This is a genomic window from Halobacillus yeomjeoni, assembly GCF_020171525.1.
Classification (GTDB): Bacteria; Bacillota; Bacilli; order Bacillales; family Halobacillaceae; genus Halobacillus; species Halobacillus yeomjeoni.
The window spans coordinates 1-57671 of the sequence record NZ_JAIVAI010000004.1; the positions used below are offsets into that span (position 1 = coordinate 1).

Here is a 57671-nt window from a genome sequence, read left to right on the forward strand (position 1 = left end):
CTGATAGGGTATTGTGGTGTCTTACTACTGTTTACCCGATTAACCTACGTATTTACGATCAAGGAGCTAGTTTCGTTCATTATAACTCGGACTTTTCGTCCTGTGGGGTCTCACCAAGCACTCTCTTCCCGCAGGAGTCTCCCGATTCCCCTCCGCCCTTTGCATTATAAAATCCGTGACATCTACGTAAAAAAGACCTATTATCAAGATCGTTCGGTCCTTATGCCACTCCTAAGAGAATGAAACACAGTAGCTAGGTTTTAAGATTTTATACTTCCTCCCATCAAGATGAAGTATTTCTTCCAAAAGATCTTGTTTGGAGGCACTCTGATGAAGCAGAGGGCGGAGGGAAAAGGTGAGACTCCTATGGGACGTGTGGGACAGGTGAGGCCCCGGAAGGCGTAGCCTGAGGAGACTTAGCGCCCGCCCCATGGAAAGCGAACCTTTTCCCGGAGCCCTACACGCATACAAACATTTCGTAATGAATACTTTTTTTGATGGATATATCAACACTAAACTTTAACAGAGCCAATTTTTTTAAGCTCTGTTCATCCCTATAAAAAAAAGAGACCCGGTATTGATTCCGAGTCTCTTCCAGTTATACGGTAAAGGATTGAAAAATCGTTTTTTCTTTCATAGGGTAGATTTCTCTTCCCAGAAGATGATTGATTATCACTTTATTACGATGGACCGATAGACCTAGATTCGTGGATCCCACCCCATGTGTATGGGAAATGCCACTATGAACATAGATCTCATTGGATGTTTCTTTTGTTTGTTTCAAACGATAATCCGGAGTAACTTTATACCTTCCATGTTCATCCCATTCTAAAAAGTCTTCGAGGTGGTGTACGAAGTCAGGTACATTCGGCTTGTAACCTGTAGCAGCAATGACGAGATCACTCGAATGAGTGAATTCTTCTTTTTTCTGCCAATGGTAGCAAGTCAGTTCATACCCTCCACCCTGTTTCGGTTGTATTTCTTTCACTTCACTCAGGACCTGGAGACCGACATTCGGTTCTTCTTCACCTACGGAATATTCATACAACAAGTTATAAATATCATTGACTGTGTGGTTACTGATACCTTTATAATACAGCCCTTGAGAAGCGAAAATTTCATCTTTTTGGTTCTGCGGCAGTTGATAGAAATAATTGACGTAATCAGGTGAGAAGTGCTCTAAACTCAATTTAGACTCTTCCATAGAAGCAAAACCAGGCGAGCGGGTAATCCAGTCTAATCGGAATCCATATTCACGCTGCTCTTTCAGCAATTCCCTGAATGTTTCTGCAGCACTTTGTCCTGACCCGATCACTGTAATAGATCCTGCGTTCCGACACCGGTCCTGATGAGATAAAAAGTCGGCAGTATGGAACACATCTTCCGAAGGCAGTCCTCGGAAAGACTTTGGGATAACAGGAATACTGCCTGTACCCATGACAAGGTTCCTTGATTTGAATGTCGTTTTTTCTCCGGACTCCAAATCATCCACGACAATTTCAAAGTATTCTTCTCCATCCTGCACGTGCCTGATATCCACAACTCTCTTCCCAAAACGGCAGCTATCAAGCTGAGCTGCCACCCATTGACAATAGTCGTTGTATTCACGTCTAGGGATATCTAGTCGTTGTAAAAAGTAAAATTGATACATACGATCATTTTTACTGATGTAATTCAAGAAACTGTATGGATTTGTCGGATCCGCCATTGTAACTAGATCCGCGATGAATGGTACCTGCATTTTTGTTCCTTCAATAAGCATACCAGGGTGCCAGTCAAAGGCAGCGTTCTGTTCAAAGAATAGAGCATCGACCGACTCATGCTCATCAAGTAAAGCCGCTAAGCTTAAATTAAATGGTCCGATTCCTACGCCGATTAAATCATGCATTTTCTCATGTTGTTCCATTTCTCACTACTCCTTTTTCAGAAAAAACAACGATTTCAGAAATTTACTCATCACTTATATGTTACCATATTCCCACTAAGATATAAGAAAAGTTTATCGATAGCGTCAGGGGGAAGGGATATGAGTGAGGTTCAACTTCAGCAAGTGAAAGACCGTGAATCATTAAAAAAATACTTACTACTCGCTGATGAAGATGAAAAAATCGTTGAAGGTTATTTAAACGAGGGAATGATGTATGCCATAACGGTCAACCAGGAAGTCGCAGGTGTCTGTTTGTTCATAGAGATAGAGGATGAAACCATAGAGTTGAAGAACTTAGCCTTGGACAAGAGGTACAGAAGAAAAGGAATCGGGAAGAAAACCTTGGAGATAGCGACAGAGATCCATCACCGCTCCTATACGTATATGGAAGTCGGTACAGCCAACTGCAGTTTAGATAATATAGCATTTTACCAGAAAGCCGGTTTCCGATTTCATAAAATCAAAAAAGATTTCTTCTTACGCTACCCTTCTCCTATTGTCGAGTTTGGCATCCAGGCCCTGGATATGGTCGTTTTCAGAAAGAAGATAAAAGAATAAGACTCTAAGTACTGGTTCATGATAGAAAACACTAATTAAAGCATAGAAAACGAGGAGGCACCCGCTATGAAGCTGCCGTCTAGATCCATGCTCCTCCCCTTCCTTATCTTTATAATAGCTGGATGTAATTCAGAGCAGCCGTTTACAAGTAAGATTGAAGAAGATATAGGAGAAATCACGATCCACATCAATAATGACTCAGCAAATCCTGTAACTTACAGGACAGATGACAAGGAAATCCTTGCAAACTTCATTGATGCCATGAATGCTATGCCCTGGAATGAAACGAGCGACAGTAGCTCTGTTTTTCACAAGGAATTCAGTTTATATGACAGCAACGGGAACCCCATGACAAAAGTGGTCTTTACTGGTGAAAATATTGCTGAAATGAACGGGGAACGATATGAAGTGGATGAAGAAAAGCTTCGAGCATTCATGGAAGACATCAATGATCATATTAAGTGGGAATAACCGGTATAATGCCGGTTATTTTTTTATGGCCAAATTTATGAAATTCATTTTACTCTCGGAAACCTTTCTTAAGAGGATAAAAACTCATAAATTTTCAGTTCACGCACATGCTAAGAAAAACGCACGCTGAAAGGAGTACGCGACAATGAAGCCATCAGGCAATGATTCCTCTCCGTCAACATCAGCTTCCCGACCGTTACTCCTCGATTTGAATGAGAGTTTACAATTGATTGAAACTACGATGGGTGAAAGTTCCGACCTGGTTGTCAGACATATGCAGATCGGAAAAACTCCTTGTGCCGCCTTATACATCGACGGACTCGTAGACAAAGAGACTATACAAAATTTCTTGTTGGAAGCCCTTATGCTTGAAATGCCTTCAAAGAGGGTGTCCACGAAACATTTATATCAAATCATTAAGGAAACCTCCCTCCCTATAGGAGAATTGAAGGAAGTGGATACGTACGAAAAGTTCTTCAAACACCTTCTATCAGGGGAAACCTTATTAATGTTAGATAAAGTTGATAAGGCTTTGGCAGCAAGTACAAGAGGATGGCAGGACCGTGGAGTTCAGGAGGCAACTTCTGAAAGTGTCATTCGGGGTCCTAAAGAAGCATTTACAGAGACTCTTAGAACGAACACATCATTGCTGCGGAGAAAAATCAAATCCCCTGAGCTCAGAATGGACAGTATGTCTATCGGTAAACGGACTCAGACCGATGTAGTCGTCAGCTATTTGGATGGGATTGCAGATGAACAAGTCGTGCAAGAGGTTCATCGACGACTGGAGCAAATTGATGTAGACAGCATTTTGGATAGCGGTTATTTAGAGGAGTACATTCAAGATGGACAATACTCTCCTTTTCCGACCATCTACTATTCTGAAAAACCAGATGCCATTGCAGCAGGTATTTTGGAAGGCCGGGTAGCTATTTTGACCGATGGGACCCCGAACGTACTGCTGGTGCCTGCATTGTTCGTCAACTTCTTTCAATCCAGCGAAGACTATTATCAACGTGCTGATATCGGAACGCTGATTCGTATATTGAGATTGGCTTGTTTCAATATCGCCTTATTCATGCCGTCACTCTATATAGCGTTCACCACGTTTCACCAGGAGATGATCCCCTCTTCTCTATTGATCAGTTTAGCGGCACAGCGTGAAGGTGTTCCGTTTCCAGCTTTCGTCGAAGCCATGATCATGGAGTTGACTTTTGAGATTTTGAGGGAAGCCGGAGTTCGACTGCCAAAACCTGTAGGTTCTGCAGTGTCTATCGTAGGAGCCCTCGTACTCGGTCAATCAGCGGTGCAGGCAGGGCTCGTATCACCCGCCATGGTCATTGTCGTTGCGCTGACAGCAATCAGCAGCTTTGTTTTACCATCTTATAACATAGCCATCCCTGTGAGAATGTTAAGGTTCACGTTTATGATCCTCGCGGCAACGTTCGGCTTGTATGGGATCATTCTTGGTTTGATCGGCATGGTTCTTCACCTTTGCAGCCTCCGTTCATTCGGGGTGCCTTACATGTCACCTTTAGCACCTTTTGTTCCAAAAGACCAAAAGGACGTACTCGTTCGTTTCCCTCGTTGGGGGTTGTTCTCAAGACCAACGTCCACTTCAAAGCAAAATGAAACGCGCACCAATCCAACATCAAAGGAGAGCTGATTATGGTTAAGAGGAAATGTTTTAAGAGAATCATTCCAATCATACTGGTCATGGTCAGCTTATTGATGCTGACAGGATGTTGGAACAGCAGGGAGTTGGATGAGCTTGGGATTGCGGTAGCAACAGGAATCGATAAAAACGAAGAAGGGGAATTCATCATCATCGTTCAAGTCATCAACCCTTCTGAGATTGCAACCGATGCTCCAACTACACGTCCACCGGTATCCAGTTATACGATTACAGGAAAATCAATGTTTGAAGCTTTTCGAAAGCTGACTACAAAGAGTCCGAGGAAAATTTATTTTTCTCAAATGCGGTTAGTCGTCATCGGTGAAAGGTTGGCTGAAGAAGGATTGATGCCTGCGTTGGACTTTCTTTACCGGGATCACGAATTCAGAACGTCTTTCTATATAGCTTTAGCAAAAGGGGAATCAGTAGAGAAAATGCTGAGTGTCATCACCCCCTACGAAAAAATCCCGGCCAACAAAATCATGAACTCCATCAAAGCTTCTGAGGAAGCATGGGCGTCTTCAAAAGGGACAACAATCGACAAAGTCCTTTCAGCTCTCAGATCTCCTGGCGAGAATCCTGTGATTGGCGGCATTGAATTGATTGGTGCAGACTACCCGCTCGGGGATAATAAGATGAACGTTGAACACGTGGATGCCCCGACCAAAGTTGAGCTTGACCACCTAGCTGCTTTCAAAGAGGACCGTTTAGCAGGGTGGCTGACGGAAGACCAAAGCCGCGGACTTAATTTCGCAACTGGTGATGTTAAGAGTACGATTCTACAAATTCCTTGTAAAGAAAAGGGAACGATCGGAATAGAAATCATCCGCACAAAAGCAGGGATGACCGGCAAGACTAACGGCACCTCCCCTCCCAAACTTGAAATTTCTGTGGAAACAGAAGCTAACATAGGGGAAGTGGCTTGTGATATGGATTTAAGTAATCCTGATACCATTGACTACTTGAATAAAGAGACAGAAAAAGAAATTAAAAAACTTATTGAATCAGCTGTAACAGTTGCGAAGGAAGATTTTGAAAGTGATATTTTCGGTGCTGGAAATGTTTTTCATAGAGATGAGCCGCGATATTGGAAGAAAGTCGAAAAAGATTGGAACAAACATTTTAAAGAGATGGATTGTGAGATCAAGGTTCAAGCGGATATAAGAAGAAAAGGAAATACGACTCAACCGATCGATAAGAAAGGATAAGTGAACTCATGTGGTCATCCATAGCGATTTTTTTGATAGGAGCAGGGATTTTCCTGTTTCAGTTTAAAAAACTTTACAAAAACAAAAAAATGAAAGAACTTTGGTGGTCTTCTTCAATATTGGTTGCGACAACTTTTATCAGTATATTAGAAAGCCGGGGTGTCGATCTCCCCAACCCTCTTGATTATATTTGGTCGTTTTATTCCACCATTCACTCATGGTTCGGGCTTTAATTAAGGAGGTCTCATTCCAATGGACAATCAAACGATCAGTCCCCGTCAATTTATGTTTCTTGTCATTTTTTTCACAATCGGCAGCTCTATTCTTATTGTTCCAGGCCCTGTCACTGAGCAAGCTAAGCAAGATTCCTGGATGTCCATTCTCCTTTCAATTCTGATAGGGGTGGCTATAATTATTTTATACAATAAAATTGGAGAACTTTCTGCTGGTAAGACATTCATAGAAGCTTTCAATGATGTATTCGGAAACTGGGTGGGACGGTTATTCAGCAGTTTTTATTTAGTTTTCGTATACATCCTGGCCGCCCTTGTCTTGAGAAACATCGGAGATTTCATGACATCTCAAATCATGCCGGCGACACCTTTGCAGTTCACTCACATTCTTTTCTTTGTCGTTGTGTTAGGTGGGACTTTTCTCGGCATTGAAGTAATCGGCCGTTCTTCGGAGATATTCATGCCTTGGATGATTCTTTTGCTCTTGTTCCTGTTTCTTTTCTCCTCACCTCAAATCAGCATGGATAATTTCAAACCTATATTGGGGGACGGGGTCTCTCCGATGCTTTCAGCCTCAAAAGTCATGATCAGCTCACCCATATTAGAGATGGTGGCACTATTAATGATTTTTCCTTATGTAAAAGAATTAAAGCAGACGAAAAAAGGGTGGATCATAGGGAGCGTAATTGGAGGATCCGTTTTATTAGGCATCACCAGCTTATGCATCCTCGTTCTGGGTAGTGATTTAACGATTATGAATACTTACCCCACTTACCGAATCGGGGAGAAGATATCAGTAGCAGGGTTTCTGGAAGGTTTGGAAATCTTTATAGCGATCATTTGGATGATGACGATCTTCTTCAAACTGATTGTCCTATACTACGCCTCTACGGTCGGGTTTGCTCAATTTTTAAGCTTAGACGACTACCGCCCCCTTGTTCTTCCGTTGGGTATGGGAACGATCATTCTCTCAATCATATCTTATCCGGATGTCGCCTATTTTGAAAGTTTCGTCGGTGAAATCTGGTTTTCTTACGCTCTTTCCATCGGCTTCATTTTGCCACTGATCCTTTTAGCAGGATTGTTAATAAAAAAGAAAATTAAACAAAAAGGTGCATAATGAATGAAGGGAGCTTTGTCCAAACAGACAAAGCTCCCTTTAATAATTTGGTTCAACGATCGTTAGCTGTCATTTTGTGATGGAGGTACTGGTGAAACGTCATTGAATGGATCTCTTCTTCTTGGGAAAGGTAGAGGTCCCCGTAATGATTAAGAAGTTCATCGCTTATCATCCATGATTCAGGCTTTCTATCATCTTTTTTCTGCATGATCAATCGCCCCCATCCTCTTTTCATCCCTATACCCTTTCTTCAGATAAAAAACACCCCTCCATGAAAAAATAGAGAAGGATGTCGGTGCAGCGCGTTGCCAGAACTTCTCTAAGTGCGAGCCGATTTCAGAGGCCATAAGAGCTTTTGTAAGGAGATATTAATAATCCCCATCATATTGTTATCTATTTTTTATATTGCATTTACAATTACCCTCTAAAATAAAACTGACATCACTAAAGGAGGCAGCTTATATGACAATTCAAAGAAAGTTGAGTATTATAACAGCTTCACTTTTCTTATTCATTACCCCTCTGGCCACATACGCTTCCGAGGGGCCGCTCTTATCGATAGGAAGTAAAGATGGAGGCATCGGAAACTCCACTCACTATACGGATTTAGCCCCTAATGTTTCTCTGGACCCAAAAGTGAATGATATCATTTACCCGCTTTTTGCTACTCCTGCTATAAAAGAAAAAGGGCAGACTCTTACAGTGAAAGTCGACACTCAAGGGAAAGAAGCGGCTGGCTGGAATGTAGAACTGAACCCGATAGACCAGTCTCCATTGAAAGAAACCCATACTTTGCCCGTTCAGGATATTTCTTCAGGAACGTCTCACTGGAAAGACAGTTCCAAAATATATGAAGTAACCGTACAAATTCCCGAAGAAGTACCAGAAGAACTCTATGACCTCGAGGTAGAATACACAGCGAATGGACAAAGGAAAACTGATGAACAGCCTCATTCTGTTCAAGTTGTCGAACAGTTCAATAAAGATTTCGAGTTTCTACATTTGACCGATACCCATGTAGGGTCTCCAAGAAATCTCGGTAATCATGACGACACTTCTACAGTAGATCCCGGAAGAACGAAAGAAGCAGGGATGTGGACCCCGGATGAAGATAGCCGCTGGCTGTACCTGCAGAAAGCGATAAAGGAAGTGAATATGAAAAAGCCGGACTTTGTCGTTGTGACCGGAGATCTTATGTATGGTCAAATGAATCCTCAGGAATATATCTACGAGTACGAGGAAACGTATCGAATGTTAAAAAAATTAGAAGTTCCTGTCTATCTCGTACCTGGAAACCATGACTATTATGCTCAAGATGCCACACTTGCAGATGGAGCAAAATATTGGGAAAAATATTTTGGACCGCAGTACTTCTCTTTTGATTACGGCCCTTATGCCCATTTCATCGGGTATAACTCGTTCGATTGGCACAAATTCGACCGGAGTGGTCACGGAACAGTCTCCGTACCAACCTGGGGCGGTCAGATCCGACAAGAACAGTTGGACTGGGTAAAACAAGATTTGAAAGATAATGCAAAGAATGCACACCCGAACCAAATCAGAGGTTTGTTCTCTCACCATAATCCATTATGGAGAGACCGTGAAATTTGGCCAGAGGATGACCCTGATGTACAAAAATATTGGAAACAATACGATGAACAGCACAACCCACAAACTGCAGAAACTCTCGCTCTGGGTGAAAAGCTTGGAATCGAGTATGACCAACAATGGCATGGGGAGAATGCAAAAGAATTGATGGATATAATGGAACGTAATGATGTCGACCTCAGTCTGCACGGTCATACGCACATCGATGACATTTCGAAGAAGAATGGAATTCTATATGCGACCACAACATCCATTGAGTTAAGCGGTAAACCATGGGCAGGCTTCCGTCCTTTCCAAGTCAACGATGGCAACATTCAAGATTATAATTATGAAGACCCTGACCGCTCTGTTCCTGTGTACCAGCATGGTGATACAGAAAGCGGAGTGATGTCACTTGAGTCTGATTATGAGAATGCCAATGACGGAACCGCTACGAGACAAACAATCCAAGTAACGAATCGATTGAAGAGAGAAATGACCCTGACCCTCCCTGCATATCTGGTCAAAGGGGATTACAGCGTATCCACTGGAAATGTTATTCAGGACCGATCATCTGGAGATAAGCAAGTGATAAAAGTGCAGGTGACCGTTCCTGCTGAAAGCTCAAAAGAAATCGTCATCAAATAAACCACAAGCCCCCGACACCAACCGGCTCGGGGCTTTTCTTATTTAAATCTATATGATCATAGCCACTAAACCTGACCATTTCCTTAACTGTTTTCATGAGCTTGATCAACACTAACCTTTGATAAAGGAAACAAGAAAGGGACGACATCCTTATAGGTGTCGTCCCTTCCTGTTGAAAGAACAGCAATCATTAAAAAAATAACTTGGCTTATCCTTCATATTTCAGGCTGGTTATTGAATACTCCCGCCAGCTGCATCGTAGCGTGCATTGAACTCTTGTAAGAATTGATTGGTGATATCAGCATCATGGATGAACAGCATGTTTTCATCGTTGATATCATTTCCGTTCGTACTCCAATTTGTAGAGCCGACGATGACAGTCGGATCACTAGTAGGATTTTCAGCATCAATCAACATCGTCTTACTATGCATCTTACGATCTTCATTGTCTTTGTATACAGGTGCTGGATTGTTCCACCTGACATTCGGGTTATTTTCGGAAGTTTGAGATGCTGTCCGACCAGTCATTTCGATCGCCGCAGACCACCATTGATTCCAGAAGCCTTCATCAAAGACACCTTTGACATCAAAACCTGTCAATGTCCCTTCCATGTCATTGTAGGAACCTTCCCATTTGTTCTTAAGCTCATTGACTAACGTCTGGTCGCTCCAAGCGAAAATAGTAAAGTAACTGCTGTAATCCGCTTCATTTTTTACGTATGTCGCCATTTTTCCTACTGCATCATCTCCAGCAGAGAAATAAACGTCAACTGTTTTTCCACCTACATTGACCGTATGTTGTGTATTATCGATTTTACGGCTGCCATAATTCGAAGCCACAGGGTCTGGTGTCATTCCAGCACTTCCCCACATTTCATCAAATTCCGTCTTAAAAATAGAAGCTAAATCTGAACTGTTGATTTCTACGACGTGCTGGGTATTACCACCAAGAACGTCATTATTCATATTATCTTCAGTACCGTAAAGCCCTGTAACCGTAAAGTTCCAGCTTCCTGTGAACACCCACTTGCCATCAACGACAGCAAATTTGTTATGCATTTGATCATCAGGAGAGTAGTAACTATCCACATCTTTTTCCTCTGCATCTGCAAGCATATAGCCGGATTCTGTTCCACTTCCTACTGAAACCGTCACTTGGTTCATTCCGGTCGGTGTAGATGGCAGATTATATTGTTGACGGAGAGTTTGGTCTTCTACGGCAAACATGATCGAGTCTGAGAATACCTCGACATCGTCAGCCGTACCGATCGTTCCATCCTGTCCGCGAACCAGCTGTTCCATATACAACCTCATTGTTTGATAACGCTCCGTATAGTGTGGATCACTCGAGTCTTTCGCATCTGCGATGACTCTTACATCCACCCCTTGAGCTGCTTTAGCTGCAAGAGCATCAATCACACCTGGTAAGTTGATTTCATACGTGGCAAAATCAATAGACGTCGTCGCACTGTTGATTCGTTCAATCAAACGATCTTCTAAATTTACATTGTAGTTAGCTTTGTTTCCTGTTGTAGCATATTGATCGTAGGCACATTTATTAAAGTAAACATTAATTGCATCAGGAGCATCTGAAACATTGTTCAACTGCTCGGTACTTGTTGAACACCCATTGGACGTGGTCGTGCCCGCAGCTTTTGGAGTGCCTGCCCCTCCTGAATAAGAATCAGTTGCCGTAGCCCAATTAGATGCTGTTGTCCCATCGACGCCCGGGTCCACACGTTCCATCGTCGCTTTCGTATCATTGTCTCCAGCATACCAGCTGTCTACGGAATCTATTAACGTACTTCCTGCATCCTTAAGCTCAAGGATTTCTCCTGAATTTGAAAGAGATCCAGAATAAATCAAATCCGCAGCTGTTCCTGATACGGTTGAGTCATCTGTACGCTCTAACAGGTAATAACCATTAGCAGGAATTGTGCCTGTCAGATTGATGGCAGGAGATCCATCTGCCGCATTTAATGTCCATCCATCCAAAGTAATCGTTGATCCTGTAGGGTTATGTAATTCAATCCATTCATCATTATAGCTTGTCGTTGTTCCCATCCAAGCTACTTCGTTGATGACAACATCATGTTTCGTCGCTGCATGAGATGTTTCATTTGGTGAATAAAAAGAAACATTCAGCATGATAATCGTGAGCAATACTACAAAAACATTTTTCAGTTTCATGAGGTCAATCACTCCTTATGTATGATGGGTGTTACACACTTAAACCTATCACATAGAAAGAGTGATTTTTCAAAAATTAATAAATCTTTACGAAAAAGGAGACAAAACGATCAGTATATGGAAAATTTTAATGAAATTTCGGGACTTTTACTTTTGTAAAACCTACTAAAGTCATATCCAATATGTGCGGATCAGATTCAGTCCATCGTATCCGAATTTACATCCAAAACCTATCAAAACGATACTTGCGACACTGTTGATACTTTTCAGTACGAAGGGGTTGGCGAGAAAGCGGCCAAAGTGCATAGTGAATGCTAAATTGATGTTCCACAAGCCTATCCCTACAAACACCAATGAACTGACTAAGAAAGAATGAAATAAGTTTTCTTCTTGAAAAGCTCCGCTAAGGACAGACCCATAAATGCCAACCCAAAATAGAATGTTCATAGGATTGGTCCCCGCTATAAGAAACCCTTTCATGAATGACCCCAACCTCATTCTAGTCTCAGAAGGCAGCCGCTCTGTCTTTCTCTCCTCTACCTTTAATTGATCGGTACGAAGGCTTGTCCACCCTGTCTGAATTAAAATTATGCACCCTAAGAGCATTAATGTAATTTTCACCCATGTCCAAGTCAAAACCGTTGAGATACCTGTAAACATCGCACCCATCAATACTAAATCAGAAGACATCCCGCCCAGACCGACGAAAAGTGCAGGCCAAAATCCAAAAGCCAGTCCTCTTTTGATGATTTCGACATTGATTGGCCCTACTGGAGCAGCAATGGATAACCCGAGAACAATATATCCCGCAATGGTAGCGAACATCGAGCTCCCCCTTTTCTGAACACTTCTTTAAATATTACATGTGAAAAAGAGGTGGGTTAGAACTACAATCTCTTAATCTTTGAGTACTTTCTTTTACTTCATTTCTCTTGGCTCTGTTAAAATCTATTGTTGATATTTAAACGATTTCTTACTAGTTCACATGTCTGAGTTGTGATTTCCGTCCGTTCTTTACTAGGAGTATGGGAAGGCGTCAGCCTGAGGAGACTCACGGTACCCCACGGAAAGCGAGTCATTCTAGAAGGCCGCTTCACACTAATTCTTCTACGGAAATAGTTGTGAGCTCACAAGTAAAATAACAACCTTAAAGATAAACGGAGCCTTCCTCGTAATAATACCTATTTCCGAGTAAGGTTCAGTTATTGCTGATGGGATACAAATAGCTGCTATCACCTGAAGCAGCACGCTTCTCTAAGTACACAAAAAAGACCACCTGAACAGGTGGTCTCAGTCCACGACAAAATAAGCAATCATCGGGCCTTCATCTTGGATACTTCCATGCGTGTGACATACCAATTGATATATGCCTTCTTTTTCAAACTTCACATCAATGACGGTTTCTTTTCCTTGCTTAACGACCCCTTGGATGTCTGTACCTTCGATTTCAAAAGGGTGTTCTTTCCCATTGACGCCATAAATGCTCAATTGGATCGGTTCCCCTTCTTCGACAAAGATAGTACTTGGATCCCATCGATAGGATTCGATGGAGTCACCTTCTACCGTTTCAGCCTTGAACTCTCCAGTTACAAGGTGAATTTTACGAGGATCCTTGGATATAAGCGATTCGGTTGATGTTGCGACAGCTGCTGTCCAAAAATAGCTCCCGATAAAATAAGCCATCAATGCCAGACAAACAGCTCCAAAAATCCACCCGACTTTCTTAGCTGATATGATCCATGCGTCCACCCGCATCCCTCCTGTAAGCTTGTACAATCATGTATATGCATACAAGCTGAAAAAAGTCGTCTGCGGTTGAACTTAGAGAATTTTCACTTCGAGTTAGAGTAAAATGAACGAGGAACTGGTGATTCAAACCGCAGGACCTTTCCACTCTTAGGGTGTACGAATGTCAGTATTTGAGCATGTAGACCTAAACGCTTTAGTGGATTCGTATTTGCTCCATACTTTTTATCTCCCACTATGGGGTGGCCTATATCTTCCATATGGACACGAATTTGATTTTTTCGGCCGGTTTCTAATTGAACCTCCAGTAAAGTGTATTTTCCGTTACTTTGTATCACTTTATAGTGAGTGACCGCTTTCTGACCACCCTTCGGATTTTGACTTGATATCATTTTCAACGTCTTGCTCTCCCGAAGAAATGATTCGATCGACCCCTGTCTTTTCTTCACCGATCCTTCCACTAATGCCACATAAGTACGCTCTTTCACAACTTTTTTCCATGCTTTTTGAAGCGTGTTTTTAACATCTTCACTTTTCGCAAACATCATCACACCCGAAGTGTCACGATCCAACCGGTGTACGATGTAAATCCGATTGTTCGGATTTTTACTTTTGACATAGTTCATTAACTGACGGTGGGCAGTCAATTGTTTCTCCTTATGGGAAGCTATGGACAGCAGCCCGGAACTTTTCTCAATGACAATAATATGATCGTCCTCATGAAGAATTTCCAGTCCGTGGAGAGTTGAAGTTCTTTTAGCTACCTTATTTTTGACTATTTGGATCTTTTGGCCCGGATGTACCTCCAGGTTATGCCGGGTTTGCACTTCATCATCCACAATGACTTGCCCACGTTTCAAAATGGATTTCACAGAATTCCGACCCGTTTCTGGTAATGATTGAATGAGAAATGGTAATAGCTGAGACGTTTCTTTGACGAGCAAGTGCTGCGGTTTCTTGTTGTTTTTACGTGGCATGATTTTTCCCCCGTTACACAGTTTTCATTAAGTTTACCACGCGTAACGAAAGAAAACTTAAAAAAAGAGCAACTCATATGAGCTGCTCTTCACTTTATTTGAACCAATCCAACTCTAACCAGTCGACATAAGATGAAGATTCACTCTTCTCTTTATGGTCACCTAGCAGAAGTGAATTACACTTCTGATTAAAATCAAATGGGATTGCTTGTTCGTAGTTCACTGGTATGATGTCTGCATCTCTATATTTGGTGAACGGAGTATCCAGTGAACGTCCTCCCACTCTGTCTTTTCTCAATTCATCCACGACTATTCCACCGATCTGCCGTCCCAGACGAAGACCTTCATCATTATCTACCGGGTAATGGACACCAGCATATAAGCGGGATTTGGCATTTTCCTCTGCTAGCTGATGGAGTTTATCTCGTTCAGCGGGGAAAAAGTAACTTAAAATGACTTCTGCCGCTCCAGAGATCGTGGCGTGACCTGAAGGATAGGAAGGGTGATTCGGTGTACAAATAACCGTTGCCAACTCTTGATCGAGTTGATTTGGTCTTGGCACGAGCCATCTATACTTCAGTGTCCAACAGACCACAAATGCATCATTCATACCACTATATAAAACTCCCAGTATTCTCGCTGCCCGAGGTGCCTCCACTCCATACGTATCAATCAATCGATCGGCTATTGGTGTCCATTGTTTTGATGCAGGGCCATCCCCCCAATATTTGGCGATAAGGATTTGTCTTTCAGTCAAATGAGCAAGTGTTTTCTTGACCTTTTTCAATTCTTTATACCAATCGATGGTTTCAGGGTGTTTGATCGCCAGACGGATTGCACTGCCATCCAATGTTTCAAAACCATATCTTCGACTATGTCTAATGAAATACGTTTTCCAATGGGATGCTTCCGGTTCTACGCCTCCACTGATCGTCGGTGGATTTTTCTCACCTGCATAGGGAAGTGACGTCCACAAAGGATAACTTCTTTTCTTTGAAGACATCGTCTCACCTCCTTTTTTATAAACTATGACTGGAGCCCTGAGGGAGTGTATAAGAAAACAAAAAAAGTACTCTGCTAAAAGAGGCAGAGTACTTTCATTCAAAATATAGATGATGTTTAATATCAGCACACCATCACTTATATAACTTTTTCATCTTCATAGGTCGATGCGGTAAGTAAAGAGACAGATCGTCATTCTCACCTACAATGCTGTCTCTTATGATTTTTGCCAGTAACATGTTGTACACAGTCCCATTATCTCCATATCCTAAAAGGAAGTAACTGTTCGGATATTCCTTGTAGCTTCCAATCATCGGAAGTCCATCGACCATTCCCCCGTAAAAAGCTGCCGCAAAAAATTCAGGCTCTACAGTTATATCCGGGAAGCGGGCATTCAACTCTTTGACTAACAAGTCACGTTTGTGAATCATTTTTTGATCCCGCTCTTCTGCATCGTCAATGGTTTCATCCAGTCCTCCTATGATAATGCGGTTATCCGGAGTCGTTCGCATATAAATGTATGGACGCGCCGTCTCCCATAATAACGTTTGCTTATACCACCCCGTGAAAGAAGCCACCGGAGCGGTTGTCATCGTATAAGTGCTTTCAAAACGTGCCTTTTTCTCTGTTTTTATTTCCATACATTCATAACCTGCAGCATAGACGACGGTTTTAGCATGGATGGAATGACCAGTATTCGTGCGGATGACCGGTTGTTGATTTTCGTAATGCTCACCGACCATTCCGGTGTGCTCGTACACCTTCACCCCTCTTTTGTGAACATACGAAAATAATCCATGGGTAAATACATAGGGGTTCATCTCTGCATCATTCTTTGAATAAATGGCTCCAAGCCTTGAAAAAGAATAATGATTTCGAATCCATTTCTCAGACACCCATTCCACCGGCGCCCCTCTTTCCTGAAGCCATCGGCATTCTTTCTGCAGCGATTCTAAGTCTTTCTGTTCACTGACATAATACAGTGTATCCCTTCTCGTAAAGTCCGCATCAAAAGCAATCTCTTGAGAAGCCTTTTCAATTTCATCAATTGCGTGCTGACACAACTGCAGATGTCTGGTGATATAATCATCTCCGAAACTATGGATGAGATCTGTAAACATTTTATCCCCAGAGTACTGGAGTAAACACGTATTTGTCGCTGAACTCCCGAGTCCAATGATTTCTTTTTCAATGACCACTACCTCGAGACCTGTATCGGCAAGATAATAGGCACTTTGAGCTCCTGCTGTTCCACCTCCTACAATCAACACATCACAGGATATATCTTTATCTAAAGGTGAATACTTCGGTGCATCTTTGAATGTAGATGGCCAATAATAACTTCCGGATTGAACATCCATGGCATCGCTGCCCCCCTTTTCCTTACTTTTCTTTAGTATGGGGCTATTCACGATAAGATATGTTTTTAACAGCGTTTATCTCTTAAAATTCATCTTCAGAGGGGAGGAAAAGATAATTCAAAGCACACAAAAAAAGCAGGCATGTTATGCCTGCTTAAGGTCTGCCGGGAATGCCAGCCCGATCTGCTTTCTTGCTTCGGTCATGATCCTTGATGCCAGAGTTGAGCTTAGATGGGAGTTGATCACCGATTGTTTTTCACCATTCTCGATCAACTTGATGAACTCGTTCATCTCATAGTACATCGGATCAAAGTCCTGTTGGACGGATAGGTCTTCAACCTTTCCATTATTGTACCGAATTTCAATATTGCTTGGTTCTGAAATATCTTCAATCAGTATTGCCCCCTCTTCCCCTTGAATTTCAGAGGGAGTATGAGAGGTTTGGATTTTAGAGAACATGATGATTGCTTCCATCTCGTCATAAACAGCAGTTATGCTTCCTTCTCCATCCACGCCTGATTCTAGAAACAATGCATTTCCACGCAACGACTGAGGCTCCCCGAATAAGACGACCATAGGGTAAATTCCGTAAACCCCCATGTCCATTAAAGAACCATTAGAAAATTTCGGGTTGAACGCATTCATTACTGTACCCTCTTTGTATGCATCATAGCGGGAAGAGTACTTGCAGAAATTCCCTACGAAACGGCGCACTCGTCCAATTTTATGTAAGTTGTCTTTCACTTTTAAAAATCCCGGCATAAGAGTGGATTTTACCGCTTCCATGAGAAGTACTCCTTCTTCTTCAGCCACTGAGAGCATTTCTTCAACCTCATCAACATTCGAAGCCATTGGCTTTTCACAAAGAACATGCTTCCCTTGTTTCATACAAGCAATCGCTTGTTCTTTGTGAAAAGCATTGGGGCTTGCGATATAAACAGCATCCATTTGACTGCTCGCCACAAATTCTTCAATCGTTGTATAGGTGTATGATGCACCATGTTTGGATGCAAACTCCTCAGCTCTTTCTTCTGTTCTCGAATAAACAGCTGTCAATTCAAATTGAGGATGTTGAGAAGCTGCATGAATCAATTTATCTGTAATCGTATTGGTACCAATGATTCCGAAACGAACCAAAGACCTCCACTCCTTTCAAAGCAATATGATTTCATTATACATGAGAATAAAAAAGACCTACACCTTGTGCGGTCTTCAGTGGATATACCTCAATGCTTTTTTAGCCAACACGGTCTGACCCTTTTTTGATGGATGGACATCTCCCTTCAATATATAATCCGGATGCCCTCTGAATGCTTTATGTGCATCTATGAGTTCGATATCTGTAAAGTGGCTCATCAATTTAACTAAAGATGCAAGTTGCTGATTGATATAATATAAAACCGTCTCCAGCTGCTGGTCCGATTCAGGGTATGGATTGTAGATGTTGTATACGAGAATTTTCCCTTCAGTCAATTTGTCAATTTCAAGTATCGTTGAAAACAGGTGATACATCCAGTCACGCAGGACAGGGATGACTTCTTTTATTTCAATCCCTTGAATGCCTCCATTTCTTTTGACGACATTCAATAAGTCATTCCCACCAATATAAACGATGACATAATCGGCATCTTTTATAGACTCTCTATACGACTTATCTGTAAGAACTGCTTCATATAATTGTTTAGACGTCATTCCCGGAACAGCTATATTCCTTACTTCTAATCCTTTTTTCTGTCCAATAATGAACGGAAATGCATATTGGGAAGGTTTTTTTTCGTCTTTTGATAAATGGTAGCCAAAAGGAATTGAGTCCCCTAATGCCACCAAATGCTGTTCAGTATGAGCTGACACATGTCCCGGAACAGAAGATAAAAGGAGTATAATTACGATCACTATGTTCTTCATGTCGTTCCCCCTTTGCTCATTTATGTAAAACAAGACGCTTGGAGACCCACGCGTCTTGCAGCGTTATTTTTCCCTTATGAACATCTGAGTCCAATATTGACCATCTTCATCGAAACCGACTCCAATATGAGTCAAGTTCTTGTTCATGATGTTCCGGCGGTGGTTGGGACTATTCAGCCATCCCTTTACGACTTGATCCGGGGTTTGTTGACCTGCAGCAATATTTTCAGCTGCTATTCTGTATTCGACACCGAATTCTTTCAACATGTCAAAAGGTGTTCCGTATGTGGGGGAAGTATGAGAAAAATATTTGTTTTCCGCCATATCTTCCGCCTTTTTCTGGGCAACTTTGGCTACTTGAGCACTGTTTTTCAAAGGTTTTAAACCGTTTTTCTTACGAGCTTGGTTCGTCAATTGTACAACTTCACTTTGGAAAGCACCATTGACTTGATCAATACGCTCCTTGTTTGAACCGAGGTGATCGTCACCTTGATTTTTATATCGATCGGCCTGCTCATACATATCCAGCCCCATAATAGAGCCATTAGGTCCGTTTGGATTCAAACCTTCATATGGAATGTTTGCATCTACGCGGTTTTGTCCAGGTGCAGTCTCCCCTGCGTCCTGGTGCGGTTGTATTCCTTGATCACCAGGACCAAAACTTACGTTCTCCAGATTATTGGTGTCTTTACGGTTTCTTGCAGCTTCTTCTGTATTACAAGCAGCCAGGAACACCATCATAAGAACGCTTATTATGATTAAGAAATAGACTTTTTTCATAGTTATCCTCCTTAAAAGTTCGTCACTTTTACTATGTACCTTGAGGAGGATTTTATCCTGAAGTGAAGCTGCCATTTTCCACTAAAAAAACCGCTATGTAACAACATAGCGGCAGGTATTTACGTTATGTGGCAATCTGGACAACAGTTGTCACATCCGTTCACTTGATCATAGGTATTTTTTGCTTCATCCAAAGCGTCACTGCAGTCGGTAAAACCACCAAGGTCGAGAAGATTTTTTTCAAAAGGCATGAATTTACAGCCTTCTTGATGCACCTCATGATCACCGTTCGATTGCTGATTTTGGTTCACGTAAAATTGTGCCAAAAGAAAACCTCCTTTTAGGATGGTTTACCCGAACCTTGACCTACAAAACATTTCCAGGAACGAACTATCAAAGAATAGTAAACGAACATTTCATAAGAACATGTGCATTTTGACTTCGTTTCCCTCTTGTCCAATCAATTTAAATCCTGCTTTTTCATACACCCGTATAGCCGGTTTATTATCAACATCTACGGTAAGTTTAATCGAATTGATGGTACCAGGATAATATTCCGTGCCGAATTTAATTCCTTGTTCCACAAAGGTTTTCCCGTACCCTCGTCCTACCAAATCAGGCCTCAGAGCTAAACCGATCTCCAGTTGCTTTCCATCGACGATATATTCAAATAATCCTACCGGCTCTTGATCAGAATATGCTACGAACCCTTCGCTCCCTCCCGGACCAATGAGCTTTCCTTTCGTTTTTAGGGATTCGTAATATGGCTTCATAATCACTTTTTCGATAAAACCGTCATAATCCCACGTGTTTATAATATCTAATGACTCTTTTTCAATAGGTTTAAAACAAAATTCCATTTGATCAACACCTTCTTCTGCCATACTTTTCCTTAAAGTATAACAAAAAAAGCATGAACTCTTTGGAGTTCACGCTTATATAATAAGGCCTTCAATAAAAATCTTTACTTCTCTTCTAATTTAAAACATACAACTTTTTGTTCCGTCATCGATTCTATGGCATATTTGACACCTTCGCGGCCAATTCCAGAACCTTTTGTACCTCCGAAAGGCATTTCATCAATCCGATAGTCGCTGCTATCATTGATCATGATTCCCCCGACATTCATATGCTTAATGGCATAAAAGGAATGGTCAATGTTTTTCGTGAAGATGCCGGCATGTAAACCATAGTTGACTTGATTTGATTTATTGACTCCTTCTTCCAAACTTTCCACTGCTTCGATCATCACTACGGGACCGAATATTTCTTCTTTAGCTATCTGCGCATGGTGCGGAACTCCAGTTAGAACCGTAGGGTAGTAAAAGTTCCCTTCTCTTTTACCTCCTGCTTCAATTGTTGCACCCTCAAGGACCGCTTCCTCCACCCATTTCTCTACTCTCACCGCTTCTGTCTCTTCAATCATCGGACCGACATCTGTGGTTTCATCCATTTTGTCTCCGACTTTCAATTCCAATGTAGAGCTTACAAATGAGTCTAAAAAATGAGGATAGACTTCTTTTTCGACATATATTCTTTGAACACCGATACAGTTCTGCCCTGCAGCCGAAAAAGCTCCGGAAACACACGATTTTACTGCACCCTCTATGTCTGCATCAGCTAAAATGATTACAGGAGAATTAGAACCGAGTTCCATGCTCACTTTTTTTATCCCAGCCTTTTCAGTAACTCTCCTTCCAGCTTGAGAACCGCCGGTAAAAGAAACCATTTGTACGAGTGGATGAGTGACAAGGTTTTCACCTAACTCTTTTCCTGAACCCGTGATGACAGATAAAAACCCTTCTGGTAACCCTGCCTCCATAAAGGCTTCTGCCAGTTTCAAAGCACTCAGTGGAGTTACAGAAGCAGGTTTTACGACGATCGCGTTTCCCGAGGCTATGGCCGGACCAACTTTATGAGCGACTAAATTCAAAGGATCATTGAAAGGAGTAATCGCTCCAATTACACCTATTGGGAAACGGTAGTGGTAACCTATGCGGTTCTCACTGCCCTCATTTTGATCGAAATTGATGGTTTCCCCTTTCATCCTCCTGGCTTCTTCTGCACTGATCCGGAGCGTTTGGGAGGCTCTTTTAACCTCTGATCGGGCTTCTTTAATTGTTTTACTGCCTTCAGAAGCAATAACGCGGGCGTAGTCTTCTGAATGCTCGACTAAAAAATCGGCAACATAAGTTAGAATTCTCATCCTTTCGTGCGTCGGTATAGTATTGGATTCTACGAAAGCTTGATGTGCTTTCTCAATCGCATGGGTCATGTCCTGTTTAGATGCCAAAGGCACCCGAGCTATCATTTCTTGACTTTGAGGGTTCTCAACTTCAAATATACCTTCTGTATGAACCCATTCGCCTCCAAGAAGCATTGGCACCGTGTCCACCTTTGTCTGCATGTAAGAATTCCTCCTTTTACAGTTTTTGCAACGCTTGTTGTTTCCTGTAGTGAATAAGGTCAATCAATAAAGAAAAACCGGTCTCTTTCAATCCTGCCCCCGCACCTGTCAGCATGATCGGACCTGCTAAGTCACAGTCGTAGATAACAGCATTTGCTGCCCCCTGTACACTTGCTAAAGGACTTGATTTTGATATTCGTTCAGGTTTTACTGTAGCAGTCACTTCTTCGTTCTTTCGTTGAATACGGGTGATCAGACGCCAGGTTTCTTCGTCTTTGCCGGCTTTTGTGATGTCCTCTCTCGTCAACCCGGTGATTCCAGTGCATTCCACTTCATCTGGAGTTAATGGAATACCCATGACATAATTGGCTAATATGACTGCCTTATATCGAGCGTCATAGCCTTCTACATCATTTGTAGGATCTGCTTCAGCATACCCGTTGTTTTGTGCATTTTTTAATGCTTCTTCATAGGAGAGACCTTTCTCCATTTCACAAAGCATATAATTCGTTGTCCCATTCAAAATCCCGGTAATTTCTTTTATTTCATTACCTGAAAGAGTCTCTAAAGGTAAACGTAATGCAGGTGTTCCGCTCATCACTGTTCCTTCAATTCCAAAAAACTGCTGATTTTGAACAGCTACTTCCGCAAGCTCACGATAGGCTAACGCTACAGGACCTTTGTTTGTGGTAATTACGCTCTTTCTATTTTTAAAAGCTGTAAGACAATGACTAATGGCTGGCTCTCCCGTGTGAACATCTGTAAAAGTAGCTTCTACGATGACATCTGCATTTGAATTCGTGATGGTTTCAAGACTAGTCCACCCTTTCACCACAGTATCTTGATCTGGATAAGCATCTACCGTCCCTTGGTTCTGAAGGCATTGAAAGAGAGTGTCGATATCAAGGCCTGTTGAGTCGTAGACGGATCCTTTCATTAAATCTGAAACAGCTACTATAATCACCTCAACTCCATACTCGCTTCGGAGCATTTCTTCACGGTCCTGCAAAATTTGAGTTAGAGATTGACCGACTCCTCCAAAACCCACAATTGCTAATTTGATTGCCATGCTTCTCCTCCTATTCGATTCAATAATTGAAAGACACTGCCCACCATGACTTGGACCCCGTCAACCATGGCCCAATCATCGAAATCAAAGTCAGGTTGATGTAGATTTGTTTTTCTATCTAATCCACACCCTAAAAAGAACATAGCTCCAGGTATAACTTTACTGAAATGACTGAAGTCTTCGCTCCCCATTCCAAAAGGTTGGTGAATGATTTCCATCGGACCGGCAGCTGATTTTATGGCATCATTTACTCTTTTATCATTCACCAAAGCCGGCTCTCCTTGGATAACATTGACCTCACACTCTCCGCCAAGTATTTTCACCATTCCGGGAATTTGATGAATCTGCTCGATGAGTGTGCTGCGGACCGCTTCTGTATAAGATCGGCAGGTTCCTTTAATATCCACTACATCCGGAATGATGTTACTCGCTTCACCAGCGTGAATTTCACCAATACTGATAACCCCGACGTCCATCGGATCCACCTTTCGACCATTCGAGCTATATAGAAACGATAATACATGTGCTGAAATCCAAATCGGGTCTACTGCATGTTGAGGGTAACCTGCATGGCCTCCGCTACCTTTAACACGAATATGAAACTCATCATTGTTCGCCATGCTGGGACCGTCATGCATTTGTAACTGCCCTCTTGATCTCCAAGGACACATGTGGAGGGCAAGTACGGCATCCATATCAGATAATCTGCCGGTTTGAAGCATCTTCACTGCTCCGGTCTCTCCACTTTTATCCGCTTTTTCTTCTGCAGGCTGAAAAATTAATTTAATGGTCCCTTTGACGCCTTCACCTGATAAAACCCCCATCGAGAGTAAACGAGCAATTCCCAGCAAAATCGCGGTGTGAGCATCATGTCCACACGCATGCATGACACCGGGGTTTCTTGACTTCCATGAAAAAGAGTTTTGTTCTTGAATTGGAAGAGCATCCATATCCGCCCTGATCCCCACCACAGGTCCCGGACCATAAGAAAGGGTGGCAACCACACCATAGCCACCCACTCCTTTTTCAATTTCAAACCCTCCGAAGGATTCCAAAAGGTCAACGACCTTCTTACTTGTCTGCGCCTCCTGAAAGCTTAGTTCAGGGTAGGTATGAAAGTGTCGTCTCCATTCAACCAGATCATCAAATAATAGCTTGCATTGATCAGCTAAGTCCGGTTTTTTGAGGTTCATTTTTATTTCTCCTAGTTTTTAGCGTAGGTTTGTAATTTTTTGAAGGCCTGAGATAAATCCTCTTTTAAATCTTCAATGTCTTCAATTCCTGCAGAATACCGGACTAACCCCTCAGGAATACCCATTGCTGCCCGTTCCTCCGGAGTACACTCTACGTGGCTTGTCGTCCTTGAGGGACCGACCACTGTTTCTACAGAACCTAAATTCGCAGCACGATTGGCGTATTTTAATTCAGGCAGTAGATTTCTCACAGTATCTACTCCGCCTTTGACAGCAAAACTCAACATGCCTCCGTACCCTTTCATTTGTGTTTTAGCGATATCGTGGTGAGGATGCTCTGGTAAACCTGGATAATAAACGGCTTCAACCATATCAAATGACTTCAGGTAATCAGCGATTTCTGCAGCGTTTTTATTTTGCTGATCGACCCTTAACTTCAAAGTCTTCATTCCCCTTAATAAAAGATAGGCAGCCATCGGATCTAAAGTAGCTCCATTTATTTCACGATAATGGTAAATAGCTTCAACCAATGACTTCCTTCCACATACGGCACCACCCAGAGCATCGGCATGGCCGCCAAGAAATTTTGTTGCACTATGAATGACCAAATCCGCTCCTAATTCAAGTGGATTTTGATTCACAGGTGTTGCAAACGTATTGTCGACTACAACTGTTGCTCCTACTGCTTTTCCAGCGATGGCCATTCTCTTGATATCCGTCACTTTGACTGTTGGGTTGGTTGGGCTCTCCAAATATAGAACCTTACACCCTTTTGATATTTCCTCTTCCAGTGCTTCATGGTCACCCGTTTCACATAAAACGACTTCAACCTGTTGTTTTGGCAGGAATTCAGTAAATATTTTATTCGTGCCCCCGTACGTATCTTTTATCGAAACGACTCGATCGCCCGGAAACAAAAGAGTCCCGAGCGTATTGCTTATAGCAGCCATACCTGTAGAAAAACTTGTGGCCGATTCAGCACCTTCCAGGATTCGTATTTTTTCCTCGAATGCCTGAACAGTGGGGTTCGTATTTCTTCCATAGATATGTCCATCTTTGCGGCCCACGGCCACTTCGTACCACTCATCCATATCGTCATAACCGAAAGATACGCTGTGTACGACAGGAACCTGTGTGGCTCCGAAAGCTAATTGCTCCTTCTCTCCAGCCCAGATGGATTTTGTACTGAACCTAGCTTCATTCATTTTTCAATTCCTCCTTTGATAGCAAAAGTGGATAGACGTGACGCGCTATGGCAGTATCTTGGATGCCTGTACCGGTAAGGTCGCATAGAGTGATTTGGCTTTCATGAGTTCGTCCTTGTTGTTGACCCGTAATGACCTGTCCAAGCTCCATCGTCTTCTCTAAGATGTGATCTTCCGCACCTCTAAGTTCACCTAACCGAAGCGACTGATCAAGGACATCACAAAAAATGACATCCGCTCTTTCCAACACTGAATTGTCCAATTCTTTTTTATGCTCTGCATCAGAACCCATAGCGGTAATGTGGACTCCAGGCTTCAACCAATTCCCATCTACCAATGGGGATACAGCTGGTGTCGTAGTTACCAGGATGTCACTGAATTCTGCAACTGCTTCTGGATGGTCACATATAACGACGTGAAGTCCCAAACTTCTTTCTATGTCTTCTTTGTATATTTCTGCTTTTTCCTTACTTCTTCCGTAAACATAGACCCTTTCAATAGGACGGACGAGAGTAAGAGCTTCGAGTTGCAACCTTGCCTGCGCCCCCGTCCCGATCATGCCTGCGATGCGGCTGTCCCTGCGACTTCCATATTTTGCGGAAACAGCTCCTGCTGCAGCAGTACGGAGGTCGGTAAGAAGCCCGTGATCTGATAGGACCGCTTGAGGCGTTCCCGTTTTTGCACTTAAAAGAATCATCATCCCTCCTGAACTCGGAAGCCCGATCTCAGGATTATTGAAAAAACCACTTGATATTTTCACAGCGAAGCTGTCTTCACCTTGAACATATGCAGATTTTATATCCACTTCGCCATTATGTTCAGGGATGTCGATTCTCATTATGGGAGGCAGCTCTATTTTTTTCGTGGCAAGGGAGGCAAAGGCCTGCTCTATACTTTTGACGAGATTTTGGTCCAAACGAATGACTTCGGCAATTTGGTCTCTATTAAATACTAAAATGAGTTGCTCCCCCCTTAACTGATTTGACCACTGAGATCCAAGTGATCTCTTATAATCAATTCTTGAGGATAAGCCGTAAACCTTTCACTGCCCTTCTCAGTAACACGAAACGTTTCGCTGATTTCTATACCATCTGTATCAAACCAGAGAGCAGGGATAAGGTGGAAGGTCATATTCGCTTGAAGGACAGTATTGTCTCCTCTTCGAATACTTCCTGTATGTTCACCCCAGTCCGGTGGATAGTTGAGTCCGACCGAATAACCAAGACGAGCTTCCTTTTCATATCCATGCTTTTTAATGCTTCTCCTCCAAACCTCTTCCAACTCTCCACATGTCACGCCTGGTTTCGCGAATGCCATCACATTTTCGATGCCTTCCAATACGACAGGAGCGACTTGTTTCAATTTTTCATTTGGTTGTCCGATTGAAACTGTTCGAGCAAGAGGAACGTGATAACGCTTATAGCACCCGGCGATCTCTATGATCACTGCATTCCCATCAATAAAAGGCTTCTCAGACCAAGTAAGATGAGGAATGGATGTATGTTCCCCGGTCGGCATCAATGGCACAATGGCCGGATATTCCCCTCCATAATCAGGCGTGCCTTTCACCAAGTGGTAATAGATCTCTGCCGCCGTATCACATTCTCTGACCCCGGGTTGGATACTTTCAATGCCTTTTTCCATAGCTAAGTCCGTGATTTTGGCTGCGCGCCTCATGTATTCAATTTCTTGATCAGATTTGATTAACCTCACCTGATTGACAAGCAGGGTAGCATCCAGAAATGCAGCGTTTTTCAACCCGTTTTTTAAGCGTTCAAGCGCCATTCCTGTGAAATAATAGTTGTCTTTTTCCACACCGATCCGCCTGTTTCCATGACCGATCTGCAATAAAATTTCTGCTATGAAGTCCATAGGATGATGAGTGTCTGACTGGACGTAGTAATCTGGATAAGGAATGACGTTTTCATCGTAAATCCACGTCGTCACTTTAGCTCCGTTTGCATCTTGATATCTACCGATCCATAAGGGCTGTGGTTCATCTATAATGATCACAAGCATCTGATGTACGTAAAATGACCAGGCATCGTAACCGGATAAATAATTCATGTTTGCTGGATCTGTAATTAATAAAACTTCTATACCCTTTTCTTCCATCCGCTGTTTCGTTTCCTTCAAGCGTTGGTGATATTCCAAAATATCAAACGGAAGCACCATTATCCCCTCTCCTTTTTCAGAAAAGTATAATAACTCATGTATTTATTGTATTGCTTCGCCTTTTTCCTTGTAATGTAAAATGTGTATGAAGTTTACACTGTTTTCTTAATACACTATGCACGGCAAATTTCGCATTTTTGATTAGATAAGCATTTGTTGGCTGTGTGTTATGATGATGAAAGGGCGTAAAAATTTTCTAAAATAAGGAAAGAGGTTTTGATTTATGGAAAGAATTCAGATGGCTGAAAACCTATCTTATTCGAGAATGATTCACGGATTATGGAGGTTGGCCGATTGGAAACAATCAAAAGAAGAAACTTTATCTTTGATTGAGCATAATGTTGATAAAGGAATTACAACATTTGATCATGCAGATATATATGGGGATTATACGTGCGAAGCTTTGTTCGGGGAAGCACTCAAACTGAAGCCATCCCTAAGGGATAAAATGGAGCTTGTAACGAAATGTGGAATCGTGCTTCCGTCGAAAAACCGTCCTGAAAATGAATCCCATCATTACAACACAAGCAAACAACACATCATCCAATCGGTAGAAAATTCCTTGATGAATTTGAAAACTGATTACATAGATACGCTGCTGATCCACCGTCCTGACCCTTTCATGAACGGTGAAGAAGTCGCTGAAGCGTTTATTCAACTGAAAAATGAAGGAAAAGTAAGGTCGTTTGGAGTATCTAACTTTAAACGTCATCAGTGGAGCATGCTCGAATCGTTCTTACCCTTCCCTTTGATCACAAACCAATTAGAATTGTCTTCCTATCAGCTTGAGAATTTCGAAGATGGCACGCTGGACCTCTGCCAGGAAAAGAACATAGCTCCGATGGCCTGGTCCCCTCTTGCCGGCGGGAAAATTTTCAATTCAAACAATGAGAAATCGACACGCTTACGAGATAAACTCCATCTCATCAATAATGAAATTGGTGCCGATGGAATCGATCAAATTTTATTCGCCTGGCTTTTGAATCATCCAGCCCGAATCATGCCAATCATCGGATCAGGAAATCCAGACCGCATTGATACTGCGTTACAATCCTTGGATATAAAACTCACTCATCACCAGTGGTTTGATATTTTCCAATCATCCATGGGCCACGAAGTTCCATAATATCTTTTTAAAAGGCTCTGTTAATGTTGATTGTTGATATTTAGTCTTCAAAATAAGGAAATAATAGTTGAAGAGTTTATATCGATATGAGCGGAGAGGCTGCGGGGAATCACTCGCTTTCCGCGGGAGCGCGGTGAGACTCCTATGGGACGTGTGGGACAGGTGAGGACCCGGAAGGCGCTATTCCTTGAGGAGACTCAGCGCCCGCCCCATGGAAAGCGAGCCTTTTCCCGGAGCCCTACACGCATAAAAACATTTCGTAATGAATTCTTTTTTTGATGGATATATCAACACTAAACTTTATCAGAGCCAAAAAAAATAATAAGGTTGGACTTTCTCCATGTGCTAAAGGGTATAGAACAATAGAAAGAACCTTTCATTTCATATATATCTCATCAAGATCGGGTGGTTTTGACTCCTATGTAACATATGTGAACCATCATTAATTGATAAGGGAGCGGTGAACATGAAGGTGTGGTCCCTCATCATCCTATTAACCGTCTGGATGGTATTAGTAAGTTGTGGATACGAAGAAACTAATTCCCAAGGCTATGCAGATGTTTCACCTCCAAAGGATACCCCTTCTGACATGACTGGATTTGTTATGAAACAACAGAAAGACCGGTTGTTAGTAGTCCACTGGGATGAGTCGGATACAGATAGAAAGTCAAGAGCCATGTGGGTATCTGATCCCCCCAAGGGGAATTGGCTGGGTAAGCAAGTCGAAGTTTGGATTCAAGGAGAGGTCTTGGAATCTTATCCAGAGCAAGGTAAGGCACAATCCATCTCTGTTCTTGAAATGAGTGAAGTCGATGGAGCTGAAATGGAAGCTTCCGAAGCTTTGAGAAAAGTGCTTAAGAAAACGAAGGATGAAGAGTTGTACGCTCTCAAAATGCTGGTCTATGACAAAAAAAATGATCAATGGACTGTAAGGTTAATGTCCCTTTCAGATAGCAGAGAAATTGAAGAAAAGGTTTCAGACTAATAAAAAGTGAGCATGGCTTTTCAAGTCCATGCTCACTTTTCTATTCTTTTTAACATCCATAATCGGACGCTCAGCTCTAATAAAAATAAATCATCTGCGTCCAGCAAGGATAACCCTGTCAGCTGTTCAATATTTCTAAGACGATGAAGCAGAGATTGACGGTGCAGGTTAAGGGCTCGTGCCGTTTGACTGACGTTGCTATTGTACTTATTGTACACGATAAACGTATGGATGAGATCAGTCTGCCTTTTCGCATCATATTCAACCAACTTTTCCAATGTCTGGTCAACGATGCTTGCGACTTCCTCCTCGTGGGATAAAACCATAAGTAAACGGTTCATTCTAGTATCGTTGAAAAAAGTCCGATTACGCCCCTCATGCTTTTCTCCACCCATGGTCAACGCTGTTTTCGCTTCTTGATAGGTGGAATGAAAATGATACTGCCCTTCTTTGAAGCTGGAGATCCCCCAGAGAACGATAATTCCTGGAAGTAGTTCATCTAAACGTCGTTCAATCAGGTCAAGAAATTGTCTGGCGGTTTCCGAGTATGTTTTCTGATCCACCTCTAAATATATGATGACCTCTCCCTCATCAAATGTTGTCATCGTCTCCCGCTGCAGAAGCCCCCCTGCAAATGTCACTTCTTTTTGTATGTAATAATTTCGACTTTGGATAGAGGTAGATTGATAAGTAGAAGTTTCAGCGGGGGTAGAGTCATTCGAATTTGGTTTTTGATGAATCTGACCCATAAGACATATATAATCTCTGTCCAGGTCATACCCAAGAAGCTGGGCTTTGGATAAGAGAGAAGGGGCGATTTCACGTTCTGTTTTGGCTAACTCCAACAAGAAGTTATCCTTCAAACGGATTTCAGTCATTTCTATGGCATTTTCCTTAACGAAATATAACGCACAAGCAGTAAGAGCATGATCGAGAATCGTAAGTGCCATCCAGTCGAGTTCTGATTCTGTGTGGGGCTGTACCAATAAGTATCCCTGCTTTTTATAGTTGGACAAGATGGTAAGCTGATAACATACCTCTTCGCCAATTTTATATTTTTCCATATAGTGGGCAAGGGGGTGGTCTCCCTGGAGAACCAGTGATTCAAGGGTACAGGTAATCTCTTCGACACCGTTCAGAGCATCAATCAAGTACCGGTCAAAATCTTGATTGGCTCGAACCTGTTTATTGTGATCACTGATTGCTATTGGGATTTGAGTGCTTTGGTATACAATCTCTGTGATTTCCTGTAATCCCTTCCCATTCAATACACAATTCGTTAATTCCTGGCGAATCGATTCTGCCCTCTTTTTCTCTTCTTCTTTATTAAGGTTAATCAACTGAAAAACCTCATGTAGAATATCTCCGAACCTGACCTCCCAAGGAATCTCCATTAAAATGAGATTGTGCTCTTCAGCTAGCTTTACCACCCGATCCGGGATGTTATAAATATGTCTCCCAGTCGCTATGGCCAGCACAGATGCATGTGAGCGGATGACATCTTTTACGTAACCCTCAAGGTCCTCTACTCCTCCAGTACACCCTACCCCCGTACTTAAAACAAATTCATTGTTCCGCACAAAATTCTCAACAGGTGATTCGATCACAGAAATCCATTCCACCTGGTTGGGGACAAGTTTTGTATGTAACTTGGCCCGATCAAGAATTGGTAACTGTAATACTTCCCTTACATGAACACTCATCTACTCCCCCCCTTTATCGCACGGGTTCTACTACAAGCTCTGATATTGTCTCATGGTCGATATTGTTACCACTAATGACGATAATTACGGGATCATCACATTTTTCTTTTTCTTCTAGTAATAGACCCACACCGGCTCCGGCCGCGCCTTCTACAGCCATCTTATGGTGCTCTAACATGAATAACACGCCGTCCCTTATGGACCTTTCTGATACTTTTCTACCTTGATCCATATAGGCTTTTGTCATTGGAAAGGTATACCGATTATCGATTCCGATTCCTCCGAGCAAACTATCGGCCAAGGTGTGTTCCTCTTTCATTTCTATGGGCTGACCTTTTTTCAGGCTTTCATACATTACGGCTGAACGCTGGGGAGATACACCTGTTATTTTTATATTAGGGTCTATGGACTTCAATATATAGCCAATACCTGATAAAAGCCCTCCACCAGACAAGGGAATGATCACGTGCTGTACATCAGGACACTGCTGCATGATTTCAAGACCGATCGTCCCTTGGCCTGCAATGATATCTGCATCATCAAATGGTTTAACAATCGTCAATCCTTCTTCCTTTGCCAGCTGATAGCAGTAAGCTTCTGCATCATCTTGATTCTGCCCGACAATTTCAACTCTTGCACCTAACCTTTTTAAGCGATTCAGCTTCTCTTTTGGTACACGATCAGACAAGCAGACCACACAAGTCATTCCCAATTGTTCAGCTACATAGGCGACAGAGATTCCATGGTTACCAGTGGAAAACGTAGTCACACCTTTTTTTCTGTCACTTTCGCTTAAGGATAGAAGTTTGTTTGCCGCTCCTCTAATTTTGAAAGAGCCTGTAGGATGTGTCTGTTCCAACTTTAAATACACTTGCTTATTCAACCTTCTGGATAAGGCGTCAGAGTATACCAGTGGAGTTTCTTCAACAATGGACCGAATTCGTTTTTGAGCTTTCCACATTTCTTTCAGTGCGAATGGCTGATATACGATATTCATCCTCTCCCTGACTATATTTCAGATTTTTCTGACATATACCCCACCTCCATTATAGGCGAAAACAGGGAGGTATTGGAAGAGGTGATCAAACAAAAACCTCTTGCTTTTAAATACAGCAAGAGGTTCATATACGTACCAACGATTGATAAATAACCCGCTCGAGATTACGCACGTCTTTTACGGAGTCTATACTGGCTTGGAATACTTCTTCCTTTGAAACAGCTGCCCATTCAATCGTGTAGCCTGCTTCAAGAGCAATACACCTTATGAATTCGCGTAGACTTCTTCCATTCCCTTCACGAAATGGGTGAAGTACATTGATTTCCGCCATGTAATACGCCAGTTTTTCGGCCAATCGCTTCCGATCCATGTTTTCCCAGTCTTCTGATATCAATTTTTCAAACAAGGGTGCAGCTGCTTCACGGATGAAACGCGCTTGCGCGAATGAGAATCCATCTTTCGTAATGTTTTCAGTCCTGATCTCTCCTGCAAAAGGATACAAATCACGAAAGATGCATTCATGAATTCTCTGGAGATGCTTCAAATTCAAATCACCACGAACAGGATGCTCTTGAAGTTCAGACAACCTTTGTGTAGTCAAGATGGTTTCCATTGCTTCAAGCTGTCTATCATCTTTGATGTCGTAATGGTTGATCAAAATATTCGTTCCAGGATAACAGTAACGTGAATACCCAGTACCATATCGGGAATCAGCCATGCCGTGACAATTCCAAGGCTTGTTTTAAAAATTCCTGATGTGAAATGGCCCCTGTCAAACACTGTTTTACTAAAACTTTTTGTTCCTGAGTTAAAGAAAACCCTTCAATAGCCATAGAAGCTTGAGCGGAACGCATCAAATCTTCCGCTTGTTCCTCTGTACGTAAACTCATCCACATACCCTCCGAGCATAGTATTTCTATTATCCATTATACTACATATCACCCTTGGGTAACAGTTGAACACTTCGACAAAACCTTGATAAAACAGCTTTTTTACGAGGTTTTCTTTTTTGTCTTAGGAGCAGTTTTCCGTTTCGTAGTTTTCTTCTTCGTACCCTTGGTTTTCTCTAATGACTTTTCTAATGCTTCCATTAAATCTGTCACATTATCTGGTTTTGGTCGATCTTTCGCTGTCGTTACTTCTTCATTGTTCCGCTTCGCATCAATCAGATCCAATAAAGCTGTACGATAATCATCTTTATATTTTTCAGGTTCGAATTGAGCAGTCAATTGATCGATCAGTGTTACAGCCGTACTCAATTCTTTTTTACTCAATTGAATGTCTTCTGGAACGTTAGGGACTTCCTGCACGTTTCTGACCTCATCAGGAAAATGAATCGTTTCCATCAATAACGTATTTTGGTAAACACGCACTACAGCTAACTGCTCTTTAGATCGTATGATAATTTTTGCAATCCCTATCTTTCCTGTGTCTTCCAGGGCTTGGCGCAACAACCCATAAGCTTTTGATCCACCTTCATTCGGGGACATAAAATAACTTCTTTCAAAGTAAATAGGATCGATCTCTTCCAGCTTAACGAAGTCCATAATTTCTACTGCTTTATCTTCCTGCTCTTTTTTCAAAGCTTGAAGATCCTCTTCATCCAGCACTACAAATTTATTCTTTGCGTACTCATACGCTTTTACAATTTCTTCGTGATCGACTTCCCGATCACATACAGGACACCGCTTTTTATATTCTATTGGAGACTTACATTCTTGGTGTAACTGCCTAAGCTTGATATCTTTATTTTCTGTAGCGGCGTGTAACTTGATTGGAATATTAACTAATCCAAAACTGATGGTCCCCTTCCACATCGTGTGCATTTCGTCCACTCCTTTTTCCATAGCTTGGACGAAAAACAAAGAATTATGTTTAAACCAAAAGAAGCGATATAAACTAAGTCTGAATACAACCTGTTAAACTTTCGGAACTCGGAGTTTATCAATGAAAAAACCGGGGAGGGGAGACGGAAATGAATCATCAACCTATGCTGCCTTCATTATCTGATGAACCGCCAGCGCACGAAAATTGGGCCTTTGAAGTGAAGTACGATGGTTTCAGGGCAATCCTGCATTGGGATGAACAAGGGATTTCCTTAACAAGTAGAAATGGGAAAGACCTATCCAATAACTTCCCAGAAATCATGGACTTGAATAAAAACACTGCCCCACCCTTCTTCCCGCTTACCTTAGACGGAGAGCTGGTTATCCTCAACACCCCTTATCAAGCGAATTTCCAACTCATTCAACAAAGAGGGCGTTTAAGAAGTTCAAACAAGATAGAAAAAATTGCACAAGAACGGCCTGCAACGTTTATGGCTTTTGATATTTTCAACTATATAAAGGATGAATATAAATTAAGGAAGTCCAAGCTGAAAAATGTCGTAGATCAATTAGGGACAAACCGTATCAAATATGTAGAGTCCTTTAATAGCTACAATGAAGTGCACCCTATCATCCAGCTGCATGCCAGTGAAGGTGTAGTCGCTAAGTCGTTATCCCACATATATAAGCCCGGAACCCGGACTAAGCATTGGCTGAAAATCAAAAACTGGCGCACTCTCTCTGGTTTTTTGACCGAGTTCGATTCAAAGAATGGATATTATGAAATACGTGTGTTTGAAGAAAAGGAACAGGTTTCAATTGGAAAGTTCAAGCACGGGATGAACAAGGAGGAAGCACAAACATTAAAACGTTTTTTTATGGAGAATGGTGAGAGAAAGGGGGCGAAATGGCACCTTGAACCCAGTGTGTGTGTTGATGTCCATTGTTTACAATTGAATGATGGAGAGCTGAGAGAGCCGATGTTCAAACAATTCCGATTCGACTTATCCCCAGAATCCTGCACAATAGAAAAAGTAGAATGGGACTTATCACTATTCCCCCCTGAAGTGGAAACGACGAATGACGGTAAAAGGTTATGGCCGGAACATACAAAGAAGGACTACCTTTTGTATTTGAGAGATATAGCTCCGTACATGCTGTCTTTTATGAAGGATAAAAAAGTTACCATCATCAGATATCCTGATGGCATACAAGAACAATCCTTTTTTCAAAAGCATGTGGCTGCTCATACCCCTGAATTTGTGGGAGGATGGAACGATCAAGGTGAAACTTACATTCAATGTAACACCCTATCCTCACTCCTTTGGTATGGAAATCAAGGAGCGCTTGAATACCACATTCCCTTCAACCGTGCAGGGTCCTCAGACCCTGATGAAATTGTTTTTGATTTAGACCCCCCTGACCAAAAGCAATTCCACACAGCCGTTCTTGCTGCTCAACTGATCAAATACTTAATGGATCAGCTTCACGTCGTTCCCTTTATCAAGACATCCGGAAAAAAAGGCATGCAGGTCCACATTCCGATTGCAGAAGGCAGTATGAGCTATGAAGAAACACGACGTTTTACTGCAGCCATCACAAGCCTTTTAATTAAAGAAAAACCAGATTACTTTACTGTAGAGAGGCTGAAGAAGAAAAGAGGGAATCGACTTTATTTGGACTATGTCCAACACGGAGAAAAGAAGACAATTATCGCTCCCTACTCGTCGCGGGCGACAAAGAAAGCGACTGTAGCAACACCTTTATACTGGTCCGAAATAAAACAAGGGTTAGACCCTGAAACATTCACATTAGAATCGATAAAAAAACGGATAGAAATGCTTGGATGCCCATTTTTTTCGTACGAAGAAGCACGAATGAAACAACCGATCTCAGAAATGAAAAGATTAATAAGTGAATAAAAAACTGTCGAATATTGCCCGGGAAATGAAAAAGCAAAGCTCTGCATACAGCAGAGCTTTGCTTTTGTTTGTCATGTTACTTTAAAATCATTCCAAGATAGCAGCCGATTTTTCTCTAAGCTTGAATTTCTGAAGTTTGCCACTTGCATTTCTGGGTAATTCACTTACAAACTCATACCTTCTCGGTCTCTTATATCGAGCTAACCGATTTTCTGAAGTACAAAATTCATCCAACTGTTTCTCATCTAAATGGTCATCTTTTTTAACAATGAAAGCGACCACTCTTTCTCCCCACAATTCATCCGGCTCTCCGATTACCGCGGCATCCATTACAGCAGGATGATCGAATAATACGTCCTCTACCTCTCTTGAATAAATATTTTCTCCACCGGAAATTATCATATCTTTGACCCTGTCACTGACCCATAGATAGCCATCATCATCAAAAGAGCCGATATCACCGGTGTGGTACCATCCCTTATACAAGGCCTCCTCGGTAGCCTCGGGACGATTGTAATAGGCCTGCATCATACTCGGACCTCTTACAATGATTTCACCGGGTTCCCCCGGTTTGCACACTTCCTCTGGTTCGGATGGACCTCTCTCATTCGTCTTCACTACTCTTACATCGAAGTTAATCAATGGGCGTCCTGCAGACCCTGCTTTGGATTGTTGTTCATCTTCCATCAAAGCTGTAATAGCAGGCCCCATTTCAGTCATTCCATAGGCTTGTATCAACTGGACACCGAGGGCTTCATGAAGGCGCGTCGTCAAAGCTGGAGCCATCGGTGCTCCTCCATATAACCCCTGCCTCAATGTGCGGAAATCTTCTTTACTGAAGTCTTCCTGCAGCATCATATTCCACATCGTCGGAGCAGCAAAGAAGCTCGTCACTTCTTCCTCTTTCACTGTTTCAATAACTTCAGCCGGATCGAAGTGATGCATGAACACATTGGCCGCTCCGACCATGACCCTGGGGAAGAATGTACAGTGGAGTTCAGCACAATGGAAAATCGGAGCAACCGTCAACCCTCTGTCTTTATCCGTCAAACGAAGGGCAGCCGTCATCAAAAGTGCCTGGTCGACCATATCGCGGTGTGAATGAACCACCCCTTTAGGGAGTCCCGTCGTGCCTGAAGTGTACATGATGGCGTAAGGGTCATCTTCTTCTAAATGACACGAAGGTCTGTCTATGCTCACACCCTCGATCTGCTCATAGTATGAGAGAGCATATTCCATGTTCTGCTCATCAATGGACCAAAACTCAATATGTGGCATGGACTGGACAAGAGGCTGGACTTGTGAAGAGGTCGCCTTTTCAAATAACACTACCTTCGGATCGGCATCCTTCAATATGAACGACAATTCTTTAGACATTAATCTGAAATTGATCGGGTTAAAGATGGCACCTATTTTCATACAAGCAAATAAAGACGTAGCAAATTCTGCGGTATTGAATAGTACTGTCGAGACTCGGTCACCTTTCCCTACGCCAGAGGCTTTCAAAGCATTCGCTAAACGATTGACTTCAATATCCCATTCCCTGTACGTCCATCGTGTGCCTAACCTTAAATCTACCAATCCTTCTTTCTCCGGGTACTTCGCTACCGTTTGTTCGAACATGCTCTTTAGTGTTGGTGCCATTTTCATCGACTCCTCTGTATGATTTTTTTCACACAAAACAAGGCCTGCCTCACTCACCACTCACTTCGGCTGCATTCGTATCGCTCCGTCTAGACGGATCACCTCCCCATTCAACATCGAATTCTCCAAAATACTAAGGACCAATTGAGCAAATTCATAAGGTTTTCCAAGTCTCGGTGGAAATGGTGTCATTGCGCCTAAAGATTCTCTTGCAGGTTCTGGGAGCTGCTCGAACATCGGAGTTTCAAACAAACCAGGAGCGATTGCCATCACTCGAATTCCATAAGACGCTAACTCTCGTGCCAGCGGCATAGTCATACTTGCAACGCCACCTTTTGAAGCACTGTACGCAGCTTGGCCGATTTGTCCTTCGAATGCTGCTATAGAAGAAGTGTTAACGATCACTCCTCGCTCTCCCTCTTCATTCAAACGATTATTTTTCATAAATTCAGTGGCCAGACGCACGACATTAAATGTACCTATTAAATTCACTTCAATGACCTTCGAGAAGGATCCGACATCATGAACTCCTTCTTTGCCGATCACCTTCCTACCGATGACTATGCCGGCACAATTCACTACTACATTCACATGACCAAAAGCGACAACGCTTTCCTCTAACATTTTCTTAATGCTGCTTTCATCAGTAACATCCACTTCAGAATAAATGGCAGAAGCTCCTAATTCTCTTGCCAGCTTTTCTCCTTTTCCGCGATCACGATCTGCGATAACCGCGCTTCCACCATTACGGACGATTTTTCTTACCGTTGCTTCTCCAAGCCCTGATGCTCCACCAGTAACGACAGCCACTACTTCTTTTGCATCCACCCATTACGCCTCCAATCGTTCGATGATTGTTGCATTTGCCATACCTAAACCTTCGCAGACAGCCTGCAGTCCGTATCGACCACCTGTCCGTTCAAGTTCATGCATTAAGGTCGTCATCAATTTTGCACCTGTGGCTCCAAGTGGGTGCCCCAAAGCAATGGCCCCTCCATTGACATTCAGCTTTGAGTGGTCCACACCCGTCTCTTTCATCCAAAATAAAGGAACAGATGCAAAGGCTTCATTCACTTCGAACAAATCAATTTCTTCTATACTAAGTCCAGCTTTTTGTAATGCTTTATAGGTAGCTGGTAAAGGACCAGTCAACATGAGAGTCGGATCCGACCCTACAACAGCACGAGAAACGACTCTAAATCTAGGCTTCAAACCGAGAGCTTCTGATTTTTTACCTGACATCATAAGTACTGCGGCAGCACCATCACTGATTTGACTCGCATTTCCGGCTGTGATTTTACCGTCTTCTTTAAATACCGGTTTCAACTTGTCCAACGCTTCTAATGTCGTTTCAGGCCGTGGACCTTCGTCTGCCTTCATAAGAGTCGGGCTGCCCTCCTCATCCCTGACCTCTAATGACATCACTTCCCGGTCAAAGCGTCCTTCTTTCATAGCAGTTACCGCACGTTTATGACTTTCGACAGCATACTGATCCAGTTCTGTTTTATCCAAATTCCATTGATCAGCGATACGCTCAGCTGAAACGCCTTGATTAATCATTTCGTACTGACTGGTCAATTTATCACTATATGCGGTTCCTTTCATGTTTGAAAACATCGGCGTTCGGGACATGCTCTCCACCCCTCCCGCAACAACAACATCCATATCTCCGCATGCGATCGCCTGGGAAGCAAAATGAACCGCCTGCTGGCTTGATCCACACTGACGATCTATCGTAACTCCAGGGACTTCAATCGGAAATCCCGCGATCAAAGCAGCTATCCTTGCAATATCCCCGGCTTGTTCTCCAACCTGCGTCACACACCCTGCTATTACATCTTCTATATGACTCGCCTGGATACCGGACCTCGAAACCAATTCTTCAAATACAAGAGCTAATAATTCATCCGGCCTTTTACCGCTGAGAAGACCATTTCTCTTCCCGACGGGTGTACGAACCGCCTCTACTATTACAACTTCATTCATCTATATACCTCCTAAGACAATCCCATTTTCTTAGCTATAATCGACTTCATAATTTCATTCGAACCTGCATAGATAGCCGTGACAGGAGCATCACGAAAACGTCTGGCAATCTCATACTCTTCCATATATCCGTACCCTCCATGGAACTGCATGCATTGCAGCGCTACTTTTTTGACTAGATCTGTGGTCCACCACTTAGCCATGGAAACCTCGGTGACCACATCCTCCCCCTTCATATGAGCGTGGATGGTCTGATCCAAAAACACACGCCCGATCCGGACTTCTGTTAACAACTCTGCAAGTTTAAACTGGGTATTCTGAAATGAACTAATGGATTGTCCAAAAGCTTCTCTGTTTTTGACATATTCAATCGTCAAATCCAACATCGTTTCACATGCTGTTACAGCTCCGATTCCTACAATCAAGCGTTCCTGTTGGAGTTGATTCATCAGATAATAAAACCCTTTCCCTTCTTCTCCAAGTAGATTTTCTGCCGGTACCACTGCATCATCAAAAATCAATTCCGACGTATCTTGACTATGGAGACCTACCTTATCGAGCTTCTTACCTCGTGAAAAACCGGGAGTATCCTTTTCAACTACCAACAAGCTTATCCCTTTGTGCGCGGGTTGAGCATGAGGATCTGTCTTGCAGACCACGACAATCAAATCAGATTGTATTCCATTCGTAATAAATGTCTTTTCTCCATTCAATATGTAATGATCCCCGTTCTTCTTTGCAGTCGTTCGAATCCCTGCTAAATCTGACCCTGCCCCCGGTTCTGTCATGGCAATCGATGTGATTACATCTCCTGTCGTACATTTAGGCAGCCAGCGCTTTCTCTGTTCTTCAGTGCCATATTCATATAAGTAAGGAACGACAATATCATTATGGAGACCTATACCGATCAAACCCGTCCCCACTTTTTCAAGCTCTTCATTGATTACAACAGAATACCCGAAATCCGCCTGAAATCCACCATACTTTTCCTCGAGCCAAGGACATAGGTACCCTTCTTCTCCAAGCTTTTTCCAAAAAGATCGGGGGACAAGACCGTCCCTCTCCCACTTAGTGAAGTGAGGATATGCTTCTTTTTCTAACAACCGTTTCAATGACTGCCTTAAAATATCATGTTCTTCCTTTATGTATGGTGGTTTCATTCCAACCTCCTGTTATTGAATATTCTGAAAAAACAAACACATTGGTATAATTTCTCTTTTTTCATTGAAATTCCTTCCTTTTAAATAGAACGCTTTCATTTTTTATATAGTTTAGCTACAAAATCTGATGACAACTGATTAAAAAAGGTTATAATGTGTGCGTGCTTGAGGCTTCGAAAAATTGAACATGAAAAAATCCCCTCCACTTATGGAAAGGGATTTTTATTCAGTCACTGTTCGTCTAACACTTTATTGATTGCATGTGCAACTCCATCTTCATTATTTGATAAAGTTACCCAGTCCGCCTCTTCTTTCACCTTATCTTGAGCATTGTCCATGGCAACACCGAATCCAGCTTCATGAATCATCGCTATATCATTCATACTATCTCCCACAGCCATGATTTCTTCCATTGAAAGGTTCAAATGTTCACAAACCTTCATTAACGCTGCTGCCTTATTTACACCAGTGGGATTGATTTCAATATTTGTAGGACTGGAATTGGTAACTTCCAATGCTTCATTGTTATTGACTTCATTGAGAATGACTTGACGAACTTCCTCATCTTCAATATCAAAGCCGAATTTCAACCAAGTATACTCATCTAATTCTCTATCAAATGGATTGTGAGTATTGAAAATTCCTTCTACTGTAGAAGACCAGAAATAGAGACCGTGTTCCTCTTTCAATTCCCACAAACGACGTACTTCATCACGGGCCAATTCGTTTCTTTCTACCAATTGATAATCCTTATCGTAAATTTCACCGCCATTGATCGTGATGATATAGGAAGATCTTCCGAGGGAATCAGCGATATCCCTGCACCTAGACAAAGAACGTCCTGTACTCAATACAACATGAATCCCCTGGTCTTTTGCCCTTTTGATAGCTTGTCTGTTTTTTTCTGAAACTTGATGATCAGAGTTTAATAATGTGCCATCCATATCTAAAGCAATCAATCTTATGTTTCTTTTCATTATATTCACGTCCTCTCATATCTCCATCTCATTTTAATATAAGCCTCCCCCATCATACAACAAACAGAGTAGTTTATGGAATTCAATGATTACTGCGATACGAAGCCGGGTATATTATTTTCGAACCCAACCTTTAAGGAGGATGATTATGTTTGACTATACCGTTGAAACAGGAAAAAATGTTGATGAAGCTGTTGAAAGTCTAGAAGCGAACTTGATGGAGGAAAAATTCGGAGTGCTTTGGGCGTTCGACATCAAAGACAAGCTGCACGAAAAAGGACTGGAATTTGATAAAGACTTTAAAGTTCTCGAAGTTTGCAACCCGAAAGAAGCTCAGCGTGTCTTGAACGAAAATACATTAGCAGGATATTTCCTTCCTTGTAAAATTGTCGTATATAACGACGATGGAACGACAAAAATCGGTATGCCAAAACCCACTTCCTTAATTCAGATGGTAGAAGATGAAAATATCCAGGATATTGCCAAAGATATTGAGCACCGCTTAATTCAATGTATTGACCAAAGTGTTTAAACGAAGGGTGTAGGCATACTCTGCTTACACCTTTTCAACGAAAAAATACATACCCCTCCCCCTATGAATTTCGTTCACAAATTATATACGTCACGTAAGGGCTGTTATTAAGCTGAAATTTTTTTGTGTTCAGCTGTTGACAAAATACCTATAGGGGTATATTATATTCCATGTACTGTTCAATACAGACCAAAAACTCCACAAAGGGAGGTTCTAACATGGAATACAATGACGCGATGAAAAATAGAGTCAAGCGTTTAGAAGGTCAGCTTCGAGGAGTGCTGAAGATGATGGAAGAAGGTAAAGACTGTAAAGATGTCATCACTCAGCTATCGGCATCAAGAAGTGCGATTGACCGGACAATTGGTCTTGTGGTAAGCTCCAACCTTGTGGAGTGTATTCAAGATGAAGAAGATGGCCGCACAAAAGAAGAGTCGATCAATGAGGCTGTCCAACTGCTCGTCAAAAGCAGATAAATTTTTTTAGTTGACTATATACCCCTACGTGTATAAGTATAATAAATAACAAATGTTATCGAGGAGGATGAATATGTCTGAAACAAAAAAGACAAACATCGTATTATTCAGCGGAGACTATGACAAAGCAATGGCTGCTTATATCATTGCGAACGGAGCAGCAGCCTATGACCATGAAGTAACTATTTTTCACACTTTCTGGGGACTGAACGCATTAAGAAAAGATGAGCAGGTCCCAGTCAAAAAGAACTTCATTGAAAAAATGTTTGGCAAAATGATGCCAAGAGGCGCAGACAAAATGGGAATTTCTAAAATGAACTTTGCTGGCTTCGGTCCAAAAATGATTAAGAATGTAATCAAAAAGCACAATGCTATGCCACTGCCTGATTTAGTAGAAATGGCGCAGGAACAAGATGTTAAATTGGTTGCATGCACAATGACAATGGACCTTCTTGGTCTTCACAAAGAAGAATTATTAGACGAAATTGAATACGCAGGCGTTGCCGCATATATCGGAGATTCTGAAGACGGCAATGTAAACCTGTTCATTTAATAAGGAGGTCATTCTAATGAAAACTATGACAGCGAATGAAGTAAAAGAATTATTGCAGAATGAAGAGAGACTGAATATTGTTGATGTAAGAGAAGATGATGAAGTAGCAGCTGGAATGATCCCTGGTGCAAAGCATATTCCATTAGGGTCTATCGAAGAACGTTCCAATGAATTAGATTCATCCAAAGAGTATATCATGGTTTGCCGCTCTGGCGGACGCAGTGGCCGTGCCTCTGAAATCCTTGAAGGAAAAGGATTCGACGTCATTAACATGGAAGGCGGAATGATGAGCTGGGACGGACCAACTAAATAATTACACTCACTACCATACCCGCCTGGGTTATAGGAGGATGAAAAATGGAAATTAAAACTGATTTAATGTTAGATGCAAAAGGCCTCGCTTGCCCGATGCCAATCGTAAAAACTAAAAAAACAATGAAAGACCTTGAAGCAGGTCATGTATTAGAAATCCAAGCGACTGATCAAGGATCTAAAGCAGACTTGGCTGCATGGGCAAAAAGCTCAGGACATCAGTATTTAGGAACGATCGAAGAAGGAGACGTTCTAAAACACTATGTCAGAAAATCAAGCGATGAAGAAAGCCAGGAAAAGCAGCACCCGAATGTTGTAAGCAATGATGACTTGGAACAAGTCCGTTCCAATGAAGATACGATCATTGTAGATGTGCGTGAAGCAGCAGAATATACTTTCGAGCATATCCCTGAAGCCACCTCTATTCCTTTAGGAGAATTAGGTGACCGCGCAGAGGAAATTGACCGTAACAAAACAATTTACGTTGTATGCCGCACAGGAAACAGAAGTGATATGGCGGCTCAACAATTGACTGAAAAAGGCTTTGAGAACGTTTATAACGTGGTACCAGGCATGAGCGAATGGTCTGGTGAAACGAAATCTTTGAAGCAATAAAAAAATTTTAACAACCTGAATACCTGAGGGGGTAAATGAAATGTCAGTACAAGAAATGACAGTACAAGAAGTTGCGAAAAAAGTATTGAATAATGAGAAATTGTTTGTACTTGACGTCCGTACGGAAGATGCCTTCGAAGACTGGAAAATTGAAAGTGAAAGCTTCACTTACTTGAATGTTCCTTATTTCGATTTGCTTGATGGTGTCGAAGAAATTATGGATCAGCTTCCAAGTGACCAGGACATCCTTGTTGCCTGCGCGAAAGGTGGCTCATCTCAAATGGTCACTGAAATGCTTGAAGAAGCTGGTGTGAAAAATGCTTACTCCCTTGAAGGTGGGATGAAAGCATGGAGTGAACACCTTGAGCCTGTAAAGGTGAGTGACTTGGACAATGGTGGTGAGCTTTATCAATTCGTAAGAATCGGTAAAGGCTGCCTATCCTACATGGTCGTCTCTGATGGTGAAGCAGCTGTGATTGATGCAACTCGCATGACAGGTATCTACACGGATTTTGCAAACGAAAAAAACGCAAAGATCACTCATGTGTTTGATACTCACCTACACGCCGATCATATCTCCGGCGGTAAGAAGCTTGCTGAAGAATCTGGCGGAACTTACTGGCTTCCTCCAAAAGACGCGGGTGAAGTCACTTATGAATACCAGCCACTTCAAGATGGTGACCATGTATCCATCGGTGGAACGACAATTGACATCAATGCCCTATATTCACCAGGTCATACAATCGGATCCACTTCATTCGTAGTAGATAACCGATTCTTGATGTCAGGTGATATCCTGTTCATCGATTCCATCGGTCGTCCAGACCTTGCTGGCAAAGCGGAAGATTGGGTCATGGACTTGAGAGAAACCTTGTATTCACGCTATAAAGAGCTTTCAGATGAACTTATTGTTCTACCGGCCCACTTTATGATTATGAATGAGTTGAATGAAGATGGAACGGTAGCTGAAAAATTAGGTGTCCTATTTGAGAAAAACCATGGTCTGAACATCGAAGATCAAGATGAATTCAGGAAGATGGTAACAGAAAACCTTCCACCTCAACCGAATGCTTATCAAGAAATCCGCGAGACAAACATGGGTAAGATTATACCGGATGAAGAGAAGCAGCGTGAGATGGAAGTCGGCCCAAACCGTTGTGCCGTACGCTAAATTTCTTTCAAAATGATTATCTTAAATAAATGAAATTCACAAAAACAATTTTACTGGAGGTATTTAATCATGAACGTAGCAAAAGTATTAGATGCAAAAGGATTGGCTTGCCCTATGCCGATCGTTAAGACTAAAAAAGCGATGAAAGACGTGGAAAGCGGAGAAATCCTTGAAATTCACACAACTGACCAAGGTGCTAAAAGCGACCTGACCGCATGGGCAAAATCAGGCGGACACGAACTGCTTAAACATGAAGAAGAAAACGAAGTATTAAAATTCTGGATTAAAAAAGCGTAAATAAAATTAAACAAAAGGGGACCTGCCACGGTTCCCTTCCTTTTTTAAAAGGAGGTTGAACGCAATGGAAATAGGATTTATGATCACCATATTCCTTATAGGGTTCGTTGGTTCGTATATATCTGGTATGCTCGGAATTGGCGGATCGATTATAAAATACCCGATGCTTTTATATATCCCGTCTCTCGTCGGTTTCACTGCATTCACCGCACATGAAGTCTCAGGAATCAGTGCTGTCCAGGTATTCTTTGCTACCATTGGTGGTGTATGGGCTTATAGAAAAGGCGGATACTTGAATAAGCCCCTGATTCTTTATATGGGCGTAAGTATTTTGATCGGAAGCTTCATAGGAGGATATGGATCAAGATTCATGCCTGAAAGTGGGATCAATATTGTTTACGGGATATTAGCGCTGATCGCTACCGTGATGATGTTTATCCCTAAAAAAGGGTTAGATGACCAAGCACTTGATGAAGTACGATTCAACCGTGGTGTCGCTGCCTCTCTTGCGTTGATTGTAGGTATCGGTGCAGGAATCGTCGGTGCAGCAGGAGCTTTCCTACTTGTTCCTATCATGCTTGTTGTATTAAAAATCCCGACACGGATGACAATAGCATCCTCTCTTGCGATTACCATGATTTCTTCCATTGGAGCTACTGTAGGTAAAGTGACGACCGGCCAAGTCGAATATTTCCCTGCAGCAATTATGGTTGTGGCCAGTTTGATCGCTGCACCGCTAGGCGCAAAAGCTGGTAAGAAAGTAAATACGAAGGTTCTCCAAACGATCTTAGCCATACTGATACTTGGTACGACCATAAAAGTATGGGCAGATATTTTCTAAATTGCATCTTTAAGAGTCACGATTGAATATCGTGACTCTTTTCTGTGGATTTAAGCCTCCTCCCTTTTTTAATGGCAGCTGTCCTTAAATAAAAGTTCTGTTCAAGTCTGTTGTTGATATATTAATCGATTTCTTATTAGTCCACCCGTCAGTGATTGTGGTTTTGATCCGATCGTTTCCCTGTGTATGGGAGTGAAGGGAACAACGGTCCGCTTTCCGCGAGGACGCTTAAGTCGCCTCAAATTTCGTCCACCGGGAATCTGCCTGTTTCCCCTTCTTACCCATTCATAGTTGATTTAATAAAAGGACATGTTTTAAAGATTCATGGCCTTTCCGGCCCATCTATCTATAATAAGCGGTCTAGGGAATGGCGAGAGAGACCCCCTGTGGGATCAAGGTACATCGTCAGCCACCGTATGAAGAAGAGGCTCACGGTACCCCATGGAAACAGCTGAGACGTACTCACATGTAAAATAACAACACCAAACAATAACAGAGCCAAATAAAAAAGCTGCCGTACTCGATACGGCAGCTAAATCAATTCACTTATGAATCTTTTGTATTCTCCTCCGGAGTGACCATTTCTGTTTCTTTTAAATAGCGTAACAAGTCACCATAGATAACAGAATCGGAAACATTCAGTTCTTCCTCTGCTGCTTCAAAACCTGGAGCACAGTCCTCGGAAGGTACTTCCTCACCTGTTTCACGATCATAGCAAACCCCTTGAATACCTACATAGTTCTCATTGGCAAAATCTCCATCACGGGTAACCATCAATTGACGTCGGTTTTCCGCTAATAAATCCTGCCCGAATTGTACAGGGTTGGAGTCCTCAATCCCTAACAAATTAGTAAGGGTAGGACGCAGGTCGATTTGTCCACCGACCGTATGGTTCTTTTCTGCTTTGATACCTTTACCATATATAAGCATAGGGACGCGTTGTAACTGGAATTGTTCATAATCGTTTATTTCTTTACCCAGGTACTCACCCATTGCTTCCTGATGATTTTCTGAAATACCAAAGTGATCACCATATATGACTAGAATGGTATCATCATATAATTCGGATTGCTTGAATTCTTCAACGAACTGTTTTAGAGCTTCATCTTGATATCGTATTGTTTGGAAGTAGCGGTTCAAGGTACCACTGGAAGTTTCCCCTTCTTCAATGAGCTTTTTATCTTCCGGTAAAGAGAATGGATAGTGGTTCGTTAAAGTAATCATCTTAGAGTAGAACGGCTTCTCCATATCTTTCATTTTATTTAAAGAATCTGCAAAGAAATGTTCATCCAAGTAACCCCATCCGTGGGATTTTTCCTCGGTAATCTCATAATCCTCTTTGGAATAAAACTCATCGTACCCTAATGAATCATACATGACATTTCTGTTCCAGAATGTTTTATCATTCGCGTGCATGACATTGGTGAAATAACCATTTTCTTTTAATAAGCTTGGGAACGCTTCATAATCATTCCCTGAATGAGTAAAGAACACAGCACCACGATTCAACGGGTACATGGAGTTGGCTAGTAAGAATTCTGAATCAGACGTTCGACCTTGCTTTACCTGATGGTAAAAGTTATCGAAATAAATACCTTTTTCCTTCAAATCATTAAAATAAGGAGTTAACTCTTCGCCGTGTAAGGTATTATCGACAACAAAGGTTTGAGTACTTTCAAGTGAAAGAGCAATTACGTTCTTACCTTCGGCCACGCCTTCAAGACGATCACTATCTTCCTTCTTGTTCTCGTTCATATAGTTGATGACTGGTACGAGTTCGTTACTGTCTGCAAGAGTTTTCTTCATTTCTGTCTTACCTTGTAGAACAGCATCATAGACGTGATAGTTGATCAAGCCGATATACTTCACCAGCATATTTCTATCAAATGTTCTTTCCAGAAGATCTGTACGCTCTGTTTCTGCCCATTGCAGGTTTACAATAAACAATGGAACAGCGAGAAGAGCCAACAGAAAACCCTCACGGCGCTTTGGCATGAATTGTGTCAGACGATCTGACTTTAAATAAAACAAAAGAACGGCAGCTATGACTACATCGACAAATAATAATATGTCCGTCGTTTCAAGAATCGTTTTTATACTGCCTCCCATGCCAGCCAAGTTTGCGACCTGGCTCAGCATCGGTATAGTGATAAAGTCATTGTATTCACGATAAAAAAGGACATTCACATATAAAAGAACGGATCCAAGAATATAAGAAACAAACATTCCTTTACGACCGCCCAGCAAAATACCTAAACCAAAAATTAAGAAAATGCTGCTTAATGGGTTGAATGCAAGTATGGATGCTTCATTGGCATTCTCTACATTCAAGGAAAAAATATTGCTTTGTATATATGACATTTTAATCCAGAATATACCGATAATAATGGCATAAACCGTTAACTTCAATGCATTGTTTTTATTAAAGTATTTATTTTTAGTAAACATTGTAAAACCTCCGTTAATTTTACATTACCCAATTCTACCGCATATTCGGCTATTTTTGTACCAGATTTTCATAGTTTTAAAAATCTGACATATTCGTAATAGAATTATCAAGGTTTCGTAAAGGAAAAATGAAACATTGGGACTAGGTGACTTTGGATTTACACATAACCCCACTGCAATAGTGCCATATACAAATTATGTTTCAGCCTGCTTATGTATTAACTTTCCACTACATTTTCTTCTACTTTACCTTTTTCATGTGGCGTTAAACTTATTTTACGAAATTAATTTTATAATAGAATCAAACCAACAAGATTACACAATCCAGACCCAATACTTGTAAATAATAAACATTTAATATCATTTTTTGTAATTTTATGTCTATTAATATCAAAACGGCACTTTTTTGTTATATATAATGTACGGTAAGTACCAGAACGGTTACAATAAACCTAGGTTCTGACCGGAAATAATAGTGGAGGTGTTTGAAATTAACCGTCAAAAACTCACCTTGATAGGCTTTTTTATCATCTTTTTTATATCGGGGTGTGATCTTTCTATTACAGATCATGCAAAAGATCCTGGCAAACTACACGCATCATCGAGTGTTAATGTAAAAGATAAAAAACAAAGGCATTTTAATAAGGAAATAACCATTTCAGCCATTGGGGACATCCTGATTCACAGTCGGGTATATCGGGATGCCAAAACAGAAGATGGCTATGAATTCTTTCCAATGATGGACGAAGTTCAATCCCAGTTGAGCTCTTCGACAATTACAATAGCCAACCAGGAAACTATGATTGGCGGGGTTGAATTAGGTTTATCAGGGTATCCACAATTCAATTCTCCTACTTCTATTGGTGATACGCTGAAAGAGTTGGGCGTCGATGTTGTAACACTGGCTAACAACCACACCTTGGACCGTGGCTTAGAAGCAATAGATCGATCTATAAAGTATTGGGATAAGATAGGAATGAAACATACAGGAGCTTATACCAATAAAGAAGCAAGTGAAAAAATACTTACTTACCATACAGAAGAAGGAATTTCAGTGGCTATACTCAGTTATACATACGGAACAAATGGCATCCCATCTCCTGATGGAAAAAACTATGTCGTAAACAGAATCAACTATCAAAAGATGGCCTCAGATATAGAAAAAGCAAAAAAACAAGCCGACAGCGTCTTGCTCAATCTTCATGCAGGTAAAGAATACCAGCCCTACCCAAGTGATTATCAAAAGCAATTAGCAAGATTTGGGGCTGACCACGGTGTTGATGCTGTAATCGGACACCACCCTCATGTATTACAGCCATTAGAATGGGTAGAAGGTAAAAATGGCAACAATACACTTGTAATCTATTCCCTGGGAAATTTCTTCTCTGGTCAAAATCCCTTTCAGACCCGAATAGGGGGTATCCTCACATTCTCCCTTAAAACGACAAATGACGATGCAGACCCTATCGTAGCAGCGAACCCTACATTTGAAATAACATTCGTGAAATCAGATGGCGAGCATAGGTATGAAGTCGTGCCTATGCATAAGATCAGTCGACTTAGCCAAGAATATGAAAATAAGAAAAAACACCTTTCTCAATGGATGCCCGACCTACAATTTGTTGAATAAAAAAAGGACATGACAACTTCCAGTCATGTCCTTTTAACATTAATTGTAATGAAATACGTTCAACAGCTCATACTAATGGGAGGAGGTGTTGAAAAACATGCAGCCCTATCTTTGTCCGAACTGCAAAACAAACCGATCCCGTTTCAATCTTATTGAACAGAAGTCGAGATCAGTAAAAATCAACCCTGATTCTGGAGAAATTATTAAGGAGTATTCGCTTGATCAAATGGACCCTTTTCATATGCCTTATAAAGGTCCTTCTATAAAAATTCAATGTGGATCTTGCGGCCTCGTAGAAGATGAAAAGACATTCGCTGCTTTTGCAGCCAATAACAAGCTGAAATGATCCTCAAATCATAGAATCACCATAAAAAATGACTGAATCCCTCGATTTTAATGTTGGGAATCAGTCATTTATTCATGCTGGAAAAGAAGTCACCAAGAGGATCATCATCTGTTTCTTCGGAAGAGGATTCTTCTACCTGGGTATTCAAGTCCTCTTGTAAATGGTCAAGGCTGAGATCATCAAGGTCATCATCATTCCCCTGAAAATCACCTTCATCCTCTATAGAAAAGGTTGGAATTTCTGCTTTTGGATCATTGGGCTCTTCTCTTAATGTCGCAGCCATTTCTTCTTCCTGTAAATAGAGAGCTTCATCAATATCGTAGGCATTGCTGTTTAAAGAAGCTAATAATGTTGTTGCACGCATCGGGTCCATCATCAGCTGATATAATATGCTTCCTATCAATGCTTCTGAATGCTCATGCTTGATCCAATTTCGTTGTTCTTTAGTCAATGGCTTTGGAAGGGGGATGGTAACTGTTTCTTTGTCTTTAGAAATCGTTTCATTGACACCATCTAACACATATTGTGCAATTTTGCTTGAGAAATTGCGTCGTTCTTTTTCCTTCAACTGGGATAGCTGCCTTAATATATGATCTGGAGTGTCCGAGGGGACACGAAATGTAATCGATTGACCCCTCTCAACACTTCTTTTTGACTGATTACTCATATCATCACCTTATTTAGATGAACCTGACTTTTGTTCTTGCTTCTTATTATCTTTCACTTCTTCTTTAGAGTTCTTACGTACGAAATCAGATATCAGCTTGTAATAAGCATTTGCCATCATCCATATGCTTTCATTTTCATCCTCAAAGAATTCGATATTAAAACCATCAAGCTTATTATTTAATGTTTTCATGTAATCTTTTAGAACCGCAGATCCTCCACCTACAAAGTAGCAAATCTCAGATTGAGAATTTTTCTGCCATACATTTCTTAGGTAGCGATATTGTTTTTTAGCAAGTTCTAACAATATACGATCGGTAATATCATGGACATTCGTCCGGCTCCCTTTCACCATAATATGGTGGCGGTCATTTTTTCGAGTAATGATATCCACTACATCTCTACGGCTGTCAAGCTCTACGCCATGCTTCGTAAGAATTTCATCCCTGATTGCTTCTAATGATTCAGATACACCTAAATTGAAACCTTGCGCTTTATCATCGTCAACATTACGGTTTCGAATGACCGCAATATCCGTTGAAAGACCTCCGATATCTTGGATAAGAATCTGTTTATCAATCAATTCTTTATTGATTATATTCAAATCATTATCCATGACCAAGTTCACATATGCTGCGAAGCCTTCAGGATACACTTTTACTTCATCAAATTTAAGGTTCACTTTCATACCCTGATATTGAGGGGTTACTAAAAACTCAACTTGGTGTACAGATCCCAATAGCTGAGAGCGATACCCTACATCTTTACCTTCTTTAACTTCGCGTAGAGGTAAACCTGTACCCAATGTATAATTAGCTTCTACAACATTATTCTTAGAGGACTTTGCATCCTTGCCTGATACAGCATCGAGAGCTAATGAAGCAAACAACATAACCAAAGTTTGATCTTCCTCTGATTTATAGCTCCCTGGATCTAGTTCAGTGGAGTTTGTTGCTTTTGCTGCCAAATTACCCACACGGTAAATCGCATTGTTTTCTCTAAGAGCTGGGGAATGCACTCGAATATGTAAATTATCGAGTGGGTCTTTTTCATCTAAATCTTCGATACCGATTACAGGTCTATCTTCCATGTCTCTTGCTATGACATTCGGAATATATAATGAAGATTCTAACTTTCCAAAATTAGCCTTAACCGCATCATTACCAACATCAACAGCTGCAATTCTTGAATTTGTCATAAAACAGCTCTCCTTTTTATTGTTTGCTAGATTTTGCCTCTACCTATCTTAAATCTATAAAACTATTGCCCAATAGTCAATGGAACTTTTTATGCATGCAAAAATGCATACAAGCATACATAATTGCACACATCAACACTCAAAGTGCACACAAGCATACATTATTGCACACATGCCTATATAACAACTTGCATACACTTTTGTATACATGCAAGCATAATTGAATACATTCTGTGTTCATTTTGTTTACACGTATACATCTTTGTATACAAATAAAAAACAAATGAAACCTGGTGATATTACACACAAAAACACGGACTTAGTTTTAGTGAATATCATATCTCCGACCTAATTAAAAAGTGTTCCTTATTATATAAGGAACACTTGAAAATCATGAGTTAGTAAACACACTGAACAACTCTTCTAATTTGTTAGTCAGGGATAAAGTTAACAGCCCATTACCCTCTGCCGTTTTTGAATATCCGAGTGGAGTGGTTCGTTTGATTAATTGAGAAAATATCTCTGCTTCCGACATTTTTCTTTGGAATTGCGATTCAACCATTGGAATAAGTAAAGCGAGCGCTCCTGAAATATGAGGGGTGGCCATAGAAGTACCAGACAGTTTGGCATACTTCCCTTCTAAATAAGTAGAGAGAACTTTAACTCCTGGGGCAACGAGATCAATTTGATCATTCGTGTTCGTGAAATCTGCTAACTTTCTATTATGGTCAACAGCACCTACTTGAATCACTTCATTATAGGCCCCTGGATAAGCAAATTCAGCAGTATTAGATTTACCATCCCCTTCATTGCCAGCCGCACACACAATGGAGATTCCTTTTTCTACAGCCTTTGTTATAGCAGTATGAAGTTCTTCACTATCCTCTGGACCACCTAAGGACATGGAGATTACTCTTACCTTTTCTCCTTTTGGGCCCTCCCATTCTATTGCGTGCTCAATCGCTTGTATTATCCCTTTATAATCACCATTTCCTTCACCAGTAAGAACTTTTAAAATAAGTAGACTAGATAAAGGAGCTACACCTACAACACCTTTATTATTCTTAATAGCACTAATGGTTCCTGCTACATGTGTGCCGTGCCCATTATTATCTTCATAAATATCCGGATCACCATTGTAATCTTTTGTAAAGTTCTTTCCTCCTATGATTCTTCCTTCCAAGTCAGGATGATCCGTCTGGCAGCCGGTATCGAGAATAGCTACCACACTCCCCTCCCCTCTTCCTGACTCCTTCCACACCTCTTCAGCTTCAATCATTTGCACACCTCTAGGAATCTCAACGGAAGTTTCTAGCACTTCTTCAGTTTTGTAAGGTATCAACTTTACTTGATTCATTATTAACCTCCTTTTTTTACCGAACTGCCATCATAGTTTAACGTAACTGGCAGCCTATCTAATTCATATACCACAAATATCCATATTTAATCTATATTTTACCAACCACGGAACTAGAAAAGCCACATATAAAAGCCCGAAAGGCTTCTATATGTGGCTTATTAGTCATTATTTTAACCGTCTTTCACTTCTTTTTATGGAAGGAAACGACGTGGATCTACAGAATTTGAACGACTTGGATTCCAAGAACCAATGTGAATTTCAAAGTGTAAATGCTGTCCAGTAGAGTTTCCTGTGTTACCCATATTCCCTAAGAATTGCCCTCTTGAAACGGATTGTCCAGCCGATACCGCCGGAGTACTACGCATATGGGCATAAACTGTTGTGTAAGTCTGACCATTGATACGGTGGCTCAAGAATACAACGTTTCCATAACTTGAGGAGTAGTAAGAACGGATGACAGTACCATCAGCTGCAGCACGAATCGGTACCGTACCAGCTTTAGCCAAGTCGATTCCTGAGTGTAACCGTCCCCAACGCTGTCCATAATGAGACGATGCATATCCGGCTGAAGGCCAAGAGAACATAGCATTGCTCGATGGAGCTGGTTCAGGATCTGGTTCTGAGCTTGTATTGGAAGATTTCTTCTCTGCAGCTTTTCTAGCTGCTTCTTTTCTAGCCGCTTCTTCAGCTGCTCTTCTCTGACGTTCTTTTTCACGTTCAATTTCTTTTTGAATAGCAGCTTCCTGCGCAGCAAGTGTTTCATTAGCTTCTTCTAAATCAATAATATGATTATGAAGCTCTTCTTCTTCTCTTTTCAGAGACTTCATCAATTTGTTCTTTTCAGACTTTTTACCGTCTAAATCTGCCTTTAATGATTCTAATTGATTCAATTTCTCTTCAAGTGAAGCCAGCTGTTCTTCAACCTGAGCCTTCTTTTCTTCAACTGCAATTTTATCCAGTCTGTGCTGCTCGAGAATCGCTTTATCCTGCTCTGCAATCGTGTTCAGACTCATAACGCGCTCCAAGAAGTTTCCGAAGCTCTCTGCGCCCATGAGTACATCTAAGTAATCAATGGCTCCACCATTTTGGTACATAGACTTCACACGGTCTTTCAATAATTCGTCACGTTCAGCTATACGCTTTTCTAATTCATCGATTTCTTTTTTTAATTTTTCGATGTTCTTTCTTGTTGTTTCAATTTCGCTTTCTTTCGTGTCGATTTTATCAGTCGTTTCCATAATCTGCTTATCTAAGCGTTCAATTTCACGATTCAATTGATTTTGTTCTTCTTTAACCTCAGCAATCTCTTGTTCAGTTTCATTCTGCTTTTCTTCGTTTGCAGATTGTTTGTTTCTATTTTCCTCTAATTTATCATTCAATGATTCTGCGATCGCTGGGCTCGTAAATAGTCCGGATAATCCAAGGCTGACGGTCATGGCAACTACTAAAAACTTAAACTTCAATCCTTCTTCCTCCCCCAAAACTATTTAATTGTCTATCTAGACTTTCAAGTATTTGCGTATTGATGTAAAACTTCCCCATAAACCTATGGTCATTCCCATTAACACTAGTAATCCTGAGACTTTCAGTACGAAAGGATATACAGGCAGTAAGTCGATAAATAAGGTTGGGTACCTTGTCGTAATCGTCGTATAAAGATAATCATAACCGAAAACGACGAGACCAATTGGTATCAATGCTCCTAAAATTCCGATGAGCACCCCTTCTACAAGGAATGGCCAGCGAATGAACCAGTTGGTGGCACCAACCATCTTCATGATTTCAATTTCTTTACGACGCGCAACAATCGTAATTCGGATCGTATTTGCTATCAGGAACATTGCAGTGAATAACAGTCCTCCTATAATCGCAAATCCGATATTCCGCGCCATATCCATAACATTGAAAAGTCGTTCAACCGTTTCTTTGGCATACTCTACTTTATCAACATTTTTGAAATCCTCAATAGACTTTGCAACTTCTATTGTGTCTTGTGGATCAGATGTTTTAACGACGAATACGTCATTCAATGGATTTTCATCTTTGAGAGATTCAAAAACTTCTCCATCGTCCCCAAGACTATCAATCAATCGATTCAACCCTTCCTCTTTTGATTGAAATTCGACAGTTGAGACCTTCGATATATCTTCTATTTTTTCTCTTAGATCAGCTTGTCCTTGTTCATCTGCAGTCAGCTCAATGAACACCCGAACTTCAACGTCTTCTTCAATTTGAGTTCCGATATCATTCAGGTTCATGAGCAAGGTGGCAAACACCCCGACCAATAGCAAAGTCACAGTAACGGCAGAAATTGAAGCCAGTGACATCCAACGGTTTCTTGTCAGGTTCTTAACGCCCTCTTTACCATGACGGCCAAATGTTTTAAGCTTCATGGCTGCCGTCACCTCTTCTATTGCCTAGAACACCATTACTTCCGTGCACATGAATAATGACATCTTCTGATGTCATTCTAAGGTGTCTTTTATTTAACAAATTAAATCACTTCCTACTAAACACTCATTTTGTCAATCTATGTTGAAAAATATATGTAGTCTTTGTCGTCTGATGTAATTGCCTCTTAATTATAACAAATAAATTCGCTAAATAAAGACAATTTATTATTACATTTCTATTTCATTATTTTACACCTAAGTGACAGGTGACATTTATTAATGAAGGACATCAAAGAAAGGTCGTTGTCCCATGCTCTACTCCTTGATAAATACGAGGTTGTAATCGAAATCAACAAAACGATCTCTCCACAAAGAAAGATAGATTTGAACCCATTGATATTTTCGTGTATATACAAATGTAAATCGGCGAAAATAGTGTTTTAATCAACTCAATTCATAAACAATGATGTAAGGTTTCAAAAGAAAAAAGACAATTCTTGTCGAATTGTCTTTTTCCTTATATCTAATGATTTAGTTATTGATTTTTTAATATTTTTAGTTCCCTTTTCAAACGCAGGTTTTCTTTACGAACAGAGTCGATATGATCAATATTCTCTTGGACGGGCATCAAATTTATCTCATACCAAGCTTTACTCTGAGCGTCGTTCACCTCTGTCGTTTTTTTCACTTTGGCGGAAGGATAAAGCTCGCGTAATGCATCAAGTTCCCCTTTAGATAATCTTAACTCCCTGTAGTAAACACCTTCACTAAAAGATTCATTCAGGAATTTCTTGAATTCTTTCTCACTCATATCTCAATCCCCTTTACATGTGATTGTGTTCCTGAGGACTTAAGACTTCTGATAAACGGTTTCTTTCACTACCACTTCTGCTACGACTTCCATTGGATCAATCAACGGAGTAGGGAGGTGATAAGGGCGTAGGACCAGACCGATTTCAGTACAACCTGATATAATTAATTCAGCTCCGTTATCCAGCAATTCCTGGGCGGCTTCTTTCAATAATTGCAAAGGTTCTCCATCGGTATTACCACTTTTGATCCCATTTGTC

The 57671-nt window shown here is 41.4% G+C and carries 56 protein-coding genes (1 of these 56 running past the window's edge); 19 read left to right on the forward strand and 37 right to left on the reverse strand.

All coding sequences use genetic code 11. The features are described 5' to 3' along the window. Positions 1–598: 598 nt before the first annotated feature. A complete protein-coding gene (locus tag LCL89_RS11890) occupies positions 599–1906 on the reverse strand; it encodes a lysine N(6)-hydroxylase/L-ornithine N(5)-oxygenase family protein (protein ID WP_224810285.1) in 1308 nt (435 codons plus the stop codon). 120 nt (positions 1907–2026) lie between these two features. Here LCL89_RS11890 and LCL89_RS11895 point away from each other — a divergent pair, with 120 nt between their 5' ends. The 5 genes from LCL89_RS11895 (at position 2027) to LCL89_RS11915 (ending at position 7192) form a co-directional block, all read left to right on the forward strand. Continuing rightward, positions 2027–2485, forward strand: a complete 459-nt coding sequence (locus LCL89_RS11895; RefSeq protein ID WP_224810286.1) for a GNAT family N-acetyltransferase — start codon at positions 2027–2029, stop codon at positions 2483–2485. 66 nt (positions 2486–2551) lie between these two features. After that, the gene (locus LCL89_RS11900; RefSeq protein ID WP_224810287.1) at positions 2552–2956 is read left to right on the forward strand and encodes a hypothetical protein; all 405 of its coding nucleotides are present in this window, start codon (positions 2552–2554) and stop codon (positions 2954–2956) included. Between the two features lie 145 nt (positions 2957–3101). Next, complete coding sequence (locus LCL89_RS11905) at positions 3102–4622, forward strand: spore germination protein (protein WP_224810288.1); 1521 nt, start codon at positions 3102–3104, stop codon at positions 4620–4622. Positions 4623–4624: 2 nt separating this feature from the next. Then, entirely contained in the window at positions 4625–5839 is a 1215-nt protein-coding gene (locus LCL89_RS11910) for a Ger(x)C family spore germination protein (RefSeq protein WP_224810289.1), read from the forward strand. Between the two features lie 252 nt (positions 5840–6091). Continuing rightward, positions 6092–7192, forward strand: coding sequence for a GerAB/ArcD/ProY family transporter (locus LCL89_RS11915; RefSeq protein WP_224810290.1), 1101 nt, complete (start codon positions 6092–6094; stop codon positions 7190–7192). A 52-nt stretch (positions 7193–7244) separates the two neighbouring features. On the opposite strand, the gene LCL89_RS11920 is transcribed toward LCL89_RS11915, so the two are convergent. Then, positions 7245–7427: a hypothetical protein gene (locus LCL89_RS11920; protein ID WP_224810291.1), complete on the reverse strand. Its 183-nt coding sequence runs from the start codon at positions 7425–7427 to the stop codon at positions 7245–7247. Between the two features lie 227 nt (positions 7428–7654). Between LCL89_RS11920 and LCL89_RS11925 the strand changes: the two genes are divergently transcribed. Next, the gene (locus LCL89_RS11925; RefSeq protein WP_224810292.1) at positions 7655–9427 is read left to right on the forward strand and encodes a metallophosphoesterase family protein; all 1773 of its coding nucleotides are present in this window, start codon (positions 7655–7657) and stop codon (positions 9425–9427) included. A gap of 231 nt (positions 9428–9658) precedes the next feature. Here LCL89_RS11925 and LCL89_RS11930 read toward each other — a convergent pair whose 3' ends face one another. From LCL89_RS11930 to LCL89_RS12010, 17 genes are all read right to left on the reverse strand, one after another. Then, entirely contained in the window at positions 9659–11617 is a 1959-nt protein-coding gene (locus tag LCL89_RS11930; RefSeq protein ID WP_224810293.1) for a phospholipase D-like domain-containing protein, read from the reverse strand. A 171-nt stretch (positions 11618–11788) separates the two neighbouring features. Continuing rightward, positions 11789–12442 carry a LysE family translocator gene (locus LCL89_RS11935; protein WP_206760703.1) on the reverse strand — a complete coding sequence of 218 codons (654 nt, stop codon included), beginning with the start codon at positions 12440–12442 and terminating at the stop codon, positions 11789–11791. Positions 12443–12907: 465 nt separating this feature from the next. Beyond that, positions 12908–13372 (reverse strand): cupredoxin domain-containing protein, encoded by a 465-nt coding sequence (locus LCL89_RS11940; protein ID WP_197317015.1) that lies wholly within the window; start codon positions 13370–13372, stop codon positions 12908–12910. Between the two features lie 77 nt (positions 13373–13449). Then, on the reverse strand, positions 13450–14340 hold the full coding sequence (locus LCL89_RS11945) for an RluA family pseudouridine synthase (RefSeq protein WP_224810294.1): 891 nt from the start codon (positions 14338–14340) through the stop codon (positions 13450–13452). A 94-nt stretch (positions 14341–14434) separates the two neighbouring features. Next, positions 14435–15343, reverse strand: coding sequence for a vanadium-dependent haloperoxidase (locus LCL89_RS11950; protein ID WP_224810295.1), 909 nt, complete (start codon positions 15341–15343; stop codon positions 14435–14437). A gap of 133 nt (positions 15344–15476) precedes the next feature. Then, positions 15477–16703: an NAD(P)/FAD-dependent oxidoreductase gene (locus LCL89_RS11955; RefSeq protein WP_224810296.1), complete on the reverse strand. Its 1227-nt coding sequence runs from the start codon at positions 16701–16703 to the stop codon at positions 15477–15479. Positions 16704–16847: 144 nt separating this feature from the next. Beyond that, positions 16848–17840: a Gfo/Idh/MocA family protein gene (locus LCL89_RS11960; protein WP_224810297.1), complete on the reverse strand. Its 993-nt coding sequence runs from the start codon at positions 17838–17840 to the stop codon at positions 16848–16850. A gap of 75 nt (positions 17841–17915) precedes the next feature. Beyond that, positions 17916–18608, reverse strand: coding sequence for a GDSL-type esterase/lipase family protein (locus LCL89_RS11965; RefSeq protein WP_224810298.1), 693 nt, complete (start codon positions 18606–18608; stop codon positions 17916–17918). A gap of 63 nt (positions 18609–18671) precedes the next feature. Then, positions 18672–19388, reverse strand: coding sequence for a CAP domain-containing protein (locus LCL89_RS11970; protein ID WP_224810299.1), 717 nt, complete (start codon positions 19386–19388; stop codon positions 18672–18674). Between the two features lie 119 nt (positions 19389–19507). Next, on the reverse strand, positions 19508–19714 hold the full coding sequence (locus LCL89_RS11975; protein WP_224810300.1) for a hypothetical protein: 207 nt from the start codon (positions 19712–19714) through the stop codon (positions 19508–19510). A gap of 90 nt (positions 19715–19804) precedes the next feature. Beyond that, positions 19805–20248 carry a GNAT family N-acetyltransferase gene (locus LCL89_RS11980; RefSeq protein WP_224810301.1) on the reverse strand — a complete coding sequence of 148 codons (444 nt, stop codon included), beginning with the start codon at positions 20246–20248 and terminating at the stop codon, positions 19805–19807. A 104-nt stretch (positions 20249–20352) separates the two neighbouring features. After that, a complete protein-coding gene (locus LCL89_RS11985) occupies positions 20353–21795 on the reverse strand; it encodes an aldehyde dehydrogenase family protein (protein WP_224810302.1) in 1443 nt (480 codons plus the stop codon). A 16-nt stretch (positions 21796–21811) separates the two neighbouring features. Then, positions 21812–22864, reverse strand: coding sequence for a homoserine dehydrogenase (locus LCL89_RS11990; RefSeq protein WP_263620709.1), 1053 nt, complete (start codon positions 22862–22864; stop codon positions 21812–21814). Then, positions 22849–24057, reverse strand: a complete 1209-nt coding sequence (locus LCL89_RS11995; protein ID WP_224810303.1) for a M20 metallopeptidase family protein — start codon at positions 24055–24057, stop codon at positions 22849–22851. The genes LCL89_RS11990 and LCL89_RS11995 overlap by 16 nt, the downstream gene beginning before the upstream one ends. A gap of 11 nt (positions 24058–24068) precedes the next feature. Further along, positions 24069–25262, reverse strand: a complete 1194-nt coding sequence (locus LCL89_RS12000) for a cystathionine gamma-synthase family protein (protein ID WP_224810304.1) — start codon at positions 25260–25262, stop codon at positions 24069–24071. Continuing rightward, positions 25255–26280, reverse strand: coding sequence for a cyclodeaminase (locus LCL89_RS12005; RefSeq protein ID WP_224810428.1), 1026 nt, complete (start codon positions 26278–26280; stop codon positions 25255–25257). Before LCL89_RS12005 ends, LCL89_RS12000 begins: the two co-directional genes overlap by 8 nt. Beyond that, positions 26235–27437, reverse strand: a complete 1203-nt coding sequence (locus LCL89_RS12010; RefSeq protein ID WP_224810305.1) for a M24 family metallopeptidase — start codon at positions 27435–27437, stop codon at positions 26235–26237. Before LCL89_RS12010 ends, LCL89_RS12005 begins: the two co-directional genes overlap by 46 nt. A gap of 223 nt (positions 27438–27660) precedes the next feature. On the opposite strand from LCL89_RS12010, the gene LCL89_RS12015 reads away from it, so the two are divergent. Beyond that, a complete protein-coding gene (locus LCL89_RS12015; protein WP_224810306.1) occupies positions 27661–28563 on the forward strand; it encodes an aldo/keto reductase in 903 nt (300 codons plus the stop codon). A 466-nt stretch (positions 28564–29029) separates the two neighbouring features. Beyond that, complete coding sequence (locus LCL89_RS12020) at positions 29030–29548, forward strand: DUF3221 domain-containing protein (RefSeq protein ID WP_224810307.1); 519 nt, start codon at positions 29030–29032, stop codon at positions 29546–29548. A gap of 32 nt (positions 29549–29580) precedes the next feature. Here the strand turns inward: LCL89_RS12020 and LCL89_RS12025 are convergent, their stop codons facing one another. From LCL89_RS12025 to ku, 5 genes are all read right to left on the reverse strand, one after another. Further along, entirely contained in the window at positions 29581–31251 is a 1671-nt protein-coding gene (locus LCL89_RS12025) for a PucR family transcriptional regulator (RefSeq protein WP_224810308.1), read from the reverse strand. A gap of 13 nt (positions 31252–31264) precedes the next feature. Next, complete coding sequence (locus tag LCL89_RS12030) at positions 31265–32248, reverse strand: pyridoxal-phosphate dependent enzyme (protein ID WP_224810309.1); 984 nt, start codon at positions 32246–32248, stop codon at positions 31265–31267. A 124-nt stretch (positions 32249–32372) separates the two neighbouring features. Further along, the gene (locus tag LCL89_RS12035) at positions 32373–32966 is read right to left on the reverse strand and encodes a Fic/DOC family protein (protein WP_224810310.1); all 594 of its coding nucleotides are present in this window, start codon (positions 32964–32966) and stop codon (positions 32373–32375) included. Then, positions 32959–33138, reverse strand: a complete 180-nt coding sequence (locus LCL89_RS12040) for a hypothetical protein (RefSeq protein WP_224810311.1) — start codon at positions 33136–33138, stop codon at positions 32959–32961. Before LCL89_RS12040 ends, LCL89_RS12035 begins: the two co-directional genes overlap by 8 nt. Positions 33139–33240: 102 nt before the next feature. Beyond that, positions 33241–34074, reverse strand: a complete 834-nt coding sequence (gene ku / locus LCL89_RS12045; protein WP_224810312.1) for a non-homologous end joining protein Ku — start codon at positions 34072–34074, stop codon at positions 33241–33243. 149 nt (positions 34075–34223) lie between these two features. Between ku and ligD the strand changes: the two genes are divergently transcribed. Beyond that, a complete protein-coding gene (ligD, locus tag LCL89_RS12050) occupies positions 34224–35996 on the forward strand; it encodes a DNA ligase D (RefSeq protein WP_224810313.1) in 1773 nt (590 codons plus the stop codon). A gap of 87 nt (positions 35997–36083) precedes the next feature. Here ligD and LCL89_RS12055 read toward each other — a convergent pair whose 3' ends face one another. The 5 genes from LCL89_RS12055 to LCL89_RS12075 form a co-directional block, all read right to left on the reverse strand. After that, the gene (locus LCL89_RS12055) at positions 36084–37640 is read right to left on the reverse strand and encodes a fatty acid--CoA ligase (RefSeq protein ID WP_197316993.1); all 1557 of its coding nucleotides are present in this window, start codon (positions 37638–37640) and stop codon (positions 36084–36086) included. 60 nt (positions 37641–37700) lie between these two features. Beyond that, entirely contained in the window at positions 37701–38468 is a 768-nt protein-coding gene (locus tag LCL89_RS12060) for a 3-hydroxyacyl-CoA dehydrogenase (RefSeq protein WP_224810314.1), read from the reverse strand. Positions 38469–38471: 3 nt separating this feature from the next. Then, entirely contained in the window at positions 38472–39626 is a 1155-nt protein-coding gene (locus LCL89_RS12065; protein WP_224810315.1) for a thiolase family protein, read from the reverse strand. An 11-nt stretch (positions 39627–39637) separates the two neighbouring features. Then, the gene (locus tag LCL89_RS12070) at positions 39638–40786 is read right to left on the reverse strand and encodes an acyl-CoA dehydrogenase family protein (RefSeq protein ID WP_224810316.1); all 1149 of its coding nucleotides are present in this window, start codon (positions 40784–40786) and stop codon (positions 39638–39640) included. Between the two features lie 230 nt (positions 40787–41016). Continuing rightward, the gene (locus LCL89_RS12075) at positions 41017–41763 is read right to left on the reverse strand and encodes a Cof-type HAD-IIB family hydrolase (protein WP_263620710.1); all 747 of its coding nucleotides are present in this window, start codon (positions 41761–41763) and stop codon (positions 41017–41019) included. Between the two features lie 148 nt (positions 41764–41911). Between LCL89_RS12075 and LCL89_RS12080 the strand changes: the two genes are divergently transcribed. The 8 genes from LCL89_RS12080 (at position 41912) to LCL89_RS12115 (ending at position 46560) form a co-directional block, all read left to right on the forward strand. Continuing rightward, positions 41912–42295, forward strand: coding sequence for a DUF302 domain-containing protein (locus LCL89_RS12080; RefSeq protein WP_197316989.1), 384 nt, complete (start codon positions 41912–41914; stop codon positions 42293–42295). Between the two features lie 218 nt (positions 42296–42513). Beyond that, positions 42514–42771: a metal-sensitive transcriptional regulator gene (locus LCL89_RS12085; protein WP_197316988.1), complete on the forward strand. Its 258-nt coding sequence runs from the start codon at positions 42514–42516 to the stop codon at positions 42769–42771. A 73-nt stretch (positions 42772–42844) separates the two neighbouring features. After that, positions 42845–43324 (forward strand): DsrE/DsrF/DrsH-like family protein, encoded by a 480-nt coding sequence (locus LCL89_RS12090; protein WP_224810318.1) that lies wholly within the window; start codon positions 42845–42847, stop codon positions 43322–43324. A gap of 16 nt (positions 43325–43340) precedes the next feature. Continuing rightward, positions 43341–43637 carry a rhodanese-like domain-containing protein gene (locus LCL89_RS12095; RefSeq protein ID WP_224810319.1) on the forward strand — a complete coding sequence of 99 codons (297 nt, stop codon included), beginning with the start codon at positions 43341–43343 and terminating at the stop codon, positions 43635–43637. Between the two features lie 44 nt (positions 43638–43681). After that, the gene (locus LCL89_RS12100) at positions 43682–44251 is read left to right on the forward strand and encodes a sulfurtransferase TusA family protein (RefSeq protein WP_224810320.1); all 570 of its coding nucleotides are present in this window, start codon (positions 43682–43684) and stop codon (positions 44249–44251) included. 40 nt (positions 44252–44291) lie between these two features. After that, entirely contained in the window at positions 44292–45422 is a 1131-nt protein-coding gene (locus LCL89_RS12105; protein ID WP_224810321.1) for an MBL fold metallo-hydrolase, read from the forward strand. 69 nt (positions 45423–45491) lie between these two features. Continuing rightward, complete coding sequence (locus tag LCL89_RS12110) at positions 45492–45719, forward strand: sulfurtransferase TusA family protein (RefSeq protein WP_224810322.1); 228 nt, start codon at positions 45492–45494, stop codon at positions 45717–45719. A gap of 64 nt (positions 45720–45783) precedes the next feature. Next, on the forward strand, positions 45784–46560 hold the full coding sequence (locus LCL89_RS12115; RefSeq protein WP_224810323.1) for a sulfite exporter TauE/SafE family protein: 777 nt from the start codon (positions 45784–45786) through the stop codon (positions 46558–46560). A gap of 546 nt (positions 46561–47106) precedes the next feature. Here LCL89_RS12115 and LCL89_RS12120 read toward each other — a convergent pair. Continuing rightward, complete coding sequence (locus LCL89_RS12120) at positions 47107–49008, reverse strand: LTA synthase family protein (protein WP_224810324.1); 1902 nt, start codon at positions 49006–49008, stop codon at positions 47107–47109. Between the two features lie 481 nt (positions 49009–49489). On the opposite strand from LCL89_RS12120, the gene LCL89_RS12125 reads away from it, so the two are divergent. Together LCL89_RS12125 and LCL89_RS12130 are read left to right on the forward strand one after the other, a co-directional pair. Beyond that, positions 49490–50638: a CapA family protein gene (locus tag LCL89_RS12125; RefSeq protein WP_224810325.1), complete on the forward strand. Its 1149-nt coding sequence runs from the start codon at positions 49490–49492 to the stop codon at positions 50636–50638. Positions 50639–50735: 97 nt separating this feature from the next. Then, positions 50736–50984, forward strand: a complete 249-nt coding sequence (locus tag LCL89_RS12130; protein WP_224810326.1) for a DNA alkylation repair protein — start codon at positions 50736–50738, stop codon at positions 50982–50984. Between the two features lie 64 nt (positions 50985–51048). Here LCL89_RS12130 and LCL89_RS12135 read toward each other — a convergent pair whose 3' ends face one another. The 7 genes from LCL89_RS12135 to LCL89_RS12165 form a co-directional block, all read right to left on the reverse strand. Next, positions 51049–51651 (reverse strand): hypothetical protein, encoded by a 603-nt coding sequence (locus LCL89_RS12135; protein ID WP_224810327.1) that lies wholly within the window; start codon positions 51649–51651, stop codon positions 51049–51051. A gap of 9 nt (positions 51652–51660) precedes the next feature. Then, positions 51661–52848, reverse strand: coding sequence for a ParM/StbA family protein (locus LCL89_RS12140; RefSeq protein WP_197316978.1), 1188 nt, complete (start codon positions 52846–52848; stop codon positions 51661–51663). Between the two features lie 391 nt (positions 52849–53239). After that, the gene (locus LCL89_RS12145) at positions 53240–54205 is read right to left on the reverse strand and encodes a S8 family peptidase (RefSeq protein WP_224810328.1); all 966 of its coding nucleotides are present in this window, start codon (positions 54203–54205) and stop codon (positions 53240–53242) included. A gap of 194 nt (positions 54206–54399) precedes the next feature. Then, a complete protein-coding gene (locus LCL89_RS12150) occupies positions 54400–55671 on the reverse strand; it encodes a murein hydrolase activator EnvC family protein (RefSeq protein WP_224810329.1) in 1272 nt (423 codons plus the stop codon). Between the two features lie 36 nt (positions 55672–55707). Beyond that, positions 55708–56601: a permease-like cell division protein FtsX gene (ftsX, locus tag LCL89_RS12155; protein ID WP_224810330.1), complete on the reverse strand. Its 894-nt coding sequence runs from the start codon at positions 56599–56601 to the stop codon at positions 55708–55710. A 535-nt stretch (positions 56602–57136) separates the two neighbouring features. Further along, entirely contained in the window at positions 57137–57412 is a 276-nt protein-coding gene (locus LCL89_RS12160) for a hypothetical protein (protein WP_224810331.1), read from the reverse strand. Between the two features lie 39 nt (positions 57413–57451). Further along, on the reverse strand, positions 57452–57671 hold the final stretch of the coding sequence (locus LCL89_RS12165; protein WP_224810332.1) for a cysteate racemase. The gene runs 491 nt beyond the window's last position; 220 of the gene's 711 nt are visible here — the last part of the coding sequence; its start codon lies off the right edge, out of view; the stop codon is at positions 57452–57454.

Coding starts and splice junctions, on each gene's coding strand:
- LCL89_RS11890 (WP_224810285.1), bottom strand. CDS start 1,906: ATGGAACAACATGAGAAAATGCATGATTTAATCGGCGTAGGAATCGGA.
- LCL89_RS11895 (WP_224810286.1), top strand. CDS start 2,027: ATGAGTGAGGTTCAACTTCAGCAAGTGAAAGACCGTGAATCATTAAAA.
- LCL89_RS11900 (WP_224810287.1), top strand. CDS start 2,552: ATGAAGCTGCCGTCTAGATCCATGCTCCTCCCCTTCCTTATCTTTATA.
- LCL89_RS11905 (WP_224810288.1), top strand. CDS start 3,102: ATGAAGCCATCAGGCAATGATTCCTCTCCGTCAACATCAGCTTCCCGA.
- LCL89_RS11910 (WP_224810289.1), top strand. CDS start 4,625: ATGGTTAAGAGGAAATGTTTTAAGAGAATCATTCCAATCATACTGGTC.
- LCL89_RS11915 (WP_224810290.1), top strand. CDS start 6,092: ATGGACAATCAAACGATCAGTCCCCGTCAATTTATGTTTCTTGTCATT.
- LCL89_RS11920 (WP_224810291.1), bottom strand. CDS start 7,427: ATGAAAAGAGGATGGGGGCGATTGATCATGCAGAAAAAAGATGATAGA.
- LCL89_RS11925 (WP_224810292.1), top strand. CDS start 7,655: ATGACAATTCAAAGAAAGTTGAGTATTATAACAGCTTCACTTTTCTTA.
- LCL89_RS11930 (WP_224810293.1), bottom strand. CDS start 11,617: ATGAAACTGAAAAATGTTTTTGTAGTATTGCTCACGATTATCATGCTG.
- LCL89_RS11935 (WP_206760703.1), bottom strand. CDS start 12,442: ATGTTCGCTACCATTGCGGGATATATTGTTCTCGGGTTATCCATTGCT.
- LCL89_RS11940 (WP_197317015.1), bottom strand. CDS start 13,372: ATGCGGGTGGACGCATGGATCATATCAGCTAAGAAAGTCGGGTGGATT.
- LCL89_RS11945 (WP_224810294.1), bottom strand. CDS start 14,340: ATGCCACGTAAAAACAACAAGAAACCGCAGCACTTGCTCGTCAAAGAA.
- LCL89_RS11950 (WP_224810295.1), bottom strand. CDS start 15,343: ATGTCTTCAAAGAAAAGAAGTTATCCTTTGTGGACGTCACTTCCCTAT.
- LCL89_RS11955 (WP_224810296.1), bottom strand. CDS start 16,703: ATGGATGTTCAATCCGGAAGTTATTATTGGCCATCTACATTCAAAGAT.
- LCL89_RS11965 (WP_224810298.1), bottom strand. CDS start 18,608: ATGAAGAACATAGTGATCGTAATTATACTCCTTTTATCTTCTGTTCCG.
- LCL89_RS11970 (WP_224810299.1), bottom strand. CDS start 19,388: ATGAAAAAAGTCTATTTCTTAATCATAATAAGCGTTCTTATGATGGTG.
- LCL89_RS11980 (WP_224810301.1), bottom strand. CDS start 20,248: ATGGAATTTTGTTTTAAACCTATTGAAAAAGAGTCATTAGATATTATA.
- LCL89_RS11985 (WP_224810302.1), bottom strand. CDS start 21,795: ATGCAGACAAAGGTGGACACGGTGCCAATGCTTCTTGGAGGCGAATGG.
- LCL89_RS11990 (WP_263620709.1), bottom strand. CDS start 22,864: ATGGCAATCAAATTAGCAATTGTGGGTTTTGGAGGAGTCGGTCAATCT.
- LCL89_RS11995 (WP_224810303.1), bottom strand. CDS start 24,057: ATGAACCTCAAAAAACCGGACTTAGCTGATCAATGCAAGCTATTATTT.
- LCL89_RS12000 (WP_224810304.1), bottom strand. CDS start 25,262: ATGAATGAAGCTAGGTTCAGTACAAAATCCATCTGGGCTGGAGAGAAG.
- LCL89_RS12010 (WP_224810305.1), bottom strand. CDS start 27,437: ATGGTGCTTCCGTTTGATATTTTGGAATATCACCAACGCTTGAAGGAA.
- LCL89_RS12015 (WP_224810306.1), top strand. CDS start 27,661: ATGGAAAGAATTCAGATGGCTGAAAACCTATCTTATTCGAGAATGATT.
- LCL89_RS12020 (WP_224810307.1), top strand. CDS start 29,030: ATGAAGGTGTGGTCCCTCATCATCCTATTAACCGTCTGGATGGTATTA.
- LCL89_RS12025 (WP_224810308.1), bottom strand. CDS start 31,251: ATGAGTGTTCATGTAAGGGAAGTATTACAGTTACCAATTCTTGATCGG.
- LCL89_RS12030 (WP_224810309.1), bottom strand. CDS start 32,248: ATGAATATCGTATATCAGCCATTCGCACTGAAAGAAATGTGGAAAGCT.
- LCL89_RS12035 (WP_224810310.1), bottom strand. CDS start 32,966: ATGGCTGATTCCCGATATGGTACTGGGTATTCACGTTACTGTTATCCT.
- LCL89_RS12040 (WP_224810311.1), bottom strand. CDS start 33,138: ATGAGTTTACGTACAGAGGAACAAGCGGAAGATTTGATGCGTTCCGCT.
- ku (WP_224810312.1), bottom strand. CDS start 34,074: ATGCACACGATGTGGAAGGGGACCATCAGTTTTGGATTAGTTAATATT.
- ligD (WP_224810313.1), top strand. CDS start 34,224: ATGAATCATCAACCTATGCTGCCTTCATTATCTGATGAACCGCCAGCG.
- LCL89_RS12055 (WP_197316993.1), bottom strand. CDS start 37,640: ATGGCACCAACACTAAAGAGCATGTTCGAACAAACGGTAGCGAAGTAC.
- LCL89_RS12065 (WP_224810315.1), bottom strand. CDS start 39,626: ATGAATGAAGTTGTAATAGTAGAGGCGGTTCGTACACCCGTCGGGAAG.
- LCL89_RS12070 (WP_224810316.1), bottom strand. CDS start 40,786: ATGAAACCACCATACATAAAGGAAGAACATGATATTTTAAGGCAGTCA.
- LCL89_RS12075 (WP_263620710.1), bottom strand. CDS start 41,763: ATGAAAAGAAACATAAGATTGATTGCTTTAGATATGGATGGCACATTA.
- LCL89_RS12080 (WP_197316989.1), top strand. CDS start 41,912: ATGTTTGACTATACCGTTGAAACAGGAAAAAATGTTGATGAAGCTGTT.
- LCL89_RS12085 (WP_197316988.1), top strand. CDS start 42,514: ATGGAATACAATGACGCGATGAAAAATAGAGTCAAGCGTTTAGAAGGT.
- LCL89_RS12090 (WP_224810318.1), top strand. CDS start 42,845: ATGTCTGAAACAAAAAAGACAAACATCGTATTATTCAGCGGAGACTAT.
- LCL89_RS12095 (WP_224810319.1), top strand. CDS start 43,341: ATGAAAACTATGACAGCGAATGAAGTAAAAGAATTATTGCAGAATGAA.
- LCL89_RS12100 (WP_224810320.1), top strand. CDS start 43,682: ATGGAAATTAAAACTGATTTAATGTTAGATGCAAAAGGCCTCGCTTGC.
- LCL89_RS12105 (WP_224810321.1), top strand. CDS start 44,292: ATGTCAGTACAAGAAATGACAGTACAAGAAGTTGCGAAAAAAGTATTG.
- LCL89_RS12110 (WP_224810322.1), top strand. CDS start 45,492: ATGAACGTAGCAAAAGTATTAGATGCAAAAGGATTGGCTTGCCCTATG.
- LCL89_RS12115 (WP_224810323.1), top strand. CDS start 45,784: ATGGAAATAGGATTTATGATCACCATATTCCTTATAGGGTTCGTTGGT.
- LCL89_RS12120 (WP_224810324.1), bottom strand. CDS start 49,008: ATGTTTACTAAAAATAAATACTTTAATAAAAACAATGCATTGAAGTTA.
- LCL89_RS12130 (WP_224810326.1), top strand. CDS start 50,736: ATGCAGCCCTATCTTTGTCCGAACTGCAAAACAAACCGATCCCGTTTC.
- LCL89_RS12135 (WP_224810327.1), bottom strand. CDS start 51,651: ATGAGTAATCAGTCAAAAAGAAGTGTTGAGAGGGGTCAATCGATTACA.
- LCL89_RS12140 (WP_197316978.1), bottom strand. CDS start 52,848: ATGACAAATTCAAGAATTGCAGCTGTTGATGTTGGTAATGATGCGGTT.
- LCL89_RS12145 (WP_224810328.1), bottom strand. CDS start 54,205: ATGAATCAAGTAAAGTTGATACCTTACAAAACTGAAGAAGTGCTAGAA.
- ftsX (WP_224810330.1), bottom strand. CDS start 56,601: ATGAAGCTTAAAACATTTGGCCGTCATGGTAAAGAGGGCGTTAAGAAC.
- LCL89_RS12160 (WP_224810331.1), bottom strand. CDS start 57,412: ATGAGTGAGAAAGAATTCAAGAAATTCCTGAATGAATCTTTTAGTGAA.